The 44,436-nt window shown below is 73.8% G+C and carries 32 protein-coding genes and 1 riboswitch (1 of these 33 cut by a window edge); of the genes, 13 read left to right on the top strand and 19 right to left on the bottom strand.

The window, feature by feature from the left end; all coding sequences use genetic code 11:
- The coding region (locus tag ACIPXB_RS30850) for a Na+/H+ antiporter NhaA (RefSeq protein WP_401455145.1) at positions 1–278 on the top strand (278 nt) is incomplete at its 5' end.
- A 15-nt stretch (positions 279–293) separates the two neighbouring features.
- Here the strand turns inward: ACIPXB_RS30850 and ACIPXB_RS30845 are convergent.
- From ACIPXB_RS30845 to ACIPXB_RS30835, 3 genes are all read right to left on the bottom strand, one after another.
- Positions 294–2,726, bottom strand: coding sequence for a SpoIIE family protein phosphatase (locus ACIPXB_RS30845; RefSeq protein ID WP_401455143.1), 2,433 nt, complete (start codon positions 2,724–2,726; stop codon positions 294–296).
- Between the two features lie 100 nt (positions 2,727–2,826).
- On the bottom strand, positions 2,827–3,822 hold the full coding sequence (locus ACIPXB_RS30840) for an MASE1 domain-containing protein (protein WP_401455141.1): 996 nt from the start codon (positions 3,820–3,822) through the stop codon (positions 2,827–2,829).
- A gap of 95 nt (positions 3,823–3,917) precedes the next feature.
- Positions 3,918–4,748, bottom strand: coding sequence for a PP2C family protein-serine/threonine phosphatase (locus ACIPXB_RS30835; RefSeq protein ID WP_401455139.1), 831 nt, complete (start codon positions 4,746–4,748; stop codon positions 3,918–3,920).
- A 128-nt stretch (positions 4,749–4,876) separates the two neighbouring features.
- On the opposite strand from ACIPXB_RS30835, the gene ACIPXB_RS30830 reads away from it, so the two are divergent.
- A complete protein-coding gene (locus ACIPXB_RS30830) occupies positions 4,877–5,299 on the top strand; it encodes an FKBP-type peptidyl-prolyl cis-trans isomerase (RefSeq protein ID WP_401455137.1) in 423 nt (140 codons plus the stop codon).
- A 64-nt stretch (positions 5,300–5,363) separates the two neighbouring features.
- Here the strand turns inward: ACIPXB_RS30830 and ACIPXB_RS30825 are convergent, their stop codons facing one another.
- The 5 genes from ACIPXB_RS30825 to ACIPXB_RS30805 all read right to left on the bottom strand — a co-directional run bounded on the left by ACIPXB_RS30825 (position 5,364) and on the right by ACIPXB_RS30805 (position 12,603).
- Positions 5,364–6,788 carry a serine/threonine-protein kinase gene (locus ACIPXB_RS30825; RefSeq protein ID WP_401455136.1) on the bottom strand — a complete coding sequence of 475 codons (1,425 nt, stop codon included), beginning with the start codon at positions 6,786–6,788 and terminating at the stop codon, positions 5,364–5,366.
- Positions 6,785–7,594 (bottom strand): serine/threonine protein kinase, encoded by an 810-nt coding sequence (locus tag ACIPXB_RS30820; RefSeq protein WP_401455135.1) that lies wholly within the window; start codon positions 7,592–7,594, stop codon positions 6,785–6,787. The genes ACIPXB_RS30825 and ACIPXB_RS30820 overlap by 4 nt, the downstream gene beginning before the upstream one ends.
- A gap of 276 nt (positions 7,595–7,870) precedes the next feature.
- The gene (locus ACIPXB_RS30815; protein WP_401455134.1) at positions 7,871–9,916 is read right to left on the bottom strand and encodes a family 43 glycosylhydrolase; all 2,046 of its coding nucleotides are present in this window, start codon (positions 9,914–9,916) and stop codon (positions 7,871–7,873) included.
- An 85-nt stretch (positions 9,917–10,001) separates the two neighbouring features.
- Positions 10,002–11,549 carry a peptidoglycan DD-metalloendopeptidase family protein gene (locus ACIPXB_RS30810; RefSeq protein WP_401455133.1) on the bottom strand — a complete coding sequence of 516 codons (1,548 nt, stop codon included), beginning with the start codon at positions 11,547–11,549 and terminating at the stop codon, positions 10,002–10,004.
- Between the two features lie 64 nt (positions 11,550–11,613).
- Complete coding sequence (locus ACIPXB_RS30805) at positions 11,614–12,603, bottom strand: alpha/beta hydrolase (protein ID WP_401455132.1); 990 nt, start codon at positions 12,601–12,603, stop codon at positions 11,614–11,616.
- A 244-nt stretch (positions 12,604–12,847) separates the two neighbouring features.
- Between ACIPXB_RS30805 and ACIPXB_RS30800 the strand changes: the two genes are divergently transcribed.
- The gene (locus tag ACIPXB_RS30800; protein ID WP_401455129.1) at positions 12,848–15,313 is read left to right on the top strand and encodes a penicillin acylase family protein; all 2,466 of its coding nucleotides are present in this window, start codon (positions 12,848–12,850) and stop codon (positions 15,311–15,313) included.
- A 54-nt stretch (positions 15,314–15,367) separates the two neighbouring features.
- A complete protein-coding gene (locus ACIPXB_RS30795; protein WP_401455128.1) occupies positions 15,368–16,456 on the top strand; it encodes an alpha/beta hydrolase in 1,089 nt (362 codons plus the stop codon).
- 92 nt (positions 16,457–16,548) lie between these two features.
- Here ACIPXB_RS30795 and ACIPXB_RS30790 read toward each other — a convergent pair whose 3' ends face one another.
- On the bottom strand, positions 16,549–18,246 hold the full coding sequence (locus ACIPXB_RS30790; RefSeq protein ID WP_401455126.1) for a peptidase M23: 1,698 nt from the start codon (positions 18,244–18,246) through the stop codon (positions 16,549–16,551).
- A 57-nt stretch (positions 18,247–18,303) separates the two neighbouring features.
- Positions 18,304–19,380, bottom strand: a complete 1,077-nt coding sequence (locus tag ACIPXB_RS30785) for a BTAD domain-containing putative transcriptional regulator (protein WP_401455156.1) — start codon at positions 19,378–19,380, stop codon at positions 18,304–18,306.
- A 267-nt stretch (positions 19,381–19,647) separates the two neighbouring features.
- Positions 19,648–19,803, top strand: a riboswitch (cobalamin riboswitch).
- A gap of 192 nt (positions 19,804–19,995) precedes the next feature.
- On the opposite strand from ACIPXB_RS30785, the gene metE reads away from it, so the two are divergent.
- Complete coding sequence (gene metE / locus ACIPXB_RS30780) at positions 19,996–22,320, top strand: 5-methyltetrahydropteroyltriglutamate--homocysteine S-methyltransferase (protein WP_401455125.1); 2,325 nt, start codon at positions 19,996–19,998, stop codon at positions 22,318–22,320.
- A gap of 91 nt (positions 22,321–22,411) precedes the next feature.
- Here metE and ACIPXB_RS30775 read toward each other — a convergent pair whose 3' ends face one another.
- From ACIPXB_RS30775 to aceA, 3 genes are all read right to left on the bottom strand, one after another.
- Entirely contained in the window at positions 22,412–23,284 is an 873-nt protein-coding gene (locus ACIPXB_RS30775; protein WP_401455124.1) for a 3-hydroxybutyryl-CoA dehydrogenase, read from the bottom strand.
- Positions 23,281–24,873, bottom strand: a complete 1,593-nt coding sequence (gene aceB, locus ACIPXB_RS30770) for a malate synthase A (protein WP_401455121.1) — start codon at positions 24,871–24,873, stop codon at positions 23,281–23,283. Before aceB ends, ACIPXB_RS30775 begins: the two co-directional genes overlap by 4 nt.
- Before the next feature lie 104 nt (positions 24,874–24,977).
- Entirely contained in the window at positions 24,978–26,264 is a 1,287-nt protein-coding gene (gene aceA, locus ACIPXB_RS30765; protein ID WP_401455120.1) for an isocitrate lyase, read from the bottom strand.
- A gap of 380 nt (positions 26,265–26,644) precedes the next feature.
- Between aceA and ACIPXB_RS30760 the strand changes: the two genes are divergently transcribed.
- The 4 genes from ACIPXB_RS30760 to ACIPXB_RS30745 all read left to right on the top strand — a co-directional run bounded on the left by ACIPXB_RS30760 (position 26,645) and on the right by ACIPXB_RS30745 (position 30,512).
- Positions 26,645–28,048, top strand: coding sequence for a short-chain fatty acyl-CoA regulator family protein (locus ACIPXB_RS30760; protein WP_401455118.1), 1,404 nt, complete (start codon positions 26,645–26,647; stop codon positions 28,046–28,048).
- Between the two features lie 162 nt (positions 28,049–28,210).
- Complete coding sequence (locus ACIPXB_RS30755; RefSeq protein WP_401455116.1) at positions 28,211–28,846, top strand: metal ABC transporter ATP-binding protein; 636 nt, start codon at positions 28,211–28,213, stop codon at positions 28,844–28,846.
- Entirely contained in the window at positions 28,843–29,709 is an 867-nt protein-coding gene (locus ACIPXB_RS30750) for a metal ABC transporter permease (protein WP_401455114.1), read from the top strand. Before ACIPXB_RS30755 ends, ACIPXB_RS30750 begins: the two co-directional genes overlap by 4 nt.
- Complete coding sequence (locus ACIPXB_RS30745) at positions 29,667–30,512, top strand: metal ABC transporter solute-binding protein, Zn/Mn family (RefSeq protein ID WP_401455112.1); 846 nt, start codon at positions 29,667–29,669, stop codon at positions 30,510–30,512. Before ACIPXB_RS30750 ends, ACIPXB_RS30745 begins: the two co-directional genes overlap by 43 nt.
- 98 nt (positions 30,513–30,610) lie before the next feature.
- Here the strand turns inward: ACIPXB_RS30745 and ACIPXB_RS30740 are convergent, their stop codons facing one another.
- Together ACIPXB_RS30740 and ACIPXB_RS30735 are read right to left on the bottom strand one after the other, a co-directional pair.
- Entirely contained in the window at positions 30,611–32,287 is a 1,677-nt protein-coding gene (locus ACIPXB_RS30740; RefSeq protein WP_401455110.1) for a class I adenylate-forming enzyme family protein, read from the bottom strand.
- Positions 32,284–34,059, bottom strand: coding sequence for a CoA transferase (locus tag ACIPXB_RS30735; RefSeq protein WP_401455108.1), 1,776 nt, complete (start codon positions 34,057–34,059; stop codon positions 32,284–32,286). Before ACIPXB_RS30735 ends, ACIPXB_RS30740 begins: the two co-directional genes overlap by 4 nt.
- 144 nt (positions 34,060–34,203) lie before the next feature.
- On the opposite strand from ACIPXB_RS30735, the gene ACIPXB_RS30730 reads away from it, so the two are divergent.
- Entirely contained in the window at positions 34,204–35,394 is a 1,191-nt protein-coding gene (locus ACIPXB_RS30730) for an acyl-CoA dehydrogenase family protein (protein WP_401455106.1), read from the top strand.
- A 15-nt stretch (positions 35,395–35,409) separates the two neighbouring features.
- Here ACIPXB_RS30730 and ACIPXB_RS30725 read toward each other — a convergent pair whose 3' ends face one another.
- Both ACIPXB_RS30725 and ACIPXB_RS30720 read right to left on the bottom strand, forming a co-directional pair.
- On the bottom strand, positions 35,410–36,525 hold the full coding sequence (locus ACIPXB_RS30725) for a sugar ABC transporter permease (RefSeq protein ID WP_401455104.1): 1,116 nt from the start codon (positions 36,523–36,525) through the stop codon (positions 35,410–35,412).
- 23 nt (positions 36,526–36,548) lie between these two features.
- Positions 36,549–37,679 (bottom strand): MFS transporter, encoded by a 1,131-nt coding sequence (locus ACIPXB_RS30720; protein WP_401455154.1) that lies wholly within the window; start codon positions 37,677–37,679, stop codon positions 36,549–36,551.
- 281 nt (positions 37,680–37,960) lie between these two features.
- Here ACIPXB_RS30720 and ACIPXB_RS30715 point away from each other — a divergent pair, with 281 nt between their 5' ends.
- Positions 37,961–38,749 carry a hypothetical protein gene (locus ACIPXB_RS30715; protein ID WP_401455103.1) on the top strand — a complete coding sequence of 263 codons (789 nt, stop codon included), beginning with the start codon at positions 37,961–37,963 and terminating at the stop codon, positions 38,747–38,749.
- A 138-nt stretch (positions 38,750–38,887) separates the two neighbouring features.
- The gene (locus tag ACIPXB_RS30710) at positions 38,888–39,586 is read left to right on the top strand and encodes a sigma-70 family RNA polymerase sigma factor (RefSeq protein ID WP_401455101.1); all 699 of its coding nucleotides are present in this window, start codon (positions 38,888–38,890) and stop codon (positions 39,584–39,586) included.
- A gap of 745 nt (positions 39,587–40,331) precedes the next feature.
- On the opposite strand, the gene ACIPXB_RS30705 is transcribed toward ACIPXB_RS30710, so the two are convergent.
- Positions 40,332–41,939, bottom strand: a complete 1,608-nt coding sequence (locus tag ACIPXB_RS30705; protein WP_401455099.1) for an alpha/beta fold hydrolase — start codon at positions 41,937–41,939, stop codon at positions 40,332–40,334.
- Between the two features lie 147 nt (positions 41,940–42,086).
- Positions 42,087–43,976, bottom strand: a complete 1,890-nt coding sequence (locus ACIPXB_RS30700; protein WP_401455098.1) for an APC family permease — start codon at positions 43,974–43,976, stop codon at positions 42,087–42,089.
- A 264-nt stretch (positions 43,977–44,240) separates the two neighbouring features.
- Between ACIPXB_RS30700 and ACIPXB_RS30695 the strand changes: the two genes are divergently transcribed.
- Positions 44,241–44,436: the start of a DUF4118 domain-containing protein gene (locus ACIPXB_RS30695; protein WP_401455096.1), read on the top strand. Its footprint extends 563 nt past the window's final position; only the first 196 of its 759 coding nucleotides appear in the window; it begins with the start codon at positions 44,241–44,243; the stop codon falls past the right edge of the window.

Raw genomic sequence — 44,436 nt, 5'->3', positions numbered from 1 at the left:
TGGAATGGGCCGACGTGTTCGGGCTCTCCGTCCTCGCCGGCATCGGCTTCACCGTCGCCCTCCTCATCGGCGAACTCGCCTTCCCCGGCCAGGCCGTGACCGAACAGATCAAGGCCGCCGTCCTCATCGCCTCCGTCACCGCCGCCGCCCTCGCCGCCCTCCTCCTGCGCCGCCGCAACAAGGTGTACAAGCACCTCTACGAGGAAGAGACGCTGGACGCCGACGCCGACGGCATCCCCGACATCTACCAGCGCGAAGCCACCGCCGCAGAACGCTGATCGCTGTCGTGTACGTCAGTCGCCCGGGCGGTGCCAGGGGATCTCGGCCCATACCTGTTTGCCGCCGCTGAGCGGGACCGAGCCCCAGGCCGTCGTCATCGCCTCGACGATGAGCAGCCCTCGGCCGCCGGTCGATTCCCAGCTCACCGAGACCGGTTTGACGGGGCTGCGCGGCGAGGCGTCGTTCACGGCGATCCGCAGCCGGTCCGCCGACAGGGTCAGGTCCATCCCCACCTCGCCCTGCGTGTGCGCGATGGCGTTGGTGACCAGCTCGGACACGACCAGCAGAGCCGCGTCGACCTCCTCGACCAGTCCCCAGGTCCGCAGGGTGCGCGCGGTGAAGCGGCGGGCGTGCAGGACCGCGTCGGGCAGCCGCCACACCGTCCAGTGACTGCGCTTCGGCCGGTCCTGTGCGCCGTCGTAGCGCAGCAGCAACAGCGCCACGTCGTCGTCGCGTCGGCCCACGGTGACGACCAGCTCGTCGGCGACCCCTCCCACATCGACCGGGTTGGCCGCGGCGAGCACTTCGCGCACCCGCCGCATGCCCTGGTCCAGGGGCAGCCTGGCGGACTCGACCATGCCGTCCGTCAGCAGGGCGAGCAGGGTTCCGGGGACCAGCCCCGCCTCGGTCATGGGGAATTCCGCTTCCGCGAGCACGCCCAGCGGAGGCCCGCCCTCGACCGCCATCTCCTCGGTGACGCCGTCGGGATGGCGCAGTATCGGCGGCAGATGGCCCGCCCGTACGACCTTGGCGATGCCCTCCTCCATGTCCAGGTCCACGTACGCGCAGGTGGCGAAGAGGTCGGTCTCCATGCCGACGAGCAGCCGGTTGGCCCGCGCGACCACCACGTCGGCCGGATGGCGCTCCACCGCGTAGGCCCTGACCGCCGTACGGATCTGGCCCATGATGGTGGCCGCTCCCGTGCTGTGCCCCTGTACGTCCCCGATGACGAAGGCCACGTGACCGCCGCCGAGCGGAATGACGTCGTACCAGTCGCCGCCGACCTCGAGTCCCGCCGTCGCGGGAAGATAGCGGGCGACGGCGATCCCGCCCGGCAGCTCCGGGAGCTTACGGGGCAGCAGGCTGCGCTGGAGCATGGTGGCGAGTTCGTGGGCGGCGTCCAGTCCGTGGGCGCGGACCAGCGCCTGCCCCACCAGCCCCGCGGTCGCGGTCAGCAGCGACCGCTCCTCCGGCCCGAACCGGTGCTCGGCGTCCCACCCCACCAGGCACACTCCCACCATCCTGCCCTCGGCGGGCAGCGGCAGCACCGCGAGCCCGCCGGGACCGACGCCCAGCAGACCGCGCTCGAGGGGCGCGCCCGGCGGCCACAGGCTCATGTGCCCCTCACGCAGCGCGCTCTGCAGCGTGGGCAGATCGGCGAGCGACACGTCGGGCCACTCGGACCGCCAGTCCGAGCGCCAGACCTCGGGCCAGGCATCGGGCTCCGGCGGGTCGAGGGCGGTGACGATGAGCCGCTCCGGCTCCAGTTCACCGACCGCGATCCGGGAGGCGCCCAGCGGCTCGCGCAGCGCGGCGACCACCAGTCTGCTGACCTCCCGGACGGTCCTCGCTCCCACCAGCGTGGCCGACAGCCGCTGCACGAGGGAGACCTCATCGGCACTGGGCCGCAGATAGGCCGCGTCGGCCACGACCCCCAGGACGCGCCGCGGCGTGCCGTCGGAGTCCACCTCCACGCGGCAGCGCAGCCCCAGCCAGCGCAGCTCACCGTTCGGGCGGCGGATACGGAACGCGAGCTGCTGCCCGTCGCCGGCCAGCCGGTCCGGCTCCACGATCGCCATCAGCGCGGGCATGTCGTCGGGGACGGCTCGGGCGAGCAGGGTCTCCACCTGCCCGTCGAACTGCTCGGGGGGCAGACCGAGCAGTTCCAGCACGTGCGCGTGGGCCTCCATGCGGCCGGTGCTCAGTTCCAGGATGAAGGCGCCGCCCTGGTGCGGCACCAGGGGCTGTGCCAGGTGCACCTGCGGGGCTTTGCGTCCGGCGGAGCGAGCGGCGACCGATTCGAGTCCGGCGGCGACCTGGTCGGCGTACAGCTCCAGGAGGCTGCGGTCGTCGGCGCTGAAGCCGTCCTGGACCTCCCCGGCCACGATCAGACACCCGAGCTCCTGGTCGCCGTGTCCCAGGGGCAGCGCGCCCAGCGAGATCGTGGCCGGTGACTGGGGGTCACCGTCGCGGACCCGGGTGGGGACGTGGTGGGGATCCTCCTCGATGAACGTGGCGAGTTCCTTGGGAGTCAGCCACAGCGGGTCGCCGGAGCGGAAGGCGTTGGCGGCGGGCGAGTGGCCGCTCACGGCCAGGACCGCGGGCAGTCCGTAGAGAACGCCGCGGTTTCCGGTCAGCTCGGCCAGATGGAGCTCCCGGCCCTGGTCGGCGACCACATAGACAGCGGCGAGCTCAGCGCCGCAGAACGCGAAGCCGTCTCCGGTCACCGTCTGTATCGCCTCCTCCCGGCGACATCCCGCCCACCCGCTCTCCCTCCATGCTGTCCCGCCCGGGACCGTCCGGGCGAGTCGGAACGCCCGGCGACGTTCACCGCGCGCGTGGGGGCTCGGGATGATCGTCGGGCGGGTCGTCGTAGGACTCGGGCCGCGGCTCCATCCGGGCCACCATCTCCGTGAGCCGCACGCAGACCCGTTTGATCTCCTCGTACGTCTTGTCACGTTCGGTGATGACGGCCGCGAGGAGGAGGGCCGTCAGTGCCGTCGTGCCGTTGAAGGCCTGGAGCGTGACCATGTCGGCGAAGACGTCCTCGCCGGCGAAGGGGCCCGTGTCGGCGGCGGCCGCCAGAATCGCCAGCGTCGACACCGCGAGCGCGCACGGCGCCGCGCCGGGGAGCCGGAAGCGGAAGGCCGCCCAGACCAGGAACGGCGAGACGAGGAAGAGCAGGGTCGAGTCGGGCGTACGCGTGGCCAGGAGCGTGACGGAGACGGTGCCGACCGCCAGCGCGACCGCCTCGAACCAGCGGCCGGGCCCGGCCCGCGAAGGCCACCGGGCCTTGCGCAGGACGAGCAGGAAGGGTGTGACGACGAGGATGCCCATGGCGTCCCCGGTCCACCACACCGACCACGTCGGCCAGAAGTCGCTCGCGCCGACGGCACCGGAGAGGACCAGTGTGCCGGTGCCGATGGTCGAACTGATCACCATCCCGACGAGCGCGCCGAGGAACACCAGCGCCAGTACGTCCCGCAGCCGGTCCAGCTCGTTTCTGAACCCGGCTCCGCGCAGCATCAGGGCGGCGCAGACCGGCGCCAGGGTATTGCCCGCGGTGATGGCCAGGACGGAGATCAACGACGGCCCGAGGACCACGTTGACGAAGAACGCGCCCAGTGCGATGCCCGGCCAGACGCGCATCCCCAGCAGGAGCAGCCCGGCCAGCGCGACGCCCGTCGGCGGCCACAAGGGGGTGACCTGGTCGCGCACCAGCTGCAGCAGCAGGCCGACCTGCGCGGCTCCGTAGTAGACGGCGGCGACGGCGAGGATGCGCAGAGCGATGGACCCGTGACGACCCATCTCCGCGCTGCGCACGACAGCAGTCTGCACGCGCATCCCGCGACCGGCGACTCCGGCGGCCCCGGTGACTCCGTTGAGCCCGGTGGCCCCGGCGATGCGACGCCCCTCGGTCAGGCCGGCTCGTGCGGCCCGTCGTAGCGCAGGACGAGGACCGCGGCGTCGTCGCGGTGTCCCGTCAGGTCGGCCACCTTGACGACGGCGGAGGCCAGCGCCTCGGGATCGGCGTCGACCCCCGCGCGCGCCAGTTCGACCACCTCGGCCAGACCGGACTCCATCGGGTAGTGCGGGCCCTCCACCACTCCGTCGGTGAGCAGCACGAGAACCCCTGGCTCGGTCAGCCGCCGGTGGGTCACCGGATAGTGCTGACCGGTCACGATGCCGAGCGGAGGCCCGCCACGGTCGAGTGCCGTGCCGCATCGGCCCGCGGCCGTGGCCCAGACCATCGGGACGTGACCGGCCCGGGAGTCCGTCAGATCGCGGCTGACCGGGTCGAAACGCAGGAAACAGCAGGTCGCGAAGCGGCCACCGCCCATGGCGATCAGCAGGTCGTTGGCGCGGCCCAGCACCTCGCGGGTGTCGGTCGTCGCCTGGGCGAGGGCGCGCAGGCTCGTACGCACCTGCCCCATGAAGGCGGTGGCCTCCACATCGTGCCCCTGTACATCACCGATCGTGAGCGCCAGTGACCCGTCATGCATGACGAAGGCGTCGTACCAGTCGCCGCCCACGTCCAGACCGCCTCGTGACGGCGCGTACCGGGCGGCCAGGCGCAGCCCGGGCAACTCCGGCAGCCCGGGCGGGAGCATATGGCGCTGGAGCGCCATGGCCAGCTCGACCCTCGCCCGCTGGTACTCGACCCGTTCCAGGGCCTGGTCGACGAGCTGCCCGAGTGCGACCAGAAGGTCCTCGGCATGGTCGGACGGCTCGGGACGGTGTCCGCGCATCACGGCTCCTGGCTCTCCCACCGCCTTGTCACCTCACCCTAGCCGCCGCTGCCGCACGCCACCCGTCGGTCCGGTCCGGTCGATCGGTACTGTTCGTCGCGTCGACGACAGAGAGTGATGAGGCTGCCATGAGTGAACCGACGAAGCCCGAGGTCGAGGTTCCGGAGGGCGACCCTCCTGCCGAGCTGACCATCCGGGACCTGGCCGTCGGGGACGGGCCCGAGGTGAAACCGGGCATGGTGCTCAGGGTCCACTACGTCGGGGTGACCTTCGCGTCCGGGAAGGAGTTCGACGCCTCCTGGGACCGGGGCGAACCGTTCAAGTTCGCCCTGGGCGGTGGCCGGGTCATCAAGGGCTGGGACCGGGGGGTGAGGGGGATGAGGGTCGGCGGCCGGCGCGAGATCATCGTTCCCCCGCGCCTCGGCTACGGCGATCGGTCGCCCTCCCCGTTGATCCCGGCGGGCTCGACCCTGGTCTTCGTGGTGGATCTGCTGGACGCGTACTCCGGCACGGCCGGGTGGAGCCGCGGGGGCTCCGGCGGCACCGGCTGATCCCGCCCGGCAGCCGCAGGACCCGCCGCCGTGCCCGCCGCCGTGCCCGCCGCCGCCGTGCCGCTCAGCGGCCGGCCGCGGGGTGCGGGCAGTCCGGCAGCGTCGGCCTGTCCCTGGTGCGTACGGCGGGGAGCCAGACCGCGGGCGGCGGGGAGCCCGACGGGAGGCGGACCCGGTACCAGTGGGTGGACCGTACGTCCTCCTCGTCGATGATGGGCTCGCCGCCGGCGAACCGGCAGTCGGCGATCAGGACGTCCCCGTGCCACACCCTGGTCTCCACCACGTTGTCCGCCGTGTACGGCCGGGCCGGGTCGATGGCCAGGCCCAGGCTGCACCGCCGGTCCCGGTCGGCCCGCTCCCGGCAGCCGCGCTCGGCGTTGAACACCCGTACCGCACCGGCCGTCGCGCCCGCACGGTCCGGCGGCGCGGACGGGCCCGTCCCTACCGCGTCCGAGCAGAGGGTCGCGCCGGCGATCCCGCACAGCGCGGTGGCGAGGACGGCGGCGCGGCCCCGGCTCCGCAGCCGCCCCGCCCCGGACCCGGTCCCCGGCCCCGCCCCGGGCCGCTCCTCGTGGGCGGTGATCCGGGCGAGCAGGCTCTCCGCGGTGTGCGGGGCGCGGGTCTCGTGGTCCGGGGCGAGGCAGTCGGCGGCGAGGGCCCGCCAGAACGCCGGGATCTCGGGGTCCATCCGCAGCGGGGCACGCCCCTGGCCGTACGCCTGGACCGAGGCACCCCGCGCCATGGGAGTGGCGCCGGGGAACGGTGAGCCGCCCGACGCGAACACCTCGTGGACGACGATGCCCAGGGCCCAGATGTCGGCGGTCGGCCTGACCCGTACGCCCAGTTCGCCGAGCGGCGCCCGCCAGCGCTCGGGCGGGAGGTAGTCCAAGGTGCCCATGGGCGGGGCGTACCCGTGCGTGCCCGTGAGTTCGGTGGCGAGGCCGAAGTCCGAGAGCTTCACGGAGCCGTCCCTGCCCAGCAGGACGTTCTCGGGCTTGAGGTCGGCGTGGACCCAGCCCGAGCGGTGCAGATGGGCGAGGCCCTCGCAGATGCCCGCGATCAGCCGGCCGCGGTCGGCCTCGGGCACCCCGGCGTCCAGGAACTCCCGGAGACTGCCGGCGGCCCGCTCCATGACCAGGACGATCGCGCCCTCCAGCGCCGGGTGGCCGGGCGCGGCGAGCACGAACGACTCCACGAGACCGATCAGCCGGGGATGCCCGGCCCTGCGCCCGAGTTCGACCTCGCGGCGGGCGGACTCCACGATCCTGCGCGTCTGCAGCGGCGCGAGCCCGGCCGTCGGCATGATCTTGATCGCCACGTCGGTGGGGCGGCCGGAGGAGCTGCTCGCCGGCCGCGCCGCGTACACCGTGGACCAGCCTCCGGCGCCGATCAGCTCGGTCACCTCCCAGTCCCCCACCGGGAAGCCGGGCGGGAGCAGCTCCGTCCGGTCGCACTCCGTGGTGTCTCCCGGGCTGTGCGGCCGTGTCATCGTGCGGCCTGCCGCTCCCGCCCGCCGGCCGCCGACAGGGGCGGCAGCAGCGCGAGGTGTTCCTCCCGTACGAGTCCGAAGCGCAGCGCGAGTCCGACGATCTCCTCCCGCTTGCCGTTGCGGCGGTCGCCCTTGCCGGGTTCGTGGGCGTCCTGGCCGCCGATGCGCAGCTTCTCCTCGGCGAGGTAGTCGATGTGCGAGCTGACCGCCCGCGCGGTCAGCGTGCCGCAGCCGGCGTGCCCCCTGAGCCGCTCGACGATCTGGGGCGTCGTGGGGACCGCCACCCGCGACTGGTCGCGCAGCCGCGGCTCGCAGAGCGCGACGAGCACCAGGAAGTAGGTGGCCGTCTCGTCCAGGGAGTACGCGGTGACCGTGCTGTTGCCCCAGGGGAGCCCCATGGCCTCCGGATCGAGATAGATGTGGTCGGGGGCGAACACCTGGAAGGAGACCGTGACGTCACCGCGGGTGGGCAGCACCACGCGGGAGAACTCGAAGGGGATGGGCGCCCCGACCCGGCGCGGCGGCACCCTCAGGTACTCGCCCGCTCCCTCCGGGTTCTCCACGAGATAGCTGTGGGTCGTGCTGTGGTTGGTCAGCTGCCAGTGGTCGTCGGTCACGCGGATCTCCCCGGCGAGCCGGGAGATCGCCGGGTCGGCGAGGATCAGCTCGACGGGGACCTTCGGGGAGCCCCGCCCGAAGCGGGCGACCTCGCCGGGGCCGAGCCGTAACGTCACCGCGTCACCGTGCGGTTCGGCGCCGTCGGCGCCACCGCTCCCCCGCGGCAGATGGACGACTACGCCGCTCACCGCTCCCCCCGTTCCCCCGCGTCGCCTGTCGGACGAGCGGAACGATACTCATCTCTCGGGGGAGTTCACCGGCTCACCTCGGCCAGATCGCCGAAACCGGTCCCCGGTGGCGGACGGCCCGCCGGGCGGGGGCGGGCCGGTCCGGCCGGTGAACTCACCGTGAGGCGTGGGGAGACGGGCCGCCGCCCGGTGTCCTGTCGAGCGCGGGTACCCGCGTGCGGGCCCGGCGTACGCGACGTCAAAAGCTCCGTCCACTTGGCGCGATCCGCACCTTCCTCAGAGCGCGGGGCTGCCCGCCACGAGCGGTGCGACCGCGCGGTCGCCGAAGGCCGCCCAGGGCCGCCAGCCGCCGCTCGGCCGCTCCTGGACGCGGGTCCGGATCAGGCCCGCGACGGTGACGGCGAAGACGTGCTGCCGCCCGGTGGAGTCGAGTGCGGACGTCGGTGTGGCCGCGAGCCGGAGGCCGGGCTCGCCGAACTCCCCTCCGGGCGCCCAGTCCCCGCCCGGGGTGATCTGCCAGCGGTGGCCGAGCCGGGCGCCGCCGGGCGACAGCGAGAACGCCTCGAGCCGGCCGTCGGCGTTGGCCGCGAACGCGGGGGCGGCGGCGGACCAGCCGAACAGCGGCTGCCACCCGGCCCAGCCGCCGCTCGGCACGGCCTGCCGCCGGGCGAAGGTGCCCACGCCCGACGGTCCGATCGCGGCGACGGTGAGCCGGCCGCTGCCGTCCCGGGCGACCCGGGGCGCGGCGCCCGCGGCGGTGCCGTACGGGTGCCATGCCGCGGTCCACGGGCCGCCGGGGGTCTCCTGCCAGCGGTGGCGGATCCCCGCGCCGCCGGGCGAGAGGACGAAGACCTCCAGCCTGCCGTCGGCGTTCGCCGCGACCACCGGTGGCGCGCCCGCCGCCCCGCCGAAGCCGGTCTCCCAGCCGTCCCAGGCCGGTGACCCCGCCGACCGCTGCCGCCGTCGCGCGACGGAGCCGCCGCCGGGGCTCAGCGCGAAGGCCTCCAGCCGGCCGTCGGCGTCGCGGGCCACGGCCGGTGCCGCGCCGGCGGGGCCGCCGAACTCCTCCCACTCGTACCAGCCGCCGTCCGGCCGTTGCGCCCGGTGGTGCAGGTTGACGCCGCCCGGGGCGAGCGAGAACACCTCCAGCCTGCCGTCGGTGGTGCGGCCGAGCGTGGGCACCGCCCCGGCCGGCCCGCCGAACGGTTCCCACGGCGACCAGCTGTCGGTGTACGGGTCGGTCTGGACGCGCCGCAGCATCGAGCGGTCGGCGGCGTCGAGCGCGAACACCGTGAGGCGGCCGTGGACGTCGAGGCCGGCCACCGGGTTGTCGGGGCTCTGCCACGGTGGTGGTGTGTCGCGCCAGTGCAGGGGTGCCAGGTACAGCCCGTGCCGGAACCAGCCGGCGGCACTGGCGTACCAGGTGTCCCCGTCGCGGACCACCTCGACGGCGTGACCGGCCACATGGCCCGCGTAGCCGCCGAGTTCGAAGTGGAAGGGGTCGCGGGAGGCCAGCACGTCCGTGCCTTCGTAGCCGCCGCGCGGGCCGACGAACAGGTAGTACCAGCCGTCGCGTTCGACGACGTACGGCGACTCGGTGACCGAGACGGTCGCGTCCGTGCTCGCGTCGGCGAACGCGACGCCCGGCTCGCTCCAGTTCAGCAGGTCCGCAGAGCGCCGGTACGCCACGACGTGGTGCCCACTTGGTCCCGACAGCTCGGTGTAGTACATGACCCACTCGCCGCCGATCCGCACGACCATCGGATCCCGCGCCGCGAGACCCCGGAACAGCGGGCCCGACGGCTCGCGGGTCCAGGTGAACAGGTCGGTCGACGTGGCGAGGTTGACGGCCGCACCGCTCGCGCCGCCCGCGGCGTAGAACATCCAGTACCTGCCGCCGGACTCGACGACGTGCGGCGCCCACAGGTGCTCCTCGCCGAAGTACGACGGGTCGACGGTGAGCGCGTCGGCGTGGCTGGTCCACGGCCCGTCCGGGCTCGGCGCGGAGGCGTGGGCGAAGGTGATCTCCTCGGCGCTGTCCGGGGATTCGCCGCGCGGGGCGCTGTCGCCGACGATGCCGAACAGGTGCCAGCGCCCCCGGGCCCGCACCAGGGTGTGGTCGTTGAGATAGCGCGGGCCGGTGGCGGTGGAGGGGTCGTGGACGTACGCGAAGGGGCCCGCGCCAACCCAGCGGGCGGGCGGGGCGTCCCCGGCGGACGTGGCGTGGGCCGGGCCGGCGGCCGCGCCCAGGAGCGGGAGCGCGGCCGCGCCGGCAGCGCCGACCGCGCCGCGCAACAGGCTTCGTCGGCTGATCGCGGGCATGGGTCCTCCGGACGTGCCGCGCGGCCGGCCGTGTCGCAGGGGCACGGCCGGCCACGGGTGGTGGTGGGGGGCGGGGCGGGGACGGTCAGTCGGGGAGGGCGGGACCGGCGCTGTCGTTGACCCAGATCCAGTCGGCCCAGGTGGCGAAGCCGGTCTGCCAGGTGTGGAAGGTGCCGCCGGGGTTGGTGCCGAAGACCTCGATACGGCCGTCGGCGTTGGAGGCTGCGGTGACCTCGGTGCCGCCGGTGCCGAAGGCGGCCCACTGGCTGTAGGGGGCGTTGAGGCCGGTCTGCCAGATGTGCATGGCGGTCGTGCCGTTCATGGCGAAGACCTCGACGCGGCCGTCCGGGGTGCGTTCGCTGGTGAGCTGCGCGTTGGCGGGGCCGCCGCCGGTGCCTTCCCACTCGGACCAACCGGCCGGACCCGTCTGGTATTTGTGGAAGACGCCGACCGGGCCCGAGGCGAAGACCTCCAGCCGGCCGTCGGCGTTGTGGTCCACGGTCAGGTCGTGGCCGCCCTCTCCGAAGGCGCCCCACGCCGACCAGCCGCCGTTGGGGGCGGTCTGGTACTTGTGCTCGAAGGTGGCGCCGTTGAGGGCGAAGACCTCCAGGCGGCCGTCGGGCGCCTTCCCCATCTCCACCCGGCTGTCGGCGGGGCCGCCGCCCGTGGGCTCCCACTCCGACCAGCCGCCGTTCGGGGCGAGCTGGTAGCGGTGGAAGAGCCCGACGGGTCCGGACGCGTAGACCTCGATACGGCCGTCGGCGTTGACTCCGGCCGCGGTGTCGCGGCCACCGCCGCCGAAGGTCTCCCAGTTCGACCAGCCCCCGGACGGACTCAGCTGCCAGCGGTGCTGGAAGGTGCTGCCGTTGAGGGCCAGCAGCTCCAGGCGGCCGTCGGCGTTGGGCGCGATGGCGAGCTGGGCGTTGCCGGGGCCGCCGAGGGATTCCCAGGACGACCAGTCGCCGTTGACCCGCTGCTGCCAGGCGTGGTGGATGCCGTCGGCCGCGGCGGCGAACACCTCCAGACGTCCGTCGGCCGACCGCGCCGACACGACCCGGCCCGACTCCGCCGGATAGACCAACGGCCTGGGCTGCGGACCGGTGCCCGGCGTGCAGGGCAGCACGATGCCGCGCTCCGCGAGGTGGACCTCGGGGTCGACGCCCCACGAGGCCGACCGGTCGCCCCAGATCCGCAGATGGAGGTGGGGGCCGGTGGACTGCCCCTCGGAGCCCATCAGCGCGATCTGCTGGCCGGCCACGACGCGGTCGCCCTCGAAGACGTCCCGGCGGGTCATGTGCCCGTACTCGGAGATCCTCCCGTCGGCGTGCTGGACCCGGATCCACTGGCCGTAGCCGGGCTCGTGACCGGAGATGGTCACCTCGCCGTCGCCGACGGCGTGGATCGGTGTCCCGACGACGTTGGCGATGTCCACGCCGTTGTGGCCGCTGTGGTAGTGCTGGGTCACGGTACCGGCGGCCGGGCAGGCCGCCCCGGAACCGGCGGCTCCGACGGCGCTCGCGGGCGCGTGGGCCGGAGCGGCGGTCGCGGCCGGGGCCGGTGTCGTCGGGAGCAGCAGGGCGGCGGTCGCCGCGAGTACACAGGTCAGTGCGCGTCGGGAGAGTCCACGGAACACGGGACGCTCCTCCTCTCGGCGGTCTCGGGGCGGGTGGGACGGGATCGCGGTGCGTGCCGTACGGTCACGCCTTGCGCAGCCGGTCGATCACGCCGTCGATGTCGCGCACCAGCATGTCGTGGCGGACGAAGTGGCCGCCGGGCAGTTCGTGCCACTCGTGCGGGATGCCCGCGTGGCCCAGTGCGGCACGGAACTCCCGCTGTCCCGCCAGCACTTGGGTCTCGTTGGCCGTGTCGAACCAGCTGATGGGACTCGGGCTGGTGCCGGCGACCAGGAAGACGCGCTTGTGGCGGTAGCTCTCGATCCGCTGCATCGGGTTGTCGGCGTTCACCCGGGCCTCGTCCCAGAACGGCGCGCCGTAGACCGTACCGCCGGCCAGGTCCAGGCCGGCGGAGGTGGCGTTGGCCCAGTGGACCACGAGGCCGTTGTCCCGGCGCAGGCTGGCCGGGCCGGAGTGGGAGCTCACCGAGGCGAAGTGCCCCCAGTACTTCGCGGCGTACTTCAGCGCGCCGAATCCGCCCATCGAGAAGCCGGACACGGCACGGCCGTCGTACTCGGGATAGGTGCGGAAGTTCGCGTCGATCCACGGGATCAGCTGCTCGATGTGGAACGTCTCCCAGTTGCGCGGGCCGACGTTGGAGCTCACGGGGTTGGAGTACCAGCCGGCGCGGCCGCCGTCGGGCATGACGACGATGAGCCGCTTGCCCGCGGTCCAGTCGCGGATGCGCTCGCGGTCGAAGGTGATGAAGTCCTGGCCGTTGCCGCCTCCGTGGAAGAGGTAGAGCACGGGATAGGTGCGCCCGCTCCAGTGGTAGTCGTCCGGGAGGAGCACGTTGACGGCGGGGTTCCAGCCGATCGCGTTCGTCTGGAACCGGTAGTACCACATACGGGGGTCGGCCTCGCCGCGCTCCACGATGCGCAGGCCGGAGCCGTCACCGACGGCGGCGGCGGAGGACGCGCCCGCGAGGACGCCTCCGGCGCCGAGGGCCAGAGCGGCCGAGAGGCCTCCGGCGGACTTCAGGATGCTCCTGCGGGTGGGCTGCTGCGCGCTCAACGTGTCCTCCTGGTCGGGAGTGCGGCGTGGTGCCCGGTGCGGCGGGAAACGGCCGTGGGAACGGGCGTGGGAACGGGCGTCTGGAAGGTAGCAACGCCAGCGCGCGGGGGGACTCCGGAAGGTTACGGACTGACAGGCCGCGGGCACGTCGGCTAGGGCCTGGTGTGTCATCGGGATTTCATCGCTCCTCCCTAGCGTGTCCGCGTTCGGACCAAGACCCGTACCGCAGGGGAAGGACGGCTCGATGGCACGGAGGAGACGCGGAGCGAGGCTGCCGGTGGTGGTCCTGGCCGCCGTGGCGGTGATGAGCACGTTGGCGGCCACCGGATCGCGGGCCGGGGAGCCGGCCGCCGCCGAGCCGCGGCAGCCGCCGAAGGCGACGATCCGCTACACCGAGTACGGCATCCCGCACATCGTGGCCTCGGACTGGGAGGGGCTGGGCACGGGCTACGGGTACGCGGCGGCCAAGGACAACATCTGCACCCTGGCCGACACGTATCTGATGGTCGACGCCCAGCGGTCCCGCTTCATGGGGCCCGCGGGCAGGACGAGCCCCGGCCAGAACCAGAACACCACCACCAACCTCAACAGCGACGTGTACTTCCAGCGGCTCAAGGACGACCGGGTGGTGGAGCGGCTCCTGGCCCGGCCCGAACCCGACGGCCCCGCCCCGGAGGTGGTGGAGGGCATCCGCGGCTACGTCCAGGGATACAACCGGTACCTGGCCGAGACGGGCGTGGAGAACCTCTCCGACCCGGCCTGCCGCGGTGCGGCCTGGGTGCGGCCCATCACGGAGCTGGACGTCTACCGGCACGCCCATGCCGAGATCATCATGGGCAGCGCCGACGCACTGCTGGACGGCATCGTGAACGCGGCGCCCCCGGGCGCGTCGGCCGCCGCCGCGCAGCCGGCGCCCTCACCCGCCGCGACCGCGGAGAAGATCCGTGACGCGATGGCCGTGAGCCGCGAGCAGAGCATGGGCAGCAACGCGCTGGCGGTCGGGTCGCAGGGGGTGTCCGGCGGCACGAGCATGCTGCTGGCCAACCCGCACTTCCCCTGGCAGGGCAAGAACCGCATGTGGCAGAGCCAGCTGACGATCCCGGGCAAGGTCAACGTCTCCGGGGCCAGCCTGCTGGGGCTCCCCGCGATCAACATCGGCTACAACGAGAACGTCGCCTGGAGCCACACGGTCGCCACCGTCGCCCCGTTCGGGCTCTTCGACGTACAGGTGGATCCGCTGAATCCCACCATGTACCTGGTGGACGGCGCCTGGGAGCGGATGACCTCGCAAGCGGTCACCGTCGACGTGCGCAACGCCGACGGCAGCCTCTCCCAGGTCACCAGGACCTTGTGGTCCACCCGCTACGGGCCGGTCACCACCTCCATGCAGGGCGTTCCCCTGCCCTGGGTGGTCAGCGCGCACGCGGTGCGCGACGTGAACATGCACAACCTGCGCGCGTTGAACACCTGGTTCCGCCTCGACCAGGCCCGGGACGTCCACGAGGTCGTCGACACGCTGGAGAGCACGCAGGGCGTGCCCTTCTTCAACACCGTCGCCTCCGATCGCCAGGGCAACGCCCTGTACGCGGACATCCAGGCGACCCCGAACATCACCGACGAGCACGCCCGGTCGTGTCTCACGGAGACCGGCAAGCTGCTGTTCCACCAGACGCTGCGGCTGCCGACCGTCCCGCCGATCTCCGTCCTCGACGGCAAGCGCAGCGCGTGCGACTGGCCCGCCGACCCGAACGCGGTCGCGCCGGGACTCCTCGACCCGAAGAAGCAACCGCGGCTGATCCGCACCGACTTCGTGGGCAACGCCAACGACAGCGCCTGGCTGGCCAACCCCGAGCAGCCGCTGGCCTTCCCCCGGGTGATGGGCGACAGCGGGGCGCCGCGCTCCCTGCGCACCCAGGAGCTCATCCTGACCGCGCAGCGCCGTATCAACGGCACCGACGGGCTGCCGGGCAGGGGCTTCACCCCGGAGACCATGGGGCAGTTGCTGTTCGCCGACAACAGCAGGGCGGCCGACCTGGCCCTGGGCGCCACGGTGTCGATGTGCCGGAGCGTCCCCTTCGGGCTGATCCTGGTGGACGGCAATCTCGTCAATGTGAGCGAGGCGTGTCCGATCCTGGCCGCCTGGACGAGTCACGACTACACGTCGGACAGCAGGGGGTCGTGGCTGTTCGCGCACTACTGGTCCTTCCTGCAGGGCGGTCAGGGGATCGAGAAGCTGCCGTGGCGGGTTCCCTTCGACCCCAGGGACCCGGTGCACACGCCGAATTCGCTGGATTCCGGGAGTTCGGCCGTCCGGGACGCGTTCGGCCGGGCCGTTCTCGCGCTGCGCAAGGCGGGCGTTCCGCTGAACGCCCGGCTGTCGGACGTGCAGAAGGTCAGCCGCGGTGGCGAACAGATCCCGATCCACGGCGCGATCGGCCAGCTGGGCGTGCTGAACGTGATCACTCCGGGTCAGGTCGACGGAAAGTTCGACATCGTGTACGGGTCGAGCTTCGTCCAGCAGGTCCGGTTCACCGCCGACGGCCCGCCCCAGGCCCTGTCGGTCATGGCCTACTCCCAGTCGGCCGACCCGAATTCACCGCACTACGCCGACCAGACGAAGCTGTTCTCGGCCGGCGCGTGGGTGACCGAGCGATTCACCGAGGAACAGATCGCGGCGTCACCGCACCTGCGGATCAAGGTCCTGGACTGACAGTTCCGCAGGGCGAACGGAAAGAACACCCGAGAGATCAGGAAGGAGAACACGATGAGGGGACGGATGAAAGGGTGGCGCGTGGGCGCGGCCTGGATGCTCGCCGCCGTGGCGGCCTTGGTCGCGCCTGCGGGTGCGGTACGGGCCGCCGACGGCGGCACCGCGCCGCCGCCGATGGCGAACGGCTTCGGGCTGACCCAGGTCGGCCCCGCGAAGGGCAACTCCCTCAACTTCCACCTCACGGTGACCACGCCCGAGGTCGCCGGTGAGCAGCACATCAAGATCATCCTGCCGAGCGGCTACTACGACGACCCGGGCAGGCGCTATCCGGTGATGTACTTCCTGCACGGCTCACCCGACGACCCGGTCCAGCAGAACTACCCGGCGCTGTCCATGTCGAACTCCATGATCACCGTCATTCCGGACGGCGGTGCCCGCGGCTGGTACGCGAACTGGCTCAACCAGCGGACGGCGGCAGGCGCCCAGAACTGGGAGAACTTCCACCTCAAGCAGGTGATCCCGTTCATCGACGCCAACCTGCGGACGGTCGCCACCAAGAAGGCGCGGGCCGTGGCCGGCGTCTCCATGGGCGGCTTCGGGGCCCTGCGCTACGCCCAGGCCCGCCCCGACCTGTTCAGCCAGACCGCCTCCCTGTCCGGCGACATCGACCTGTCGGTCAGGTCCATGGACCTGCGGCTGGCCGTCGTCGCCTCGCTCATCGACGCGCAGGGCGCCATCTGCGGCTCGGCGTCCGGTGTCTGCGACCCCAAGGACTCCCCGTACAAGCCGGGCGTGGACAGTGACGCCGCGTTCGGCTCGCCGTACCCGGTGTTCAACGCCGACTGGCGGTGGAACGAGGTCGACCCGTCGCAGCACATGGACCGGCTCAAGGCCGGCGGTGTCGGTGTCTCCGTGTACGTCGGCAACGGCGGCGGCTCGCCCGCCGACATCGAATTCTGGCTCGAGGGAGCGGCCAAGCACGTCAGGAACGCGATGGACGCCCAGGGCATGTCGTACCACTACGTCAACTACGGCGACGGTGCCGGCTGGGGCACCCAGTGCAACGGCGGCCACAACGGCGGCTGTTGGGAGGAGTCCCTGCGGGACCTGATCCCCAGGCTGGAGCGGGCGTTCGCCTCCTGACCCGGATCCGCCCCCGGCGGTACGGGCCCGGCCCGTGCCCCGGCGACGAGCGCACTGCCGTCGCCGGGGCACGGGCCGTATCCGTGCGGGGCCTAGTTGATCGCGGGGCCGGAGTCGTTCAGCCAGCCCCATTCCGACCAGGTGGCGAAGCCGGTCTGCCACCGGTGGTAGACGCCGGCGTGGCTGGTGCCGAACACCTCGATGCGGCCGTCGGCGTTGTTGCCCGCACCGATCGTCGTGCCACCGCCACCGAACGTCTCCCACTGCGCGTACGCCGCGTTCGGGCCGGTCTGCCAGGCGTGGCTCGCGGTGGTGGCGTTGATCGCGAACACCTCGACCCGGCCGTCCACCGACCGCGCGGTGGTCAGCTCGGCGTCGGGGATCCCGTCGGTGCCCGTCCACGCGGACCACGAGGTCGGGCCGGTCTGCCAGCGGTGGAACACACCGGTGGCGTTCGACGCGAACACCTCGAGCCGGCCGTCCTGGTTGTGGCTGACGGCGACGGCCTTTCCGCCGGCGCCGAAGTCCTCCCACGCGGACCAGCCGCCGTTGACGCCGGTCTGGTACAGGTGCCCGAACGTCGCGTCCGACAGCGCGAACACCTCGAGCCGGCCGTCCGGCGCGTTCTCCATGGCGAGGCGGGCGTTGGCCGGGCCGCCGCCGGTGCCCTCCCAGCCGGCCCAGCCGCCGCTGGGGGCGTTCTGCCAGCGGTGGAACACACCGCTCGCGTTGGAGGCGAACACCTCGATACGGCCGTCGGCGTTGGTGCCCGCCGCCACCCGGTACCCTCCGGTGCCGAAGTTCGCCCAGGCGGACCACCCCGCGCTGGGCCCGGTCTGCCACATGTGGTCGAACGTGCTGTCCGACAGCGCGAACAGCTCCAGCCGGCCGTCCGCGTTGGACGCCACCGCCAGCTGCGCGTTGCGCGGACCCCCCGCGAAGCGCCACGGCGACCAGGCGCCGTTCACCGCGGTCTGCCATGCGTGGTACACGCCGTCGGGACCGGCGGCGAAGGCTTCGAGGCGGCCGTCCGCCGACCGTCCGGCGACCACCCGGCCCGAGGCGTACGGGTGCTTCGGCCCGCCGCTCGTCCCGGCCCACAGCGCGTTGGCCAGCAGCGCCGCGTCGCCGGCTTCGATGCCGTACAGGTGGCGCAGGTCCTCGCGCGGCCGCTGGACGTTCCAGGCGACGTAGCCGATCTCGTGGTCGTTCCAGGAGCCGCCGGGGAACTGCTGCTCCATCGCGTCGAGGAAGGCGTTGGTGGCGTAGGTCGGGTTCAGCCGCTGCTCGCGGGTGCCCCACCAGTCCTGCTGCTGGAACAGTCCGAGGCTGGTGTGGTCGACGGCCGCGGAGTAGTTGTTCATGCTGGCCTCGACGATGATCGTGGCGATGGAGATCGTCGCGGCCCTCGGGCTCAGCCCGCGGTCCTTCACCGCCTGCGTGACCATGCGGGCGCAGGAGATCTTGTACGCGTCGAGATAGCCGGCCATCTTCGCGTTCAGCTGCGGGTTGAGCTGGTCGGCCATGACGGCGTCGGTGGCTGACGGGCCGGCCGGATCACACGGGGCGGTGGGGATGGCCATGCCCCTCACCGTCCCCTCCGGACCCATGAAGTACCGGGAGACGCCGTACCGGTCGTCACCCGGTCCCGGTCCCCGTCCCGGGCCCGGTCCCGGGACGGGCACGGCGTGGGCGAGGCCGGCCGGGGCGGTCAGGCCTATGAGCAGGGCCCATAAGCCGGTGATGACGGCGAGTCTGGAGAGCATGCGGGACAAGCCTGTTCCTGCCATGGTGTGCCTCTCTGTCGTGGGAAGTGGTGCGGTGCGGGGGGAGCGGCGGCGGCCGGGCTACGGGTGACGGCGTCGCGTGGTCGAGGCGTTGCCGGAAGGCCCCGGGCCCAGGGCGTCGTCGCCGCGCAGGATCGTCAGCCGCGTGCGGCGCAGCAGCCGGCTCGGAGGTACGCCGAGCTCGTCGGCGAGGCGGCGGCGGGCGACGTCGAAGACGGTCAGGGCGTCGGCCTGCCGGCCGTCGAGGTACAGCGCGCGCATCAGCGTCGCCGCCAGCTGCTCGTCCAGGGGGTGCGCCGCGGTCAGCGGGAACAGCTCGGCGATCGCGTCCGCGCCCCGGCCGAGCCGCAGTTGCCCCTCCGCCTTTCGCCGGGCGATGGCGATCCGGCGCTCGGTCAGCCTCAGCCGCTCCAGTTCGGCGAGCGGCCCGGGCACGCCGGCCAGGGGTTCGCCGCGGAACAGCGCCAGCGCCTGGGCGCACAGGCGGACCGCCTCGGCCCGCTCGCCCGCGCGCTCGGCCGCCGCGACACCGGTGACGAGTTCCTCCATGTGGGCCACGTCGACGTCGACGGCGTCGGAGACCAGCCGGTAGCCACAGCGGGCGTGCTCGATGACGGAGTCCGGGTCGTCCCCGAGGCGGAGGGCCTTGCGCAGTCGGTAGACGTAGACCGGGATCACGTTGGTGACCGGCGGTTCCATCCCCCAGACGTCGTCGAGGAGTTCCCGCCGGCTGAGCGTCCGGCCCGTGCTGAACGCCAGCGCCGCGAGCACGGCTTGCTGCCGGAGGTGCCCGAGCTCCAGGGGGCGCCCGTCCCGCGAGGCCCGCAGGGGCCCGAGCAGCGAGATCCGTACCCTCGGGCCGGCCGGCGCCGCCGGGCTCGCCGGCCGGGTGCGGGGGCCGCGGCCGGGAACGATCAGGCCGCAGTCGAAGGCGTGCACGATGGCGGCGGCCCGGTCGCGCAGACCGAGCTTCACGAGGATCCGCGCGAGGTCCGCGGCCACGACGCCCTCCGGGACGGCGAGGGCGGCGGCGATCTCGTCGTCCCGCAAGCCGCACCCGACCGCGGCGAGCACCTCGCGCTCCTGCCGCCCGAGGACGGCGGCGGTCGGGCGGTCCGTGGCGGCGGTCGTCGGCATCATGCTCCCCGGCTCCCTGCTGGTCGGTCGGGCGGGCGCCGTCGACACCGTAGGGGGCGTCGCGCAGGGGAAGGCATCCGGAACGATCCGGAGTGACACGAGCGACGACGGAGCCCCAGCCCCTTCCAGCACATGAAGTCGGGCTCCCGGCGGGGAGATCGCCCTCGGCGGAGTCCGGATGTTGGACACATGCTCGCCGCTGAGCGATCCGGCCCTCTAGGCTGGCGGGGCAGCTGGTTCGCCCCGTCCGCCAGGCGGGATGCGTCGTAAGAGGGAACCCGGTGGGAATCCGGGACTGCCCCGCAGCGGTGAGCGGGAACGACCGCCGTCATACGCACTGGGACCGGACAACGGTCCTGGGAAGCGACGGCCAGTAGGTGCCTGCCTCGGCAGAGGCCGGCGTGCCCGCGAGTCCGAAGACCTGCCCGTTGCCCGTGCGCGGAACCGTTTCCGCGTTACGGAGATCCCGGTGACCTCGTGGGCGGGTCGGCGTACACAGCGAGCGGCACGTGCGGGCATTCGTCCCGCGGCGGGGTCCGCGCGTTCTGTCGTTCCCTTCGCGTCCGCGTCCCGTTGCCGGGACGTTTCTGGACACATCTCGCGAAGGAGAGTTCCGTGACAGCGAAGCCCGCAGCCGCGGCAGCACGAGCCACCGTGTACGGCTACCCCCGCCAGGGGCAGAACCGCGAACTGAAGAAGGCCATCGAGGGCTACTGGAAGGGCCGCGTCACCGCCGACGCCCTCCGGACCACCGCCGCCGACCTGCGCCGTACAGCCTGGCAGCAGCTGGCCGAAGCCGGCATCCACGAGGTGCCGACCGGTGACTTCTCGTACTACGACCACGTCCTGGACACCAGCATCATGGTCGGCGCCGTCCCCTCCCGCCACCGCTCGGCGGTCGAGGCCGACGCCCTGGACGGCTACTTCGCGATGGCCCGCGGCACCCAGGACGTGGCGCCGCTGGAGATGACCAAGTGGTTCGACACCAACTACCACTACCTGGTCCCCGAACTCGGCCCCGACACCGTCTTCACCGCCGACTCCACCAAGCAGGTCGCCGAGCTGAAAGAAGCGCTCGCGCTCGGGCACACCGCCCGCCCGGTCCTCGTCGGCCCGGTCACCTACCTGCTGCTGGCCAAGCCCGCCCCGGGCGTGGCCGCGGACTTCGAGCCCCTGACCCTGCTGGACCGGCTGCTGCCCGTCTACACCCAGGTACTGGCCGACCTGCGGGCCGCCGGCGCCGAGTGGGTGCAGATCGACGAGCCCGCCCTGGTACAGGACCGCACCCCGGCCGAACTGAACGCCGCCGCCCGCGCCTACCGCGAGCTGGGAGCGGCCACCGACCGGCCGAAGCTGCTGGTCGCCTCCTACTTCGACCGGCTCGGCGACGCCCTCCAGGTCCTCGCGGCCGCCCCCGTCGAGGGTCTGGCCCTGGACTTCACCGACTCCGCGGCCGCGAACCTGGACGCCCTCGCCGCGGTCGGCGGGCTGCCGGGCAAGCGGCTGGTGGCGGGCGTGGTCAACGGCCGCAACATCTGGATCAACGACTACCAGAAGTCCCTGACCACGCTCGGCACCCTCCTCGGGCTGGCCGACCGGGTCGATGTCGCCGCGTCCTGCTCGCTCCTGCACGTCCCGCTGGACGCCGCCGCCGAACGCGACATCGACCCGCAGATCCGGCGCTGGCTGGCCTTCGCCCGCCAGAAGACCACCGAGATCGCCACCCTCGCCCGCGGCCTCGCCCAGGGCACCGACACCATCGCCGCCGAACTCGCCGCGAACCGCGCCGACCTGGCGTCCCGCGCGAGCTCCGCCATCACCCACGACCCCGCCGTCCGGGCCCGCACCGCCGCGATCACCGACACCGACGGCCGCCGCTCCCAGCCGTATGCCGAGCGCGCCGCGGCCCAGCGCGCCCATCTGGGTCTGCCCGTGCTGCCGACCACCACGATCGGCTCGTTCCCGCAGACCGACGAGCTGCGCGTGGCCCGCGCCGACCTGCGGGCCGGCCGGATCGACACCGCCGGCTACGAGGAGCGGATCGAGAACGAGATCCGTGAGGTGATCTCCTTCCAGGAGAAGACCGGGATCGACGTCCTCGTGCACGGCGAGCCCGAACGCAACGACATGGTCCAGTACTTCGCCGAGCAGCTGACCGGATACGTCGCCACGCAGCACGGCTGGGTCCAGTCCTACGGCACCCGGTACGTGCGCCCGCCGGTCCTGGCCGGTGACATCTCCCGCCCCGAGCCGATGACCGTGCGCTGGACCACCTACGCGCAGGCGCAGACCGCAAAGCCGGTCAAGGGCATGCTGACCGGCCCCGTCACCATGCTCGCCTGGTCCTTCGTCCGCGACGACCAGCCGCTCGGAGAGACCGCCCGGCAGGTGGCCCTCGCCCTCCGCGACGAGGTCAACGACCTGGAGGCGGCGGGGACGTCGGTCATCCAGGTGGACGAGCCGGCGCTGCGCGAGACGCTGCCGCTGCGGTCCGCCGACCACGCCGACTACCTGGCCTGGGCCACCGAGTCCTTCCGGCTCAGCACCAGCGGCGTCCGGCCGGACACCCAGATCCACACCCACATGTGCTACGCCGAGTTCGGCGACATCGTCCAGGCCATCGACGACCTCGACGCCGACGTCATCAGCCTGGAAGCCACCCGCTCCCACATGCAGGTCGCCGGTGAGCTGGCCGAGCACGGCTACCCGCGCGAGGCCGGCCCGGGCGTCTGGGACATCCACTCGCCGCGCGTCCCGAGCACCGACGAGGCCGCCGCGCTGCTGCGCAAGGGCCTGGAGGCCATCCCGGCCGAGCGGCTGTGGGTCAACCCCGACTGCGGCCTGAAGACCCGCGGCTGGCCCGAGACCCGCGCCTCCCTGGAGAACCTCGTCTCCGCCGCCCGCGCCGTCCGCGCGGAACTGGCGGCCGACAACGGCTGACGCCACGAGGGGGTGCGGCGGACACCACTCCGCCGCACCCCGCCCGTCACGCACCGCCGGGCCCCTCAGCCCGGCGCCCGCACCGCGTCCCTCAGCGGCCCCGGTCGTAGGTGTGGAATCCCCGGCCGGTCTTCCGGCCCAGCCGCCCCGCCTGCACCATCCGTGACAGCAGTGGGGGCGGGGCGTAGTGGGGATCCTTGAACTCGTCGTAGAGCGACTGCGCGATGGCGGCGACCGTGTCGAGTCCGATGAGGTCGGCCAGCTTCAGCGGTCCCATGGGGTGGGCGCAGCCGAGTTCCATGGCCGCGTCGACGTCGGCCGCGGTGGCGAAGCCCGACTCCGCCATGCGGATCGCCGAGAGCAGGTAGGGGACGAGGAGGGCGTTGACGACGAAGCCCGCCCGGTCCTGCGACCTGACCACCGTCTTGCCCAGGGTGTCACGGGCGAACGCCTCCACCGTCTCCACGGTCTGCCGGGTGGTGTGCAGCGAGGAGACGACCTCCACCAGCGGCAGGACCGGCACGGGATTGAAGAAGTGCAGGCCGACGACCCGGTCGGCCCGGCCGGTGGCCATGCCCAGCCGCATCACGGGCAGCGACGAGGTGTTGGTCGCGAGGATCGCCTCCGGGTCGGCGACGATCTTGTCGAGGGCGGCGAAGGCGGCGGTCTTGACGTCCGCGTCCTCGGTCACGGCCTCGATGACGAGCTGACGGTCGGCCAGGTCGTCCAGGTCGCCGGTGAAGACCAGCCGGGCCAGGGCGTCCTCGGCGGAGATCCGGTCGAGCTTCCCGCGCTGGACCGCGCGTTCGAGGGAGACGGCGACGCGTTCACGGGCGGCCCGCGCGGCGGTGGCGCCGGCCTCGCAGACGACGGTGCCGACTCCCGCCCGGGCGCACACCTCGGCGATACCGGCGCCCATCTGTCCGCCGCCGACGATCCCGACCCTGCGGATCCGGTCGTTCATGCGCGGGCCTCCTGCCTGCGGACCAGGTGGCGGGTGTAGGCGTCGGGGGTGAAGAAGGCGGGCAGCTCCCGTGCCAGCGCGACGCGTTCCAGGACCTCCCGGGCCTGCGTGACGAGCGCGTCGGGCTGCTCCTCCGCGAAGGACGCGCACTCCTGGGCGATCACGGCGAGCAGGTCGTCCCGGTCGACGGTCCGGTGGCGCAGCCACTGCCACAGCTGCGTCCGGGCGATCTCCGCGGTGGCCGCGTCCTCCATCAGCCCGTGCAGGGCCACGGCTCCGCGGCCGCGCAGCCAGGCGTCGAAGTAGCGCAGCGAGACGGCGACGTTGGTCCGTACCCCGTGCGGTGTGGGTGGCGCGCTGGTGCGCCGGACGGCGAGCAGGTCGGCGGCGGTGACGGCGACGTCGTCGCGGGTGCGGTCGAGCTGGTGCGGGCGGTCGCCCAGGACGCCGTCGAAGACCTCGCGGCAGACGGGGACGAGCCCGGGGTGGGCGACCCAGGAGCCGTCGAAGCCGTCCTCGGCCTCACGTTCCTTGTCGAGCCGGACCTTGGCGAAGGCGGCCGCGTCGGCTTCCGGGTCCTTGCCCGGCACCTGGGCGGCCATGCCGCCGATGGCGTGGGCTCCGCGCCGGTGGCAGGTGCGGACCAGGAGTTCGGTGTAGGCGCGCATGAAGGGCGCGGTCATGGTGACCTGGGCGCGGTCCGGGAGCTGGAAGTCGGTGCGGTGACCGAAGGTCTTGACGATGCTGAAGAGGTAGTCCCAGCGGCCGGCGTTGAGTCCGGCGCTGTGCTCGCGCAGGGCGTGGAGGATCTCCTCCATCTCGAAGGCGGCGGTGATCGTCTCGATGAGGACCGTGGCGCGCACGGTGCCGCGGGGAATGCCGAGGAGTTCCTGGGCGAGGACGAAGACGTCGTTCCAGAGCCTGGCCTCGCCCGCGTTCTCCAGCTTGGGGAGGTAGAAGTACGGCCCGTACCCGGCGTCGATCCGGGCCTGCGCGCAGTGGAAGAAGTACAGGCCGAAGTCGACGAGGGCGGCGGGGACCGGCCGGCCCTCGACCTCCAGGTGCTCTTCGAGCAGGTGCCAGCCGCGGGGCCGGACGACGATGGTCGCCAGGTTCTCGCCGAGCCGGTACCGCTTGCCCCCGGGCGTGGTGAAGTCGATGCGGCGATGACACGCGTCGAGCAGGTTGGCCTGGCCGTCGATCACGTTGTTCCAGGTGGGGGCCGTGGCGTCCTCGAAGTCCGCCATCCACACCTGCGCGCCCGAGTTGAGCGCGTTCACGGTCATACGCCGGTCCGGCGGGCCGGTGATCTCCACCCGGCGGTCGGTGAGTCCGGGCGCGGGCGGGGCCACGCGCCAGTCCGGGTCCGCCCGGACCCCGGCCGTGGCCAGGGAGAAGTCCAGCGGCGAGCCCGAGACGAGCCGGTCCCGGCGGCGGCGGCGCTCCTTGAGGATGTCCTCGCGGCGGTCGGCGAAGGCCGCGTCGAGCCGGCCGATGAAGTCGAGCGCCTCGGGGGTGAGGATCTCGTCGTGGCGGTCGCCCGCCGGCGCGAGGACCCGGACCCGGTGCGTGGTGGCGGTGGTGGACATGCGGTCTCCTGACGGGGGTGGGCGGGAGCCGGACGGAGACGGTCGTCCGGCTCCCGCTGGTCACGGGCCTTCGACCGTGGACGGGTCGAGGGGGCGGGGTCGCCTCAGTGGAACTGCTCCTCCTCCGTGGAGCCGGACAGCGCGGTGGTGGAGGAGGCCGGGTTGACGGCGGTGGAGACCAGGTCGAAGTAGCCGGTGCCGACCTCGCGCTGGTGCTTGACGGCGGTGAAGCCGTGCTTCTGGGCGGCGAACTCGCGCTCCTGGAGGTCGACGTACGCGGTCATGCCGTGCTCGGCGTAGCCGCGGGCGAGGTCGAACATGCCGTGGTTGAGGGAGTGGAAGCCGGCCAGCGTGATGAACTGGAACTTGTATCCCATGGCGCCCAGTTCGCGCTGGAACTTGGCGATCTGGTCGTCGTCCAGGGCCGCCTTCCAGTTGAAGGAGGGCGAGCAGTTGTAGGCGAGCATCCGGTCCGGGTACTGCGCGTGGATCGCCTCGGCGAACTCGCGGGCCTGGGCCAGGTCCGGGGTGCCGGTCTCCACCCAGATCAGGTCCGCGTACGGGGCGTACGCCAGGCCGCGGGCGATGACGGGGGCCATGCCGTTCTGCACCCGGTAGAAGCCCTCGGCGGTCCGCTCGCCGGTCGTGAACCGCGCGTCGCGCTCGTCGACGTCGCTGGTGAGCAGGCTGGCGGCGAGGGCGTCCGTACGGGCGATGATCAGGGTCGGGGTGTCCGCGATGTCGGCGGCGAGGCGGGCCGCGTTCAGGGTGCGGATGTGCTGCGAGGTCGGGACGAGGACCTTGCCGCCGAGGTGGCCGCACTTCTTCTCCGAGGCGAGCTGGTCCTCGTAGTGGATGCCCGCCGCGCCGGCCGCGATCATCGCCTTGGTCAGCTCGAAGGCGTTCAGCGGACCGCCGAAGCCGGCCTCGGCGTCGGCGACGATCGGGGCCAGCCAGTCGGTGGTGTCGTGGCCGCCCTCGGCGGTGGCGATCTGGTCGGCGCGCAGCAGCGCGTTGTTGATCCGGCGCACGACCTGCGGGACCGAGTTGACCGGGTACAGGGACTGGTCGGGGTAGGTGTGGCCGGCCTGGTTGGCGTCGGCGGCCACCTGCCAGCCGGAGAGGTAGATCGCCTGGAGCCCGGCCCGCACCTGCTGGACGGCCTGGCCGCCGGTCAGCGCGCCGAGCGCGTGGACGTAGTCGAGTTCGTGGAGCCGGCGCCACAGCCGCTCGGCGCCGCGCCGGGCCAGGGTGTGCTCCTCGCGGATGCTGCCGGAGAGCCGGACCACGTCCTCGGCCCCGTAGGTGCGCTCGATCCCGGCCCAGCGGGGGTCCGTCGCCCACCGCTCGGCGAGGTCCGCCGCCGCTGCCGCCGTGTTCGTGTCTGCCATGACCGTCACCGTCTCCATGAGTCGCTTGTTCTGCCAACACGCTCGTTCCGCACGACGCGGTGCTGGCACTGTGTGCCTTGCTATGAGGGTGCGGCTGCCGGACCACCTGGGGGTGGAACGGGCAACGGTGCAGGACAGTCGAGCCGGAACTGCCGGGATCTCCGACGTCAGGGCGTGAATCGTGCCCGGATGTCCGCCTCGACCGCCGGGGTCCGGCGAGCCGCAGGACTGACTCTGGCAGCGGCACGCAGTGCCATCAATGAGGGACGTCTGCCAACTTCTGCGAATCTTCCGACCCGGTTCTGCCAAGCTTGCGAAGGTTGGCGACGGCATGATCGCGCGTACCCTGGAGCGGCCGGAGCGAGGCCGAAGGGGGCCGGGTGAGCAAGACGTACGCGGGAGCGCGGCTGCGGAGGCTGCGCGAGGAGCGGCGGATGAGCCAGGCCGAGCTGGCCCGGGTCCTGGGGATCTCGCCCAGCTACCTCAACCAGATGGAGCACGACTCGCGCCCGCTCACCGTCCCGGTGCTGCTCCGGCTGACCGAGGCCTTCGGCGTCGACCCCGGCTTCTTCTCGGAGCGCGACACCAGCCGGCTCGTCGCCGACCTGCGCGAGGCGCTCGCCGGAGAGGTCGCCGAGGCCCGGGTGTCCCCCGCCGACCTCGCCGAGCTCGCCTCCCGCATGCCCGCCGTCGCCGCCGTCCTCCTCGACCTCGGCCGGCGCAGCCAGCTGCTCGCCGAGCGGCTCGCCGATGCGGCCGACGGCAGGGACGGCGGCGCCCCGGACGCGCCCCGCTCACCCCACGAGGAGATCCGCGAGTTCTTCTACCGCCGGCAGAACTACCTCCACGACACCGATCTGGCCGCCGAGCAGCTGGCCCGCGACATCGGGATCCGCCCGGGGGACGTGCGGCGCGCCCTCACCCGAAGGCTCGCCGAACGCCACCGGGTACGGCTCGCGCCGGACTCGGAGGACCGGCTGCACCACTACGACGGCGCGAGCCGGGTCCTGCACCTGTCGAACCGGCTCCGGCCGGGCCAGCAGGCGTTCCGGATGGCCACCCAGCTCGCGCTGCTGGAGTACCGGGCGGAACTGGACCGGCTGGCCGCCGAGGACTTCCCGCAGGACTCCCCCGCCCACGCCCTGGCCCGGATCGGCATCGCGAACTACTTCGCCGCCGCGCTGATCCTGCCGTACGGGGCCTTCCACACGGCCGCCGAGGAGTTCCGCTACGACATCGAACGGCTCACCGACCACTTCGGGCTCGGCTACGAGACCGTCTGCCACCGCCTCAGCACCCTGCAACGCCCCAGGCTGCGCGGGGTTCCCTTCTCCTTCGTACGCGTCGACCGGGCCGGCAACATGTCCAAGCGGCAGTCCGCCACCGGATTCCATTTCTCCCGCGCCGGCGGCACCTGCCCGCTGTGGAACGTCTACGAGGCCTTCGCCTCCCCCGGCCGCATCCACGTCCAGGTCGCCGCCATGCCCGACGGGCAGCGCTACCTGTGGACCGCGCGCGCCGTCACCCGGCACCGGGGCGGCTGGGGCGAGCCCGGCAAGACCTTCGCCATCGGCCTCGGCTGCGAGATCCGGCACGCCTCCCGGCTCGTCTACTCCGACGGCCTCGACCTCGGCAACACCGGGGCCGACACCCCGATCGGCATGGGCTGCCGGCTCTGCGAGCGTCTCGACTGCCCCCAGCGCGCCGTCCCGCCCCTGGGCCGGCCCCTGGCCGTCGACGAGAACAGCAGCACCTTCGTCCCCTATCCGGTCAGCGGGAGCTGACCGGACGTCACCGACGCGCTCCGCGCCCGGCGCAGGGGGATCCCGAGCGATTTTTGCGTCTCCCGGGAACTCGGGACGTCCCCCGTCCGACTACTGCCGCGTGGGCGACGGGCGGACCTCCTCTCGCGCCCCTGCCGTTACGTGAGGATCGAGGTGGGTGGAATGGGCGGGCTGGACGTACGGATGCGCCAGGTGGCCTGCCGGCACGGCCGGGTCGAGGCGGTCGCCGACGTGGATCTGGAGATCGCGGCCGGCGAGCGCGTGGCGCTGACCGGGACCAACGGTTCGGGCAAGACCACGCTCCTGCGTGCCGTGCTGGGTCTGCACCGGCAGGTGTCGGGGTCGATCACGGTCGGCGGGCGGGGCACCGGGTCACCGGCGGAGTGGGCCTGGCGGCGCAGGGCGTGCGCCTGGATCCCGCAGAAGCCCGCGGCGGGCCGGTTCCCACTGCTGGGATCCGAACTGCTGGCCAGCAGCACGGCCCCGACGGACGCCGTCGAGGCGGCGGACCGGCTCGGTGTCGCGCAGTTCACCGATCGCCCCCTGCACACCCTCTCGGGCGGCCAGTTGCAGCGCATGTACCTGGCCCGGGCCATCGGCTGCGTCGCCGCCGGGGCACAGGTGCTGCTGGCGGACGAGCCGACGGCCGCCCTCGACTTCGACGGGCAGGCGGACGCCACGGACGTCCTCACCTCCCTGCCGGTGACCCTGGTCGTGGTGACGCACGACCGGAACCTGGCCGAGCGCTGCGACCGCGTCCTGGAGATGGCGGCGGGCCGGCTGCGGGAGGTGCGGTGACCCTCGCCACCGCCGACCTCGGCGCCCTCCTCCAGCTCGTCCCCGTGCAGCGGGCCGGGATCGCCCTGCTGCTCGCGGCGGTCGGGCTGCCCGTGATCGGGGTGGTCATCGTCGGGCTCGACATCATGCCGGTCCGGTTCGCGATGATGCACGTCGCGTTGCTGGGCATCGCGGTCGGCCTGCTGACCGGGCTCGACCCCATGCTGTGCGCACTGGTCGCGTGCGCCCTCGCCGGCGCGGGTGTGGCTCCCCTCGCCCGCACCCCGGACGGCCTGTCCGGCGCGATGGGGCTGCTGATGAGCCTGGCGATCGCCGCGGCCCTGCTGCTCATGGCGGTGTCGGGGGTCAACGCCTCCGGTGCGTTCGCGCTGCTGTGGGGGTCGATCCTGTCGGTGGGCACGCCGGACCTGATCGTGCTCGGTGTGCTCGCCGTCCTCGTACCGGGCCTGTTCTGGTGGCGGCGTCGCGAGATCGGTCTGCTGCTCTACGACCGTGAGCTCGCCCAGTGCTCGGGCGTGCCGGTGCGGGCGCTGACCGCCGCCCTGCTCGTCCTGGTGGCGATCGCGGTCGCCGGGGCGATCAAACTGACCGGCGCGCTGCTGGTCGACGCCCTGACCCTGCTGCCCGCGCTCGCGGCGCGCCGCCTGGGCGGCTGCTTGAGGTCGATCACGCTGTGGGCCATCGGCATCGGCGTCGTCGTCAACCTGACGGGGTTCCTCCTGGCCCTGTGGCTGGACTGGCCACCCGGCCCGGTCCTCGTCCTGACCGCGGGGGCCGTCGTCCTCGCCGTACATTTCATACCCGAACGGAGAATCAGCCCATGGCGCGCACCCGCGTCCGTATCCCTGCCCTCGTCGCACTGAGCGCGGCGCTCCTCCTGACCACGGCGTGCGGCAGCGACATCGCTGCCGACCCGGCACCGGCCAAGAGCGGCGGCGAGGCGAAGAGCGAGGCGAAGAGCGAGGCGAAGAGCGAGGCGAAGAAGGACAAGCCCGTGGTGGTCGTCACCACCACCTGGGAGGGCGCCTTCGCCAAGGCCGCCGGCGCCGAGGACGTCAAGGTCATCGTCCCGCAGTCCGTCCACCACGCCCCCGACTACGACCCCAAGCCCTCCGACCTCGCCGCCGTGGCCAAGGCGGACTTCGTGCTCTACGCGCCCTTCGAGCCGTACGCGGCGAAGATCAAGGACGCCGCGGGCTCGAAGGCGAAGCTGGTGGAGGTCAACCTCGACAACGACCCCGACAAGGTGAAGGCCGAGGTCGACAAGCTGGGCCGGCTCTTCGGCACGGCGGACGCCGCCACCCGGTGGAAGACGGGCTTCGACACCGAGTACGCGCAGCTGAACAAGGACGTCCAGGGCGCCTGGCCCGGCGGCAAGAGCCCCTCCGTCGTCAGCCAGGTCTTCACCGCCTGGGCCGCGAAGCTCGCGGGCGCCACCCAGGTGGGCACGTACGGGCCCGAGGCCGTGACCCCGGCCCAGCTCGCCGAACTCTCCGCGAAGAAGCCCGCCTTCGTCCTGGACAACGCCCACATGTCCACCGGCACGGTCCTGCCCGACTCCGGCGCCGAGCAGGTCAAGATCGTCAACTACCCCGGTACGGACCTCGACCTGCTGCCGGTCTACCGCAACGCGGCGGCCGAGCTGAAGAAGGCCATGACCCCGTAACCCTCTTTCCGTACCTCTTCCGCCCCGGGGCGGGGCCACCCGCCCCGCCCCGCGCGCGTGGGCCCGGGCAGCACGGAGCTGCCCGGGCCCACGCGGCGTCAGGCCGGGGTGAGCGGGGCCGGGTCCGAGCCGCGCAGTCCGTGCCGCTCGATCAGGCGCTCGCGCAGGGCGGCCCGGTCGGGCTTGCCCGCCGGAGTCAGCGGGAGCTCGGCCAGCAGCAGCAGGAGCTCGGGGTGCTTGCGCCGCTCCAGGCCGCGCGCGGTCAGATGGGCACCGAGTGCGGCCAGTTCCGGGACCTCGGCCGTGCGGGGCACGACGCAGGCGGCCAGCCGCTCCCCCATCACCGGGCAGGGCACGCCCACGCACACCACGTCGCGGACCAGCGGGTGGGCGGCCAGCTCGCGCTCCACCTCGGCGGGGCTGATGTTGGCGCCGCCCCGGATCACGATGTCCTTGAGCCGGCCGACGATGTGCAGGGCGCCCTCCTCGTCGAGGAAGCCGAGGTCCCCGGTGCGGACCCAGCCGTCGGGGGTGCGGTAGCGGGCGTCGAGGTCGGGTGCGGCCACGTAGCACAGCGGGGTCATCGGGCCGCGCGAGATGATCTCCCCGATGCTGCCGTCGGGCAGCGCCGCGTGGGTGTCCGGGTCGGTGATACGGATCTCCGCGACGCGGGGGTCGGGGTGGCCCGCGACCACGCCGGTGCTGTCGGTGGGCGGGACCTGGTGGGCCAGGCCGGTATGGCAGTTGACCCCGTCGGCGGATCCGTAGAGGTTGACGACGGGGCATCCGAAGGCCCGCGCCGCGTCCTTGGCGGTCGTCTCGTCGAGCGGCGCTCCGCCCAGCACGAGGGCCGTCGGGGAGGGCACGGCAGCGCCGTCGGCGTCGAGCCGGTCGAGCATCATGCGGATCATGGTCGGCACGCCCAGGATGTGGGTGGGCTCGTGCTCCCGTACGGCTGCCAGGGCAGCCTCGGGGGTGAAGTGGTCGAGCAGGACGAGGGTGCCGCCGTGCCGGGCCAGCGTCACCGCGGTCCCGTTGGAGCCGAAGGCGGAGGCCAGCGGCACGAGGAACAGGCAGCGCGGGGGCGTACCGTCCGGCATGAGGGAGGCGAGGAAGTTGCCACGCCCGCCGGCCAGCGCGTTGTGGGAGTAGGCGACCATCTTCGGCTCGGCCTCGGAGCCGGAGGAGACCAGGATCCGGGCGGCGCTGTCGGGGTCGGGGCGGGCCGGGGTGAAGGCCGTCGCGTCCGAACGCAGCAACTGCGCGAAGGAGACCGCCCCTTCGGGGGCCGTTCCGGGGCCGGCGGCGATCACATGGCGCAGGGCCGGCTGCGAGGGGGCCAGGGTGAGCAGGTCGGCGGCGTGGTGGGAGCCGCGGTGTTCGGTCGCGGCGATGACCGCGACGGCCTCGGCCCGGCGCAGCAGGCACTCGGCCTCCAGAACGCCCCGGCCGACGGGGAAGGGCAGGGCGATCGCACCGATGGCCGCGATGGCGAGGTCGGCGATGACGGCATTGCGGTGGTTGGGGAGCTGTACGCCGACCACGTCGCCCCGGCCTATGCCGAGGCCGCGCAGACCGGCGGCCAGACATCGCACCTTGCGGTCCAGTGCGGTGTAACAGAGCTTGCCCTTGGCGTCGAGGACGGCGGTCGCGTGCAGGTTCGCGATCTGGCGGGCCCGGAAGAGGCTGTAGAGGTCGAGGTCGGGACAGGTCCCGTCGACCACCCACGAGCGGCGGAGCTCGGCAGGCAGCAGGTCGTGCAGGACGACGGTCATCTGAAGCTCCAGGGGTCGGGAACGGCGGGGGCACCGTGCGCGTCGCGGCTGATCGGGCCGGCGAAACGCGTGTCGTGGTGGAGGTCGGCCAGGTCGGTGGTGACGGCGGTGGCGGTCAGGCCCTGGCCGGCCAGCAGGGACAGGGCGTCCGGGGTGCTGAGTCCGGCCAGGTCGTGGGCGGCGGCCGCGGCCGCGCACGCGTCGGAGGGCGCGACCCAGCCGTCGGCCGTGCGCAGCGGGCGGCGGAACCCGGCGGGCCGCCTGGGGTTCGCACCGCTGACCGCCCGGCGCAGGGCGGGCGCGGTCAGGGTGTCGGCCGCGCCGAGGAGGGAGGAGTCGACGCGCACCCCGTGCCCGGTGCGCTCCCGCAGCAGCAGCCCCGCGAGCACGGCTTCGGCGCCGGTCAGCCCGCCCAGGACGTCGAGCAGGGTCATCAGGGACGGCGCCGGGGCCTCGCCCTCGGGGCGTACGGCCTCGCCGACGCCGGTACGGGCCTGGACCATGAAGTCCGTGCCCATGGGGGCGTCGGGCAGCCGGTCGGCCCAGCCGCTGGTGTACGCGTACACCAGGCCCGGGTTCACGGCGGCGAGGTCCTCGGCGTCCAGGCCCAGTTCGCCGGCCTTGCCCGGGGCCCAGTTGTGCAGGAAGACGTCGGCCTCGGCGGCCAGTTCGCGCAGCCGGCGGCGGTCGGCCTCCGCCTTGATGTCGATCTCCACGGCCCGCTTGCCGCGGTTGAGGGCGAGCCAGCGGGCCGAGATGCCCGAGCAGGCCGGGGGCATGCCGCGCAGCGGGTCCCCGCCCGGTGGCTCGATCCGTATCACCTCGGCCCCGAGCAGGCCGAGCAGGTGCGCGGCGAGCGGGGCCTGGATCCGGCGCCCGGCCTCCAGCACGGTGAGTCCGGCGAGCGGCCGGCCGGCGGGCTCGGCCGCCGCGGCGGTCCTGGCTCCCGGCCCGAGCGGCCGCAGGGACCAGGGCGCGGCCCCGTCGTGCTCGGCGGCCCGCTCGGCCAGCGTGCGCAGGACGCACACCTCCGCGCCGGAGAGGGCCGCGGCCTGCCGGATCCGTTCCAGGGAGTGGGCCCGCGCGACCTCGTGCAGCGCTCGGGGGAACGGGGCGCAGGCGGTGGCGTACCGGAACTGGAAGGGCCGCCAGCCGGCCCGCATCGCGTCGGCGGGCGCCTCGAGGGCCCTCCAGAACGCGGCCCAGGCCCCGGGGTCGAGGGTCTCCAGCTCGAAGAGTGTGCCCTCGGCGGAGGTGAAGGGCGGCCCGCCGGGCGCGAGTTCGGCCGCCTCGCCCTCGTCGGCCCCGGCGGCGGCGAGGTACTGGGAGACGGCCAGCAGCCCGGCCCGGTCCGCGCCCGTGGTGACCTCGCGCGCCCGGACGCCCCGGGCCGAGCCGATCAGGGTGGCCAGGAGCCCCTGGACGGTGAGGACGGCGGTGGCCGTGGCCGTGTAGTCGGCGGCCAGCCCGCGCGGGCTCCCGTCGCGCCGGCCGTGGACGGCCATGACGCCGGTGGCGGCCTGCACGGTGGCCTCGTCGACGAGGCCCGCGTCGTGGCCGCCCCAGCCCGTGGTCGCATGGGCCGGCCCGGATTCCGCGCCGGTGATCACGACGTGCCCGGTGGCCGGGCCGTCCTGGCCGGCGTCCCCGCCCCGCGCGCCGAGCAGCCGGAGGCGGTCCGTCACGACGCCCGTGATCTGCGGCGGCCCCGAGGTGTCGAAGCGCAGTGTGTCGAGCGGCCGGACCGTCTGCGTGGTTGCTGGTGACGCCATGCCTCTCCTCTCCTGGCGCGGCGGTGGCCGCACCGGCACGTTGGGCGATTGCCGGGAACCCGGGAGCCTGCGCACCCGACCAGTTCCACGGACAGACAGTCGGACAACCGTTCCCACGGGTTCCCGGAAATCTGGAGGAAAGCAGTGACGGACCCAGGCACCACCCCCACCGCGCAGGCCCGACCCGACGCACCCGAGGCGCAGTTGCGCGACCGGATCACCCGGTTCGTCCGGGACGAGGTGATCCCGTCCGAGCCGCTCCTGGACGCGGGAGGGCCCGCGGCGGCGGCCGCCCTGGACGAACTGCGGGACCGGGCCCGCCAGGAGGGACTGTGGGCGCTGCCGCTCCCGGTGGAACTGGGCGGCGGGGGGCTGGCCTTGAAGGCGTACGCCGCACTCGCCGAGGCCGAGGGCGCCAGCGATCACGGGCCCGCGGCGCTCGGCTCCCTTCCCCTCCTCGACGTCACGATGCTCGCGCGCCACGGCGGGAGCCGGATCCGCGAGGAGTACCTCACGCGCCTGGTCTCCGGCGAGATCCGCACCTGCTACGCGATGACCGAGCCCGGTGTTCCGGGCACCGACCCGTTCCTGACCGCCACCCGGGCCGAACGCCGGGCGGACGGCTCCTGGGTGGTCACGGGCCGCAAGTGGTTCACCTCGGGAGCCGCGGGCGCCGACCTGGTCACCGTGCTGGCCCGCACCGCCGGCTCCGCCGGGGACCGCGAGGGGCTGTCGCTGCTCCTGGTCCCGACGCGGTCCCCCGGCTTCCGCGTCGTCCGTGAGCTCCCGGTGTTCGGAGCGGCCGGCCAGTACGAGATCGAGCTCGACCGGGTGCCGGTGCCGGCCGGCCACGTGGTCGGCGAGGCGGGCCGGGCGCTGGCCGTCGCCGGGGAGCGGCTGCAACTGGGGCGGACCCTGCGCTGCCTGCGCTGGCTCGGTCAGGCGCAGCGCGCCTTCGACCTCATGTGCGAGCGGGCCGCCACCCGCAGCGGTTCCCGCGGGCCGCTCGCCGGCCACCAACTGGTCCAGCAGCACGTCTTCGACGCCCTGCTCGCCCTGCGCACGACCCGGCCGCTGGTCCACGAGGCCGTGGCCCTGATCGCGGCCGGGCAGGACGCCCATGTCGAGGTCGGGCTCGCCAAGGTCGCCGCCGCGCGGATGCTGCAGCAGGTGACGGACTCCGCGATCCAGGTCCACGGCGCCGCCGGGCTCGGGCCGGACACACCGCTGCCCGCCCTGTTCCGCGGCGGCCGGGCCGCCCGTATCCTCGACGGCCCGGACGAGCTGCACATCACCTCCGTGGCCCGCCGCGTGCTGCGCGGCCACGGTGCGTAGACGTCGGCCGGGCCGCTACACGCCGGTGATGTCGACGGCCCCGGCCAGGGCGGCGAGCGCGAGCGTCAGGAAGAAGGTTCCCCAGACGAGTTCGTGCCGTACGGCCAGCCCCTTGCCCGCGTCGTAGCAGCCGTCCACCAGCCGTCCCGCCGGTGCCCCGGGCGCCGCCCCGGCGTGCAGGTGGCGCTCGGCCAGCCGGCTCAGGATCGCCACGGCCCGGGAGGAGCAGTGCTCCGCCCGTGGCCCGGGGACCTCGGCCAGCTTCAGCAGGGCCACGGCGGTGATGGCGGCGGCCGAGGTGTCGAGCGGGCCGTCGGGCCTCTCGGCCTCGGCCGGCGGGACCAGCGGTCCGGTCAGGAACCCCCCGTGGGCCAGGAGCCGTTCGGCCGCCTCCGCGAGCCGGTCGGGCCGGTCCTGCGCGAGCCGGTCGGGCCGGTCCTGCGCGAGCCGAGGGTCGAGCAGGGCGTCGGCCACCGCGAGCAGCAGCCAGGCACGGCCCCGGCTCCACCCGGGGAGCGGGTCCGCCAGGGGCTGCCAGCGCTGCCCGGCGAACTGCCACGCGGGCGCGGGCCACGGTCCGCGCGGGAGGTCCTCGCCGAGGCAGAGGTCGAGGTGCCGGTGCAGGTGGGCCGCCGCGGCCGCCGCTCCGCCGGGTCCCGCCCCGGCCAGCAGCGGCAGCATCCCGGGGACGGCGTCCACCCGGGCCAGCAGGCGGGGCCCGCCGAAGGCCGCTCCCCAGGGCACGAGACCCAGCGTGCGGTCATGTGCCGACAGGCAGGCCTCGGCGGCCGCCCGCCGGAGCGCCGCCGCCGCGTCGTCGTCCGCCGCGAGGGCCGTTCCGTACCAGAGGATCAGGCCCCGGGTCGCCGTGTCCGCGTCCACCCAGCGCGCCAGCCGGGCCGTGCACCGCGCGGCCGTCACTCGGTCGGCCGGGGCGCCGGTGTACCGGGCCCGCAGCCACAGCAGCCCGGCCCAGAACCCGCCGGCCCATGCACCGCGGCCGGTCGTGGTCCACCTGCCGTCGTCGGGGTCGGCGTAGAGGGGAAAGCGGTCGCCCACCTCCGCGTCGGTCACCGCGACGCGCTCCATCAACGACGCCAGAGCAGGACCGGCCCAGTCCGTCCCGGTCACGCGGACCGCACCGTCGCCCCCGGTCACGCGGACCGCACCGCCCTCGCGCGGCGGTCCCGCACGGCCCAGACGAACGCGACCCCGGCGGCCGCCGCGAATTCCGCGGCCACCAGCAGCCAGCCCGGCCCGTACCGGCCGCCCGACACCAGCAGACCGAACAGCGGCGGACCCACCGCGAAGCCGGCGAAGAACCCGGCCGCGGCCAGCGCCGAGTCCTGACCCGCCCGCCCCGGCGCGGCCCGCTGCATCACGAGCACCATGGTCACGGCGTTGCCGGAGACGGCGAACACCCCCACCGCCACGGCGCCGACCCACACCAGCGGACCCACGGCCACCGCGGCAGCCGCGAGCAGCAGGGCCGCGCCCAGCGCCCCGCAGGCCAGCCATCCCGGCAGCCACTCGGCCCGGCCGGGACACGCCGCCCTCGACCAGCCCACCCGGCCCACGATGCCCGTCACGCCGAGCACCGCGACCAGAGCCGCGGCCGCCGTCGGCCCCAGCCCCAGCTCCCGCGCGCCGAACAGCGCGAGGTAGGTGTTCACGGAGGCGATGCCGCAGCCCAGGAACAGCGAGAACACCGCGAGCCAGGCGACCGTCCCGCGCGGGACGAGCGAGGTGCGGGGGCCGCCCGGGGTGACGGGCGGATCGGCGGGGAGGGCGCGCAGCGCCCACAGCCCGGTCAGCAGCGCGGCCCCGGCGGCCGTCCACACGGCGCCGCGCCAGCCCAGCCCCGCGGCGAGCGCCGCGAGCGGCAGCCCGGCCGCGAACGCCCCCAACTGGACACCGGACTGCTTCATACCGGTGACCGCACCCCGGCGGGCGGGCGGTACGGCGGCCAGGATCGCCTTGTTGGTCGCCGGGTTGGCCAGCGCCTGCGGCACCCCGCCCAGCGCGACCGCGCCGAGCAGCAGCCCGGCGCCCGGGGCCGCCCCGATCAGCGTGAGCGCGCCGGCCGACACCAGGAGCAGGGCCACCAGCGAGCGGCGCGGGCCCACCCGGTCCACGATCCGGCCGCCCGCCGGCGACAGCAGGGCCGCCGTGCCGAACCCGATCGTCGTCGTCAGACCCAGCACGACGGGCGTCACGTGCAACTCGTCGACCAGGCGCGGCCCGAGGGCGCCGATCAGGAACAACTGCAGCATCGAGAAGGCCATGGCGGCCGTCAGGAGCCCGGTGAGCTGTCCGTCCGCCCACCGCCGCCTCCCTTCCGGCACAGCGGTCGCCACTTTCTCCGCCGGCACAGCCGCCTCCCTCTGACGTCGGTCGCTCCTGCCGAATACGCAGTCAGTCGGTCCTGGGGGCCCGCCAGTTCCGCCCGTCCGCCGTGTCCTGCGTCACATGACGCGCCCTGCGCGGAAAGGGGGGACGCCGACCGCTCCCATCGTGCGCACCCCTGTGCACCGGTCACGACGGAAGTGCGAGGATGAGGCCCGCCATGACGCCAGGCCACTGTTCCCGAGCCGTACGGGCTGCGATGTTCGCAGCCCTGTGCGTGGTGCTCGCGGCCACCGGCCACGTCCTCATGTCGGGGACGCCCGTGCCCGGTTGGGCCATGGCCGCCGCGCTGATCGGCACCGCGGCCCTCGCCTGGTCGCTGGCCGGCACCGAGCGCGGTCCCCTCGCCGTCACCGCGGTGGCGATCGCCGTCCAGGCCGTGCTCCACACCTGTTTCTCCCTCGCGCAGTCCCTCGTCCCGCCGCTGCCGCCGGGCGGCTCCTTCGCCCAGCAGTGGGCGCAGTACCTGACGTGCGGCGACAGGGTGCTGTCCCCGTCCGAAGCCGCGCGCCTGGTCGACGACGCGGGCCTCGGCGGCCAGGTGCACCGGCCACCACCCGGCACGACGGCCGTGGCGGACGCGGGCGCCCATGCCCACCACTCGACGTACGACGGCGTGCCGGAGGCCGTGGCGGGCGTTCCGGTGCCGGACGCGCACGCCATGGCCGACATGGCGATGTCCCCCTCCGGCATGCTGGCAGCGCACCTGCTGGCCGCCGTGATCGCCGCACTCTGGCTCGCCTACGGCGAACGGGCCGCCTTCCGGCTCCTGCGCAGCGTCGCGGCATGGCTCTGGACGCCGCTGCGGCTCCTCCTCGCGCCGGCCCGCGTGCCGCACCGGCCACCACTGCGCGTACGCCGTGAGCGCGGCGGCAGCCCGCTGCGGCAGCTCTTCCTGATCCACGTGCTCACCTCGAGGGGTCCGCCCGCGGGAACCGCTGTCGTCTGACAGCCGGCTCCCCCGGCACGCGCGGGTGTGATCCCCGTCGCCGCCCGGGCATCGGCCATGCCCTCCGGCAGGCCGTACACCTCACCGGCCCGCCGATCGCGGCGCCGGACACCCCACGCGCGTAAGGACCTTGTGGCGATGACCCCTGCCCCGAGCACCCGCCAGGACCCCGCCGGGCCGAAGACGGCCGGGCACACCCCCAGCAGCGACGAAGCCGTGACGCGGCTGGCGCTCGCCGCACGCGACGGCGACCCCGAGAAGGCCGACCGGTTCGTCCGTGCCCTCCAGCGCGACGTCTGGCGGTACGTCGCGTTCCTCAGCGCCGACCCGCAGGCCGCCGACGACCTCACCCAGGACGTCTTCGTCCGCGCCCTGCCCGCGCTGGCCCGGTTCGAGGGCCGCTCCTCCGCCCGGACCTGGCTGCTGTCCATCGCCCGCCGCACCGTCGTGGACAGCCTGCGCCGCTCCGCCGCCCGGCCGCGGCTGGCCGACCGCGACGACTGGCAGACCGCGGCCGAACAGGCGCAGCCCCGGGGACTGCCCGGCTTCGAGGACGGCATCGCCCTCGCCGAACTCCTGGCGACGATCACCGAGGAGCGCCGCGAGGCGTTCATCCTCACCCAACTGCTGGGGCTGCCCTACGCCGAGGTGGCCGAGGCCATCGGATGTCCCGTCGGCACGGTGCGCTCCCGCGTCGCCCGCGCCCGGTCCTCGCTGATGGCACTCCTGACGGACACCGCGCGTCCCACGGCGGACCGGGACCGGCCCGCCCCTCGGCGCCGCCGCCCGGCCTCCGCCCCGGATCCCGCCCTCCGGGCGGTGGCCTCGCTCACCTGAAATGACCGGCGTCCCGCCCCCTGGCCAGGGCGCGGGACGCCGGGGCGCGCGGACGGGGCGGGAAGCGTCAGCGAACGAGCGCCACCACGATGCCCACGAGCGCGGCGATCACGGCCAGGGCCTCGAGACCCAGCCGGATCCACCACCGGTGCGCTGGATGCGCGTGGGCGACTCCAGTGCCCGGATGCTGTGCGACCAGGGGGCTCCACCTCCCACGACCTGGAGCCGGTGCATGTGACGGTGCCACGGGACGGAGTCCTTCTGGTGGGCACGGACGGTTTCATGGACTGCGATGCGGTGAGCTTCCGCGGGCAGAGCGCTCTTTCGCAGGTGCACACGCCCGGCTGGGCGCTGCCCGGGGGCGAGCCGCCCGCGACCGCCGCGGGCGACGTCTTCTTCGAGTTCGGCCTGTGGGCCATCCGCCTGTTCGCCGGCGAACAGGACGCCCGCGATCCGGGGGAGCCGGCGGCGATCGACCCGGCGCTCGGCCGCCTGGCCGAGCGCAGCCAGGCCGCCGACCCCGCTGCTCGCCCTTCGGCGGCCGAGTGGCGGATGTGCCGGTCGGAGTCGGCCCCGCGCAGTTCCCCCCGGCTCCACCCCGCGCCCGCGCCCGCTCATGTGCCGGCTTCTGTGCCTGTGCCTGTGCCTGCGCCTGCGCCTGCGCCGATGACGCGCCGTCCAGGAGCGCGGGTGGTGCGGCCGGCCCCGCGCACCAAGGCGCCGCCGGCAGGCTCGGCGGGGCCGCTCAGGGCCCGATCTCGAAGGCGGGCGCCTTGAGCCCGTTCAGGCACGCGGTCTTCGGGGAGGCCGGGTTGTCGAAGAACGAGACGGTGACCTCCTGGGCGCACTTCGAGCTGGCGAACACCACGTGCGGCTCGTACGGGACCGTGACGACCTTGGCCCTGCTCAGCGTGCGGGCGACGTACGGCCCGTTGTCCGCCCCCGTCTGGGAGTCGAACCCGCCCGACAGGGCGAGGGTGGGGATGTCGCCGCGGGTGACGTCCCGGATCGAGCGCGGCGCCGCGGGAACGTTCCAGACCGCGCAGTCCGGACGCAGGAAGGTGAGTTGCGGAGCCTGGGCCTGCACCGAGCGGGGGAAGGACGGGAAGGCCTTCTGTCCGCCGCGCAGCGCCTCTTCCGGGCTCTCGTACGGTGTCCACTGGCCGCAGAAGACTCCGTAGGCGAGACCGTGCGAGACCACGCCCACGCCCTTGGGGTTGAGTTTCCAGCCCGCCCACTGCCGGGCGACCCGCTGCGGCCTGCCGTGTGCCAGCTCGTCCAGGGCGCGGGGCACTTCGGGTGCCACGTGGGTGGCGGTGGTCAGCCAGTTCACGAGGGCTCCGCCGTCCAGGACGACCTTCACCGGCTCGTCGTGGCCCGGCAGCGTGACGGTGGTGGTGACCGGTTCGGCCTCGAGGTCGCGCACGAGCCGTTCGAAGGTGGCCGGAAGGTCCGGGTAGCGCTCGTTGCACGCCGGCTGCTGCGCGCAGGCCTTGAACAGGCCGTCGAAGCCCTGCCGGGCGCTGCTCCAGGTCTGGGCGGACCCGGCGGTGGAGGGCGGCAGGATGCCGTCGATGCCGACGGAGCGCAGCCCTTCGGGGTGCAGGCGCATGGAGGTCAGCGCCAGGTGGGTGCCGTAGGAGATGCCGAACAGGTTCCACCGCTCGATGCCGAGCGCGGTGCGCAGGTCCTCGTAGTCCGCGGCGCTCTCGATGTCGTTGTACGCGCCGAGGTCGACGCCGCGGCCCGCCAGCTGGTCGCGGCAGGCCTGGGTGGCCTGGACGTGCAGGCGCCCGGTGGACGGGGCGTCGTACACGAGGCCGACCGCGCGTCCGCCGAACCGGTCGATGCCCGGGCACAGGAGCGCCGGTTCGGCCGAGTACGTACCGCGCTGGGACATGAGGATCACGTCACGGTCGCGGTTGAGGCCGCCGTCGACCGCCAGCTTGGCCTCGAAGACCGCGTCGTCCCCGGGTCCGCCCGCGAGCCACACGATGGGGTCGGCCTTCGGTGTGGCGGCCGTGGCGGGCACGATCGCGACACCGAGCCGGATCGTCCGGCCGTTCGGGCGGGCCCGGTTCTCGGGCACGGTGAGGGTTCCGCAGCGGGCGCCCGTGAGCTCTTCGACCGGTTCCGGCGTCCGCGGGCAGGGGCCCGGTTCGAACCGGGCGTCGCCCACCGTCCGGGCGACGGTACCGGTCGGCGCGGCGGGGGTGGCGGTGGCGTCGGTGCGCGAGCGCGCCTGGGCGGGCGCGGTGAGCAGGCCGGTGACGAGGAGCCCCGTGACCAGGCCGGCCGATGTGGCCCGCGGTCTTCGTGCCGTGCGGCGACGGGGCGTCCGGTGGAGTGTCATCTGCCCTCCCGGTCGTTCCGGGATGCTCGAACGGAGCACACCCTCCCGACGCTACCGGGCGGGCGGTAGGGGGGCACCCGGAGCGGTCCGCGGGGCGGGGGCCGCGGGGTCCCCCACGGCCGCGGCCCCCTCCCGCGCCGCCGCGCGTCAGGAACCCCCGGCCCCGTCCTCCGCCGTGATACGGAAGCGGAGGCGGCAGATGACCGCGTCGGTGTCGCGGCGCACCGCGTGGGCGACGACGGAGCCGCGCTGGTTCTGCAGCAGCCGCTGCCACAGGCGTGCGGGTTCGGTCTCCGGGATGAGGACGGTGATCTGCGCGTCCGGGTGGGTCTGCGCGAGCTTGCGCACGTACGCCGAGACCGGGCGGCCGAGCGTGCGGGTCTGCGAGGAGAGTTCGATCAGGTCGACGCCCGGCTTCCACAGCTCCCAGTCGCGCCGCAGGGCTTCGGTGGCCTGCCGGTCCTCGGCCGTGGGATGCGTGACGGTGACGGCGACGACCTCGTCGCCCAGCGAGCGGGCGGCGGTGAGGGCCTGGCAGGTCAGCCGGGACAGACCGGAGACGGGGACCACGACCAGCGAATGGGCCCGGTGCGGCGGCTGCGGTACGCGGCCCAGTTCGAGGCGTTCGCCGATGTCGGCGTAGGCGCGGTGGACCTTCTCGAAGGCGAGGACGATCAGCGGCAGCGTCACGACGATCAGCCAGGCGCCCTCGGTGAACTTGGTGGCGGTGACGACGACCGCGCTGACGCCGGTCAGGAGCGCGCCGAAGCCGTTCAGCACCGCCTTGTACCGCCAGCCCCGGGCGCGCTCGCCGTACCAGTGCCGGACCATGCCGACCTGGCAGATGGTGAAGCCGACGAAGACGCCGATGGCGAAGAGCGGGACGAGGGTGTTGGTGTCGCCGCCGGAGAGGACGAGCAGGGCTGCGGAGACGAGCGCCAGCCAGACGACACCGTGGCGGTGGACCTGGCGGTCGGCCTTGAGGGCGAAGACGTGCGGCAGGTGGTTGTCGCGGGCCAGCAGGCTCATCAGCACCGGGAGCCCGCCGAAGGAGGTGTTGGCGGCCAGCGCCAGCAGCACCATGGTGGCGAACTGGACGACGTAGAAGGCCAGGTTGTGCCCGAACGAGGCGTCCGCGAGCTGGGCGAGGACGGTGACGCCCTCGACCGGCTGGAGGTGGAAGCGGCCGATCAGGATCGACAGGCCGATGAGCATGACGCCGAGCAGGGCGCCGAGCGCGACCTCGGTGCGCCGGGCGCGGCGGGCGGCGGGGGCGCGGAAGGACGGTACGGCGTTGGCGACGGCCTCGACGCCGGTCAGGGCGGAGCAGCCGGCCGCGAAGGCCTTCAGCAGGAGCAGCGCGCCGACCGCGGTGGCGCCCTCGCCGAGGGCGGAGGCGTGGCCGGCGGCGGACGCGGTGCTGACCGGGCCGTCGCGGAAGAGACCGACCGTGATCATCGCGAGGATCGATCCGACGAACAGCGCGGTCGGGACGAGGAAGGCCTTGGCGGAGTCGACGACGCCGCGCAGGTTCACGGCGGTGACCAGCACCAGGACGCCGAGGCAGATCCAGACGCGCTCCCCGTGCAGCGACGGGAACGCCGAGGTCAGGGCGGCGACACCGGCCGTGACGGACACGGCGACGTTCAGCACGTAGTCGAGGATCAGGGAGGCGGCGGCCACGAGACTGGTCCGCCGGCCGAGGTGCCGCTTGGCCACGGCGTAGGAGCCGCCGCCGTCCGGGAAGGCGGCGATGACCTGCCGGTAGGAGGCGACGAGGACCGCCAGGAGCGCGGCGATGGCGAGGGTGACCGGGAGGGTGAAGCCCAGCCCGTAGGCTCCGGCGGCCGCCAGCACCAGCACGATCGACTCGGGTCCGTACGCGACGGACGCCATGGCGTCGAGCGACAGCGCGGCGAGGCCCTGGAGCGCGGTCAGCCGGTGGCGGTCCGCGGGTCCGGTCGCGCCGGTATCGGGGGGTTCCTCCTGACGCGACCCCGCAGCGGTCGTGAGCGGCTTCTCTACGTGTGTGGCCATGTCGCCGTGTCCCTCCGAATGAACAAAGTCAGGACAGCGTCGAAGCCGTACGGGCGGATCACCAGCACCCTTGGCGGCTTCCATACGCCCGATCGGCCGCTCTTCACGCGATTTATACGCGTGGGTCGTGGCAGCGTAAGAGGCCTGTCAAGACAGGCTCTCGCGCGCTGCTCCGGCTCCGCGCGGGGGGCAGGCTTGTTCCGGGCGGCGTTCTGCGGACGGCGCCCGGCGCGACGAACGGCCCGTCCGGGCGGGAGGCAGCACATGTCCGGGTTCTGGTACCGGTTCCGCGACCGCATCGCCCTGGGCGCGGCCCTCGTGGTGCCCTTCCTCGTCGCGCTCGCGCTCGTGCCGTTCCGCACGGACCTCTCGGCGACGAACGAGGCACTGATCATGGTCGTCGCCGTGGTCGCGGTCTCCGCCCTGGGCACGCGTGCGGCCGGGACGCTGTCCGCCCTCT

The organism is Streptomyces sp. NPDC090022, assembly GCF_044748145.1.
In the GTDB taxonomy this organism is placed as follows: Bacteria; Actinomycetota; Actinomycetes; order Streptomycetales; family Streptomycetaceae; genus Streptomyces.
This window is presented reverse-complemented; position numbering and strand designations above follow the sequence as displayed.

Excerpts from the sequence above, each read along its gene's own strand:
- ACIPXB_RS30740 (WP_401455110.1), bottom strand. The coding sequence starts at position 32,287 with ATGACCGTCGTCCTGCACGACCTGCTGCCTGCCGAGCTCCGCCGCTCG.
- ACIPXB_RS30755 (WP_401455116.1), top strand. The coding sequence starts at position 28,211 with ATGGGCGGGCTGGACGTACGGATGCGCCAGGTGGCCTGCCGGCACGGC.
- ACIPXB_RS30700 (WP_401455098.1), bottom strand. The coding sequence starts at position 43,976 with ATGGCCACACACGTAGAGAAGCCGCTCACGACCGCTGCGGGGTCGCGT.
- ACIPXB_RS30710 (WP_401455101.1), top strand. The coding sequence starts at position 38,888 with ATGACCCCTGCCCCGAGCACCCGCCAGGACCCCGCCGGGCCGAAGACG.
- ACIPXB_RS30795 (WP_401455128.1), top strand. The coding sequence starts at position 15,368 with ATGAGGGGACGGATGAAAGGGTGGCGCGTGGGCGCGGCCTGGATGCTC.
- ACIPXB_RS30775 (WP_401455124.1), bottom strand. The coding sequence starts at position 23,284 with ATGAACGACCGGATCCGCAGGGTCGGGATCGTCGGCGGCGGACAGATG.
- aceB (WP_401455121.1), bottom strand. The coding sequence starts at position 24,873 with ATGTCCACCACCGCCACCACGCACCGGGTCCGGGTCCTCGCGCCGGCG.
- ACIPXB_RS30745 (WP_401455112.1), top strand. The coding sequence starts at position 29,667 with ATGGCGCGCACCCGCGTCCGTATCCCTGCCCTCGTCGCACTGAGCGCG.
- ACIPXB_RS30705 (WP_401455099.1), bottom strand. The coding sequence starts at position 41,939 with ATGACACTCCACCGGACGCCCCGTCGCCGCACGGCACGAAGACCGCGG.
- ACIPXB_RS30800 (WP_401455129.1), top strand. The coding sequence starts at position 12,848 with ATGGCACGGAGGAGACGCGGAGCGAGGCTGCCGGTGGTGGTCCTGGCC.
- ACIPXB_RS30790 (WP_401455126.1), bottom strand. The coding sequence starts at position 18,246 with ATGGCAGGAACAGGCTTGTCCCGCATGCTCTCCAGACTCGCCGTCATC.
- ACIPXB_RS30785 (WP_401455156.1), bottom strand. The coding sequence starts at position 19,380 with ATGCCGACGACCGCCGCCACGGACCGCCCGACCGCCGCCGTCCTCGGG.
- ACIPXB_RS30815 (WP_401455134.1), bottom strand. The coding sequence starts at position 9,916 with ATGCCCGCGATCAGCCGACGAAGCCTGTTGCGCGGCGCGGTCGGCGCT.
- ACIPXB_RS30715 (WP_401455103.1), top strand. The coding sequence starts at position 37,961 with ATGACGCCAGGCCACTGTTCCCGAGCCGTACGGGCTGCGATGTTCGCA.
- ACIPXB_RS30835 (WP_401455139.1), bottom strand. The coding sequence starts at position 4,748 with ATGCGCGGACACCGTCCCGAGCCGTCCGACCATGCCGAGGACCTTCTG.
- aceA (WP_401455120.1), bottom strand. The coding sequence starts at position 26,264 with ATGGCAGACACGAACACGGCGGCAGCGGCGGCGGACCTCGCCGAGCGG.
- ACIPXB_RS30825 (WP_401455136.1), bottom strand. The coding sequence starts at position 6,788 with ATGACACGGCCGCACAGCCCGGGAGACACCACGGAGTGCGACCGGACG.
- ACIPXB_RS30720 (WP_401455154.1), bottom strand. The coding sequence starts at position 37,679 with ATGGCCTTCTCGATGCTGCAGTTGTTCCTGATCGGCGCCCTCGGGCCG.
- ACIPXB_RS30830 (WP_401455137.1), top strand. The coding sequence starts at position 4,877 with ATGAGTGAACCGACGAAGCCCGAGGTCGAGGTTCCGGAGGGCGACCCT.
- ACIPXB_RS30735 (WP_401455108.1), bottom strand. The coding sequence starts at position 34,059 with ATGGCGTCACCAGCAACCACGCAGACGGTCCGGCCGCTCGACACACTG.